Here is a 56,250-nt window from a genome sequence, read left to right on the forward strand (position 1 = left end):
TGTGCTCGGTGCCGATGTAGTTGTGACCCAGCTGCAAAGCCTCACGAAGCGACAGCTCAAGGACCTTCTTGGCCCGCGGGGTGAACGGAATGTGCCCCGACGGCGCCGACTGCCCCTGGCCGATGATCTCCTCGACCTGCTGCCGCACACCTTCCAGACTGATCCCAAGACTCTCCAGAGCCTTGGCGGCCACACCCTCCCCCTCGTGGATCAACCCAAGAAGAATGTGCTCAGTACCGATGTAGTTGTGGTTGAGCATCCGGGCCTCCTCCTGGGCCAGGACGACAACCCGCCGTGCGCGGTCAGTGAACCTCTCGAACATGTCGTCGCTCCTCACAGAGCGGCCAGGCTGCTCGGGATATCCGGGCCCGCCGCATCCGCATGCTAGCCCCGACCGGTGACCGCTCTATGCACATGAGCGTTCCCCGAGAGCAGGGCGTTCACGCTCCATCCAACTACTGTTGGGGGCCCACGTGTTCCCTCTACGCCGCAAGCGAACGACGTTTAACCCGCAGTTTTCCTACGGGCGGTCGACCACGCCCCGGACGATCTCGCCCGGATAAACGGGATCATGCGGCTATGGCGGCGTCCGAAGGGCGCGCCGCCATAGCCGGTGATCATATGTCGATCGTCAGTGTGCCGCCTCGTACTTCTCCACCACGGATGAGGCAATGCGCCCGCGCTCGCTGACCGAGATGCCGTGCGCCTTCGCCCAGGCCCGGATCTCCGAGCTCTTTTCCCGGGACGGACGCTGGCCTCCACCACGCCTGCGCCCGCGTGCGGGCGCGCTCTCGGCTCTGCGGGCACTGGACACGAATGAGGACAGCGCGTCACGGAGCTTCTTGGCGTTTTCGCCGCTCAGGTCAATCTCGTAAGCGGCTCCATCAATCGCGAAGGTGACAGTCTCACTGGCCTCGCCACCATCGAGGTCGTCGATGAGTATCTTCTGGATCTGCGTGGCCATCTGGCAATCCTTTCGCAGAGCATAGTTCTTTTCGTCAGCCAAACATATACCCGGCAACCCTGGCTGACAATTCAGGATGCTGTTGTGATTGAAGTGGAACCGAGTGGACCTCGCCGGCTCAGCCGGAAGAAGCCTCCGAAGACTTCTCGGCGGGTTCGTCCGCCCGCCTCCGGGCCGCCGCTTCGGAACGCACGAGCTTCACCACCGCGACGATGACCACCACGGCGACTACCGCTGGCGGTATCAACGCGGACAATACATCGTTCATTGATCCTCGCTCCACGCGGGGGGGTCGCATTCCCCGGCCCCCCACGTTAATTGTCACACGGGACTCCCTCAGTCTGTACCACGGTTGCCTGATCCGGGAGTCAGGATCCGACTCTAGCCCTACAGGAGGTCAGGACGGGTTGGGGGGGCGGGTCTCAAACCAGGCCGAAGGACCGTTCCACGGTAATCCCGTCTCTCCAGCCGTCTTACCGGATGGCCTCGGAATGGTGATCCCCCGAAAACACCGACGGGGCGGCCGCAGCGCGGCCGCCCCGTCGAAAAAGTCGGTCTCAGCGGGGCGCCTTGACGACAACCGTCCCCGCGATCTTGTCGTGCGGACCCTGTTGCAGCGGCTTGTCCACGAGGATTAGGACCGCCAGCACGAGCACGAAGATGGAGGCCAGCCATCCCACGATGGGAATGCCGTAGAGAGCCATCACGCCGGGGAAGATAGCGGAACGCTTCATGACGGCGGCCGAATCAAGCGGGCCGCCCGTCGCCGACACCAGACGGATCTTCATGAGCTTCTTACCGAGCGTCTGCCCGTCCTTGGAATGAAGCACATAGTCGTAGGCGGCATACGCACCGAAGGCGATGATCCCGGCGAGGAGCCCCGGCAGGACCAGCGAACCGGAGACCACGGCCGGATTCGCAAGGATTTCCGCGGTCGAGGGACCGAACATCCCGGTGAAGATGGAACTCAAGATCCCGTAGACGACGCTGAAGATCAGTCCGTCGATGAAACGGGCGACCCAGCGCTCCCACCACAGGGCCAGAGGGGCCTGACCGCCGGGCTGGCCGGAGTACCCCTGAGGCGCCCCGTAGGGCGGCGGCGTGCCGTAGGGCGCGCCTTGGCCGCCGTCCTGCGGCGGTGTTCCGTACTGCGGGCCGGGCTGCTGGCCGTACTGGGGGTACTGCTGTCCCTGCGGCTGGCCGTACTGCTGGCCGTACTGCGGACCGGGCTGCTGGGGGTGCCCGTAGGGTGCACCCCCGGGGGGTGGTTCCGCCGTCATCTGATCACCTTTCGCGACAGGCGAACGGGCACACGCCGTTCATGCAAGGTCCTATCGCAAGTAGGGGTATGCCCGTTACCACTTTGCCCACTTCGCAGCCGTAATGTTCCACGGCAAGAACAAGAAAACAGGGCCGGGGCGAACCCCGGCCCTGTTCGCGTCACAATCACCTGATCTTGACGACCACGGTGTTCGCCGCCTTGTCGTGCAGGCACTGCTGGTAGGGCTTGTCCCAGAACTGCCAAAGGATGTTGACCAGGGCGAAGATGCCGATCACGTAGTTCACGAACGGGATCCAGCGCAGCAACTGCGGCCCGAACAACACGGCGGCGCGCCTGCCCACCACGGCGGTGGGAAGCCCACCTTCGAGCGGGCCGTTGATCGTCACCACCTTGATGCCCATGGCCATCTTGCCGACCGTCTGCCCGCGCTGCTTGAGCATCAGGAACTCGTACGCGAGGTACACGAGGCCGATGAGCAGCGCGGTGACCAGCTCGTAGAGGAACAGCCCGCTTCCCACGTCGACCGCGCCCGTGGTCGGGTCGAAGCTCGGCTGGGTCACCAGCACCGCCAAGAGGACGGCGGTGAGGATGACCGTCGGGATCACGAGGATCACGCCGTCGATGATTCGGGCGACCAGGCGCTGCCACCACTCGGCGAGAGGTGCCGCGACGCCGGGGGGCGCCGTGCCGGTCGCGCCGTAGCCCTGCGGGTAGCCCTGCTGACCGTACGCCGGCTGGCTGTAGCCCTGCTGACCGTACCCTTGGGCGCCGTACTGCTGCCCGTAGGCGGCCTGCGGGTCCTGCTGGCCGTAGCCCTGCTGGCCCTGCTGGCCCTGCTGGCCCTGCTGGCCGTAACCCTGCTGACCGTACTGCTGCTGGTCGTAACCCTGCTGACCGTAGCCCTGCGCGCCGTAGCCCTGCTGCGCGCCCTGCTGGCCCTGCTGGCCGTACTGCTGCTGGCCGTAGCCCTGCTGGGCCTGGCCGTACTCCTGCTGGCCGTAACCCTGCTGAGCCTGCTGGCCGTAGCCGGAGGCGGCCTGCTGGCCGTACTGCTGCTGCTGGCCGTAGGTGCTCGGGTCGTACCCCTGCTGCTGGCCATAGCCCTGCTGGCCCTGCTGGCTCTGGCCGTAACCCTGCTGGCCGTAGCCCTGCTGAGCCTGGCCGTACTCCTGCTGGCCGTAACCCTGCTGCTGGCCGTAGCCCTGCTGGCCCTGCTGGCCCTGCTGGCCCTGGCCATAGCCTTGCTGGGCCTGGCCGTAGCCCTGCTGAGCCTGGCCGTAGCCCTGCTGGCCGTACTGCTGACCCTGCGACTGCTGCGGATATCCCTGACCGTAGGCTCCGGTCCCGCCCTGCTGCTGACCGTATTGGTCCTGCTGGCCGTAGGACTGCTGTCCGTACGACTGCTGCTGCGGGTAGCCGTGTTCCGACGTCGGCTGGGGGCGGTGGACGACTGTGACCTCCGGGTCGAGCCCCGAGCCGGGTCGCTCGGCCTGTTGCCCGTACTGCGGAGGTCCGGATGACGAGTTGTCGTCCGGTTCGTCACGTGGGTACGGCGGCTGTCCGGTGCTCACCGTTTCACCTCACTTCGGCTTCGCATGCGGCAAATGTCAGGCACACATGCTGTGGTGCTGCCCAACGTAGCGACAGCGGGATCAACAGTCACCTTTCCATTCCGTCACCCGGGCCGTCAGGTACGCGGGAGGAGATGGAGGATCATGCGGGTGTTGCCCAGAGTGTTCGGTTTGACGTGTTCCAGATCGAGGAACTCCGCGACGCCCTCATCGTAGGAGTCGAGCAACTCCGCGTACACCTCAGGTGACACGGGTGTGCCCTGGATCTCGGCGAATCCGTGCCTCGTGAAGAACTCGACCTCGAAGGTGAGGCAGAACACCCGGCGCAGCCCCAGCTCCCTGGCGGTGTCGATCAGCGCCGCCACGATGCGGTGCCCGATGCCCCGGCCCCGGCAGCGCACGTCGACCGCCACCGTGCGGATCTCCGCCAGATCCTCCCAGAGCACGTGCAGCGCCCCGCAGCCGACCACTTCGCCGCCCTGTTCGGCGACCCAGAACTCCTGGACGTCCTCGTACAGCGTGACGGTGGTCTTGCGCAGCAGCCGCGGCCCGTCGCCGGAATAGGACGCCACCAGCCGCCCGATGGCGCGGACGTCCGTGGCGCGCGCACGCCGGACCACCAGCTCGCTCCCGGGAGGGACGGACTCCACGACCTGCTCCATGAGGGGTCAGCGTATCCGCAGGCGCCGGGCCACGCCGCCCCGCTCCGGCCCGCACCGGCAATAACGGCCCGCCCCAAAATCCCCCAAGGCCGATACCGGTCGCGTTGGGTAGCCGGTTGACAGCGTGCCGTCGAAACGTGGCAGGGTTCCCGTTATTTCCCAGATCAAGGCTCCACCACCTGCGACTTCATCGCCATGGGAGCGTAAAGCAGGAGTCTTCGCAGCGTAATGCGGGTGCCGCGCCCCGCCCGGCGTGATCGCGCCGTGATGCGCCGGTTGTGATTCCTCTACAGAATTCGTAGTTCTGGTTGAGCAGGAACCTGAGCTGCACTAGTGTCCAGGCTCGATGCCGGTCATCGCCCACGATGACCGGACCGCCTAATCCCGGCCACCTCCGACCATGCCGGGAACCGGGGAACCACACGGCCACCCGCCCGGGACCAAATCCCGGCCGGCCGCCACCCGGGGTGAATCCGAGAGGGAGGAATCGCGATCTCCGCGACCCGCGCACTCGGTAGGGCCACTCCCGCCCGAACCCGTCAGCTAACCCGGTAGGCGACCGAGGAGAGGAGCTCGTTGGTGCACGCTGGGCGCACGCCTGGGAAGAGCACGGGCAGGCACGCCCGCCGAGGCCACAGGTCCCGGCTCGGCGCGGCCGTGACGGCCATGGCGGCTCGCGTCGCCGGATCGGGCCGCACGGAATCACGGCGCCTGCCACGCCGCATCGCCATGGTGACCGTCACCCTGACGGCCCTCACCTTCGGCTCGCCGCTGATGTCCGCGACCGCCGACCCCAAGCCGAGCCTGAACGAGCTCAAGAACCAGGTGGAACGCCTCTACAACGACATCGAGGCGCTGACCGAGCAGTACAACGGCCAGAAGGAGCGCCTGAAGCAGGCGCAGCGCTCGGCCAAGCTCGCCAAGCAGACCCTGGACAAGAGCCAGACCGACCTCGAGGAGAAGCGCCGCAGGGCGGGCCTGTACGCGCAGGACGCCTACATGACCGGCGGCATCGGCTCCTCGCTCGCGCTCGCCATGTCCGGCGACCCTGAGGGCTACCTCGACCGCGCGGCCACCACCTACGCCCTGCAGTTGCAGCAGGGCGAGGAGGTCTCGCAGATCACCAAGGCGATGGACAGCGCCGAGCGCGCCAAGGAGAGCGCCAAGGCCCGTGAGGCCGAGGTCAAGAAGCTCGTCGGCGAACTCGACGCCAAGCGGGACAAGATCCGCGAGCTGGTCACCAAGACCGAGGGCAGCCTGTTCCGCCGGGCCCTGTCACAGGTGGGCGGGTACGGCCGGGCCACCAAGGTGGCCATCCCGATTCCCGGTGAGGGCAAGGCGGCCGAGGCCGCCAAGTGGGCGCTCACCCAGCAGCTCAGGCCGTACGTCTGGGGCGCGGCGGGGCCGAGCTCCTTCGACTGCTCCGGGCTGGTGTTGTGGGCCTACCAGCGGGTCGGCATCAGCCTTCCGCACTACACCGGCGACCAGTGGACGGCGGGTACCCATGTGTCCCGTGAGGACATGCGCCCGGGCGACCTCGTCTTCTTCTACAGCGATCTGCATCACGTGGGCATCTACATCGGTGGCGGCATGATGGTGCACGCCCCCCGCACCGGCGACGTGGTGCGGGTGGCGCCACTGGGCAACAGGCCGTTCGCCGGGGCCGTGCGCATCGCCGACTGATCTCAGATCAGCCGGCGGCGAGCGGCCCAGGCCACCGCCTCGATGGCGGTGGCCACGCCGATCCTGTCGCAGATGCCGCGCAGGCGGCGGCGGACGGTGCGGCCGCTCACATCGAGCCGGCGGCCGACCCGATCCACGGTTACGCCTTTGGCCAGTTCGGCGAGCAGCAGCAGATCATCATCGGTCAGTCCCACGCTGTCTGATCCCGTGGGAATGTCATTTCCCCGGGAAACCAGATCCGGATACGCCATCGGGTGTCCTCTCCCCCACGACGAACTCGGCAACATACTGAATGCTTCGGCCCGCCCGTCAGGAACGGTAAACGCCACGTTGAAAGGTCGTCAAGCACTGACCGCGATACCTGTTACGTTCGTCATTGACATACCACTCCATATGTGAACTACTCATGACATGTTTACGAGCCCGTAGCGGGGCGGCCAGCGGCGATCAAGGGGAGGGACGTCAGCCGGGTGTCGCGCTAGGGTGTGACGGCATGCCTGGTGGGTGGGTGGTTGCGCTGTCACATGCCCTCTGCCGTGCGCGCGTCCGCGTCGGCCTGCCCATGCCGTTGACATATGATCGGGAGCCGATGCGCTCTTATTCGCCACTAAATGTGGAACACTTTCATGCGCTTTTCCGCATGCCCGACACGGCGGCGATCCGCCGGGGCCGGGATATGCCCCGGCCCCGCCCGGCGGCGGCGCGCTATTAGCCCGCCGCGGCGGGTCAGCCCGTGTTGCGGTTGTAGATGAGCCGCAACCCGATCAGGGTCAGCCACGGTTCGTGCACGTCGATGGATCTGGCCTCGTCCACCACCAGTGACGCCAGTGTGCCGGTGGCCACCACCGTCACGTCGTCGGGGTCGGCGGCGAGCTCGGGAGCCATGCGCTCGACGATGCCGTCCACCTGGCCCGCGAAGCCGTAGATGATGCCCGCCTGGAGCGCCTCCACGGTGTTCTTGGCGATCACCGAGCGCGGCCGGACCAGCTCGACCTTGTGCAGCTGCGCGCCCGCCGCCGCCAGCGCGTCCACCGAGATCTCGATGCCGGGCGCGGTGACGGCGCCCACGTACTCCCCCTTGGCCGAGACCGCGTCGAACGACGTCGCGGTGCCGAAGTCGACGATCACGCACGGCCCGCCGTACAGCGTGACCGCGGCCAGGGCGTTGACGATGCGGTCGCTGCCGACCTCTTTGGGGTTGTCCATCCGGACCGGCACGCCGGTGCGCACGCCGGGCTCCACGATGACGGCGGTCACGTCGCCGTAGTACCTGCGGCACATCTCGCGCATCTCGTTGAGCACCGAGGGCACCGTGGAGCACAGGGCGATGCCGCTGACGTCGGCGCCCTTCAGCAGCGGGCTCTGGCTGAGCAGCCCCTGCAGGACGACCGCGATCTCGTCGGCCGTGCGCCGCGCGTCGGTCGCGAGGCGCCAGTGCTCGATGACCTCTTCGCCTTCGAACAGGCCGAGCATCGTGTGGGTGTTGCCGACGTCGATCGTGAGCAGCATCAAGCCCCCCGGAGGTCCAGAGCCAAGTCGAGTGCGGGCGCGGAGTGGGTGAGGGCCCCGACGGCGAGGTAGTCGACACCGGTGGCGGCCACCTCACGCGCCACGGCCAGGGTGAGCCCGCCGCTGGACTCCAGGCGGGCGCGCCCGCCGACCAGGCGTACGGCCCGCTTCAGGTCGTCCACGGTGAAGTTGTCCAGCAGGATCTCGTCCGCCCCCTCCGCCAGCACCGGCTCGATCTGGTCGAGCCGGTCGACTTCCACCTCGATGGGCAGGCCGGGGTAGGCCTGCCGTACCGCGCGGAACGCCTCGGCGACCCCGCCGGCCGCCACCACGTGATTGTCCTTGATCAAGGCCGCGTCCGAAAGCGACATCCGGTGATTCACCCCTCCCCCGCACCGGACGGCGTATTTGGCGAGGATCCGCAGCCCGGCGAGGGTCTTGCGGGTGTCCCTGATCCGGGCCCCGGTGCCCGCCACGGCGCGGACCCAGCGACCGGTCTCGGTGGCGATGCCGGACAGATGGGTGAGCAGGTTGAGCACGGTGCGCTCGGCGGTGAGCAGGTCGCGCACCGGGCCGGTCACCGTCATCAGGACGTCCCCCGCGGCGACGCGTTCGCCGTCCTTGACACCGCGCTCCACGGTGAGCCGCCCGCCGGACAGCCGGACGAACGCCGCCTCGGCGACCGGCAGCCCCGCCACCACACCGTCGGCGCGGGCGACCACGTCCGCGGTCGCGCGCTGGGCGGCCGGGATGGTGGCCAGGGTCGTCACGTCGCCCTCGGGGCCGGCGTCCTCGGCGAACGCGGCGTCGATCAGCGCGACGACGGCCGCCGGGTCGAGGCCCGTGTCCGTCAGCTCGGCCTCGATCTGGTGCGGCAGCGTCGTCGCGCGCTCCTCGTCGTGGCGGCGGTAGGTCATGGTCAGCCCCTCCTCGGCCAGGGTCACGTCCAGGTGCCCGAGCCACCAGTTGTCGTCCCGCTCGGGGAAGTCCTCGCGCCAGTGCGATCCCCGCGTCTCCTCGCGGGCCGCCGCGGTGGCGACGAGCGCGGTGGCCACGGTGAGCAGGTTGGTGACCTCCCAGGCCTCGGTGCACGGCTGCACGGCCACCGGCGTCCATCTGGCGTCCAGCAGGGCCTGGCGCACCTCCCGCAGGCTCCGGCCGCCGCGCAGCACCCCGGCGCCCGCGCTCATCCGGGCCTGGACCCGGGACCGGATCCTCGGGTCGGCCAGCCCGGCCTCGCGGCCGTCGTCCACCGGCGTGCCGGGCCGCCGGTGGCGGGTGCCGGCGAGGTCGGCGGCGATGCGCTCGGCGAAGACCAGGCCCTCGAGCAGCGAGTTGGACGCCAGCCGGTTGGCGCCGTGCACGCCCGTGCAGGCCACCTCGCCGCAGGCGTACAGCCCGGGGACGCCGGTGCGCCCGCGCAGGTCGGTGCGCACGCCGCCGCTGGCGTAGTGGGCGGCGGGGGCGACGGGGATGGGCTCGCGTACGGGGTCGATGCCGTGTTCCAGGCAGATGGCGTGGATGGTGGGGAAGCGGGTGCGCCACTTCTCCTCGCCGAAGTGGCGGGCGTCCAGCAGGACGTGGTCGGCGCCGGTCTCCAGCATGCGGCGCATGATCGCCTTGGCCACCACGTCGCGGGGGGCGAGGTCGGCGAGCTCGTGCACGCCGGTCATGAAGCGTTCACCCGCGGCGTCGACGAGGAAGGCGCCCTCGCCGCGCACCGCCTCGGAGATCAGCGGCTGCTGCCCGGTGGAGTCCTCGCCGAGCCACAGCACCGTGGGGTGGAACTGCACGAACTCCAGGTCGCTGACGACGGCCCCGGCCCGCAGCGCCAGGGCCACGCCGTCGCCGGTGGACACGACGGGGTTGGTGGTGGCCGAGTACACCTGGCCCATGCCCCCGGTGGCGAGCACCACGGCGCCCGCGCGCACGGCGCCCACGCCGTCGTGCGCGCCCTCGCCCATCACGTGCAGGGTGACGCCGCAGGCGGCGCCGGTGGCGTCCTTGAGCAGGTCCAGCACGAGGGCGTGCTCGATCACCTCGATGCCGGGGCCGGACGCCTCGGCGGGCGCGCCCGCGCGGATCGCCTCGGCCAGGGCGCGCTGGACCTCGGCGCCGGTGGCGTCGCCGCCCGCGTGCACGATGCGGTCGCGGCGGTGGCCGCCCTCGCGGGTGAGCTGGAGGCCGCCGTCCGGCTCCCTGTCGAACCTCGCGCCGTGGTCGATCAGCCGCCGCAGCGCGCCCGGCCCCTCGGTCACCAGCATCTGGACGGCGCGCGGGTCGCACACGCCCGCGCCCGCGGTCAGCGTGTCCCGCATGTGGTCGGCCGGGGAGTCGGCGGGGTCCAGCACGGCCGCGATGCCGCCCTGCGCCCAGCGCGTGGAGCCGGCCGACAGCACGTCCTTGGTGACGACCAGCACGCGGGCACCCGGCACGAGCCGGGCGTAGCGCAGTGCGACGGTGAGGCCGGCGATGCCGGAGCCCACGACGACGAGGTCGGCGTGGACGGTCCAGCCGGGATCGGGGGCGGTGAGCCGCCGGGGGAGGGGCGGGTACGTCATGGGTGGCTCCTAATTTCGTCACTATGACGATAACCGATGGCGCGCACATTCCCACGGCAAGGGGTGGGGGTTCTGGATCCGCGCTGGTCGGCGTCCCCAGACTATGCGCCGCGCACGGGTCACCGGTCCGTCACGGCGCCAGGGTCAGCACCACGTTGTCGATCAGGCGGGTGGCGCCCACGCGGGCGGCGACGGCCAGGACGGCCTCGCCCCGGTGGTCGTCGGCGACGGGGGCGAAGGTGGCGGGATCGGCCAGGGTCAGGTAGTCCGGCAGGAGCGGCGGGTCGGCCCGCGTCGCGGCGTCCAGCACGGCCTGCGCCGCCCGCCGCACGTCCGGCGCGCGCTCGTGCCGGGCGCCCGCGTTCAGCGCGGCGGACAGCGCCAGCGCGGTCGCCCGGTCGGCCGGGGTCAGGTAGCGGTTGCGGCTGGACAGCGCCAGGCCGTCGGGCTCGCGGACCGTCGCGCCGCCCACGATCTCCACGGGCACGTCGAGGTCGGCGACCATGCGGCGGATCATCGCCAGCTGCTGGGCGTCCTTGCGCCCGAACACGGCGGTGTCCGGCCGCACCAGGTTGAGCAGCTTCAGCACGACGGTCAGCACGCCGTCGAAGTGGCCCGGCCGGAAGGCGCCCTCCACGATCGTGCCCATGGTCCCCGCGGACACGCCGACCTGGCGGTCCGGGAGGTACATCTCGGCGGCGGGGGGCGCGAACACCAGCGCGACGCCCTCGGCCGCGCACACCTCCAGATCGGTCTCCAGCGTGCGCGGGTAGCGCGAGAAGTCCTCCGTGGGGCCGAACTGCAGCGGGTTGACGAAGATGCTCACCGCGACGTGCTCGGCGTGCTCGCGGGCCAGGCGGATCAGCGAGCGGTGCCCCTCGTGCAGCGCCCCCATCGTCGGCACCAGCGCCAGCGTGCCCGGCGCCACGCCCGGCCGCGGCTCGGCCTCCGCGGCGTGCCCGCCCCCGCCGACGCCCAGCGCGGCGCGGGCCGCGGTCAGCTCGGCGCGGTTCGCGGCGACGATCACGTCCACGGGTTGCCTCCCAGCGCGTCGAGGAGGCGCTCGGCGGCCTCCGGTTTGAGCAGCCCCGCGGCCAGCGCCCGGTCGGCGGTGAGCCGGGCCAGGGCCACGTAGGCGTCGGCGGCCTCCGGGGCGGTGGCCATGAGCGCGTCCACGTGCCTGCGCACGGTGCCCGCGTCGCCGCGCACCACCGGCCCGGTGAGGCCGGCGATGCCGAGGCGCAGGGCGTTGTCCAGGGCGGCGCCGAGCAGCGGGCCGAGCATGCGGCCCGGGTGCTCCACGCCGATCTTGCGCAGGATCTCCTGCGACTCGGCGATCAGGGTCACCATGTGGTTGGCGGCGCCGGCCAGCGCGGCGTGGTAGATCGCGCGGTCCTGCTCGGCGACCCAGACCGGCTCGCCGCCCATCTCGATCACCAGGGCCTCGGCCACCGGCCGCAGCGGCTCGGGCGCGGTCACCCCGAAGGAGCACCCGGCGATCTTGCGCAGGTCGTCGTCCCTGCCGGTGAAGGTCATCACCGGGTGCAGCGCGAACGGCAGGGCGCCCGCGCCGGTGGCGGGGTCGAGCACGCCGAGGCCGTACGCGCCGCTGGTGTGCACGAGCATCTTGCCCCGCAGGTCGACCCCGGCGGCGGCGAGCCCGGCGACCAGGCCGGGCAGCACGTCGTCGGGCACGGTGAGCAGCACGAGCTCGGAGCGGGCGATGAGGTCGTCCGGCCGGTACAGGCCGACGCCGAGCCGATCCCCGGCGCGGCGGCGGGACTCGTCGGAGACCCCGGCGGCGGCCACGACCCGGTGCCCCGCCTGCGCGAGGGCCGCGCCGAGCGCGGATCCCACCCGCCCGGCGCCGAGCACCCCGATGGCCAGGCGCCCGGGGCGGTCGCTTGTCTCCATCACGTCCAGGTTCTCCAGTTCGACGACGGGCCCAGTTGACCAGGGTACGGCGGCGCCTGCCGCGACCGGCGATCGGGCGTTGGTAACGTCCCGTGCCGTGTGGGTGACCTGGCGGGAGGCCATGGAGGGCGCGCTCTACGGCGCGCGGGGGTTCTACCTGCGGGAGCGCCCGCGCGGCCACTTCCGCACGTCGGTGAGCGCGTCGGAGGTGTTCGCCGGCGCGGTGCTGCGGCTGCTCGGCGGGGTCGACGCCGCGCTCGGCCGTCCCGCCGTCCTCGATCTGGTCGACATGGGCTCCGGGGACGGGACCCTGGTGACCCAGGTGCTGCGCGGGGCGGAGCCCGGCCTGGCCGGACGGCTGCGGGTCACCGCGGTCGACCTGGCCGCGCCGCCGCCGGGGCTGGACGCGGCGGTCCGCTGGTCCGCCGAGGCGCCGGAGGGGATCACCGGCCTGGTGATCGCCAACGAGTGGCTGGACAACGTCCCCTTGGACGTCGCCGAGCAGACGGCGGACGGTCTCCGCCTGGTGCTGGTGGACCCCGAGACCGGCGCGGAACGGCTCGGTGATCGGCCCGGCGGGCCGGACCTGGCGTGGCTGGAGCGGTGGTGGCCGCTCCCGGCGACCGGCCTGCGCGCCGAGATCGGCCGGCCGCGGGACGAGGCGTGGGCGTCGGTCGTCGGCCGCCTCGCCGAAGGGCTCGCGGTGGCCGCCGATTATGCACACCCTGTGGATAACCGCCCGCCCTACGGCACCCTGACCGCATACCGTGACGGGTCCTGCGTGCCCGCCATACCCGACGGGTCCTGCGATATCACGGCACACGTCGCGCTGGACGCCTGCGCGGCGGCAGGCGAACGGGCCGGCGCGATATCCACAACCCTGACCACTCAGCGCGACGCCCTGCGGGCCCTCGGCGTCACCGGAGACCGTCCCTCACTCACCGTCGCGAGCGCCGATCCCGGAGGGTATCTGCGCGCCCTCGCCCGCGCGTCCAGGGAGGCCGAGCTGATCGCCCCGGGCGGCCTCGGCGGCTTCGGGTGGCTCGCCCAGGCGACCTCCCCGGCGCTCAGCGGGTGGCCACCTTGAGGGACTCGAGGCCCCGGATGACGTAGTTCGGCTTCCAGGACGGCTCCTCGACCAGGCGCAGCGCGGGCGCCGCCTCCAGCAGGGCCGAGAACGACTCGATCAGCTCGACCCGGGCCAGGGGGGCGCCCAGGCAGAAGTGGATGCCCGCGCCGAACGAGACGTGCGGGTTGTCCGGGCGGCCGACGTCCAGGCGGTCGGGGTCGTCGAAGACGTCCGGGTCGCGGTTGGCCGAGCCGAACAGCAACGCCACCTCCACGCCTTTGGGGATGTCCACGCCGCCGATGGTGACGTCCTCCAGGACCCAGCGCTCGAACATCTGCAGCGGCGTGTCGTAACGCATCAGTTCCTCGACGGCCGCCGGCAGCAGGGACGGGTCGGCGCGCAACCGGTCCAGCTCGGCGGGGTTGCGGAACAGGGACCACCAGCCGTTGCCGGTGACGTTCACCGTCGCCTCGTGGCCGGCGTTGAGCAGCAGCACGCAGGTGCCGACGAGCTCGTCCTCGGTGAGCGTGTCGCCCTCGTCCGCGACCCTCGCCAGCGCGCTGATCAGGTCGTTCCCGGGGTGCCTGCGGCGGTACCCGGCCAGCTCGCGCAGGTACTCGGAGAACTCCGACGCGGCGCGCACGGCCGTGTGCTGCGCCTCCAGCGAGGGGTTCAGCTCGTACATGCCGCAGATGTCCGCCGACCAGGGCCGCAGCAGGTGCCGGTCGGCCTCGGGGACCCCGAGCATCTCGGCGATCACGGTCACCGGCAGCGGCTCGGCGACCTCGGCGATCAGGTCGCCGCCGCCGCGCTCGACGAAGCCGTCCACCAGCTCGCGGGCGATCCGCCGCACGCTGGGGCGCAGCTCCTCCACCATGCGCGGCGTGAACGCCTTGGAGACCAGGCGGCGCAGCCGGGTGTGCACGGGCGGCTCGACGTCCAGCATCCCGGCCCTGGTCACCCGCCAGAACGGCTCCTGGAAGTCCGGCTCGGGCTCCCTGCCGAACTCCTCGTGCGTGGCGCGGTGCAGGTACGAACGGCCGAGCCGCCGGTCGCGAAGCGCCGCGTTGACGTCCCGGTGCCGGGCCACGAGCCACTGGCCGGTGGGCTCGAAGAAGCGCACCGGCTCGGTCTCGCGGAGCTCCCGGTACACGTCGTAGGGATGGGCCACGAACTCCGGATTCCATGGATCAAAGCGCACTAAGTCATGGTAGTTGGGATTTTCCACCCAGCGCCGGGTGGGGCTTTCGGACCCGCGGGTCTCAGGCCGGTGGCGCCGTACCCGGCTCGGCCTCCCCGGACGGTGCCGCCTCCGCGGCGGCGCGGGACCTGCGGCGCATCCGGATGTTCAGCAGCTCCACCCCCAGCGAGAAGGCCATCGCGAAGTAGATGTAGCCCTTCGGGATGTGCTGGTCGAAGCCCTCCGCGATGAGCATCACGCCGATCAGCACCAGGAAGGACAGGGCCAGCATCTTGATGCTCGGATGGCTCTCCACGAAGCGGCTGATCGGGCCGGAGGCGACCAGCATGACCGCGACCGCGACGATCACCGCGGCGATCATGACGCCGATCTCGTCCACCATGCCGACCGCGGTGATCACCGAGTCCAGCGAGAACACGATGTCCAGCAGCATGATCTGCACGATCACCGACACGAAGGACGCGGCGGCGCGCCCGCCGGACTCGCCGTGGCCGCCCTCCAGGCTGTCGCTGATCTCGTAGGCGCTCTTGCCCAGCAGGAAGAGCCCGCCGAAGAGCAATATCAGGTCCCGCCCGGATATCCCGTGCCCGAACACGTCGAACAGCGGATCGGTCAGCCGCACCACCCAGGACAGCGCGAGCAGCAGCGCCAGCCGCGTGATCAACGCCAGCGCGAGCCCGAGCTTGCGCGCCCGGTCCCGCTGCTCAGGGGGCAGCTTGCCGGAGAGGATCGAGATGAACACGATGTTGTCGATCCCGAGCACGATCTCCAGCGCGACCAAGGTCAGAAACCCGATCCAGATCCCCGGGTCGGCCACCCAATCCATCACGCCTCCTAGTACGACCGGCCACCATCACCCGGCTTGACGCGGACATTGATTGCTAAACGCACGACCAGCCCCAAGAGTTCGCCTCGGCCCCCGGCGGACGGCGACCAACGCCGAACCGTGATGATTCGCCGGAACTCCGGGCGGCGGGGCGGGGTGGCGCGCGGCACGCCGTAGGGGGGAACCGGGGTTGCGGGGACGGCGGGGGGCTCGGTTATAGTCGCCGTAGGTCATGAGTGCCAGCACCAAGCCCCGGCTTGCTGGCCGGCAACCCTCGCGCTCGCGGCGGGGTGCCCCGGGTGAGGACCAGGTCCGGCGCGATGGGCGCCGGGCAAGCGCGGGCTCCGGGAGTTCAACGCCTGACCGGGGTCCCATGACCTCCAGGAGGCCGGCGTTGTCGATCACCGTCTTGAATTCCGCTCCCGTCGCCCGTCCGGCGAGCCACACCGCCACCGTGCGAAACGCCGCGGTTCCCGAGCAGACCCCCCACAGAGCGGTGCCGCCGGTGCTGGGGGCCGACCTGGAAGTGCCGGTCAAGGGCGGGCGGCTGGTGCGGTACGCCAACCTCGACAACGCGGCCAGCGCGCCGTGTCTGGTGGCGGTGAACGACGCGGTCGCCGCGGCGCTCCCCGCCTACTCCAGCGTCCACCGGGGCGCGGGGTACGCCTCACAGCTCACCACCACGCGGTACGAGCAGGCCCGGCACACGGTGCGGGCCTTCGCGGGCGCCCGGGCCGGGGACGCGGTGGTGTTCACGCGCAACACCACCGACGCGGCCAATCTTCTGGCCCGCTCACTGCCCGAGGGCACCACGGTGGTCGTCTTCGACACCGAGCACCACGCGGCGCTGCTGCCATGGGGCGAGCCGGTGCGGCTGCCGGCCCCGGAGTTCCCCGGCACGGCGATCAGGGCGGCCGACGAGGCGCTGGCCGCCATCGACGGGCCCAAGCTCCTGGTCGTCACGGCCGCGTCCAACGTCACCGGCGAGCTGTGGCCGATCGCGGCGCTCGCGCACATCGCGCACCGGCACGGGGCGCGGATCTTCGTGGACGCCGCCCAGCTCGTCCCGCACCGGCCGCTCAACATCACCGCGCTGGACCTGGACTACGTGGCGTTCTCCGGGCACAAGCTTTACGCCCCGTTCGGCGCGGGCGCGCTGATCGGTCGCCCCGACTGGCTTTCGGCCGCCGAGCCGTACCTGCGCGGCGGCGGGGCGTCCGCCGCGGTGACCGTGGGCGCGCCGGGCGTGGTGGACACCGAGTGGAGCGCCGACCCCGAGCAGCGGCACGAGGCGGGCACCCCGAACGTCCTCGGCGCGATCGCGCTGGCCGCGGCCTGCGACGCGCTCACCGCCACCGGCTGGACGACGCTGATCGCGCACGAGGAGCGCCTGCTCGGCGTGCTTCGCGCGGGGCTGGCGCGGATCGAGGGCGTGCGCGAGCTGTCGCTGTGGGGGCCGGACCACCCGCGCGTCGGCATCGTTTCATTCATCGTCGAGGGCTGGACCGCCCGCGAGGTGGCCGAGGCGCTGTCGGCGGAGTACGGCATCGGCGTCCGGGACGGCAGATTCTGCGCGCATCCCCTGGTCGGGCACCTGCTCGGCGGCACCGGGCCCTGCGGCGAGTCCGGCGCGGTACGGGCGTCCATCGGGGCCGGCACGACCGCCGAGCACGTCGACCGGCTGCTCACGGCGCTCTCGGATCTTGTCTCCCGGCGCTGACGTGACAGCATGAGGGTATGACGGAACCTCCCGCCGGAGCCGCTCCCCGCACCGAACGCGTCGTGGGTCTCGGCACCGGGGCCAAGGAGCTCGCGACCGAGGACATGATCCTCAACATCGGGCCCCAGCACCCGTCGACGCACGGCGTGCTGCGCCTGCGGCTCATCGTGGACGGCGAACGCATCGCCGCGGCCGAGCCGATCATCGGCTACATGCACCGCGGCGCGGAGAAGCTGTTCGAGGTGCGCGACTACCGCCAGATCATCGTGCTCGCCAACCGGCACGACTGGCTGTCGGCGTTCGCCAACGAGCTCGGCGTGGTGCTCGCCGTGGAGCGCATGCTCGGCATGGAGGTTCCGATCCGCGCGGTGTGGGCCCGCACCCTGCTCGCCGAGCTGAACCGCGTCCTCAACCACCTGATGTTCCTCGGGTCCTATCCCCTGGAGCTCGGCGCGATCACGCCGGTGTTCTACGCGTTCCGCGAGCGGGAGACGTTGCAGGCCGTCATGGAGGAGATCTCCGGCGGGCGCATGCACTACATGTTCAACCGGGTCGGCGGCCTGAAGGAGGACCTGCCGGAAGGCTGGCTGGACCGGACCACCCACGCGGTGGCCGAGGTGCGGCGACGGCTGCCGGACATCGAGCGGCTGATCCACGGCAACGAGATCTTCGTGGCCCGCACCCGCGGCGTCGGCGTGCTGGACCAGGCCACGATCCTGCAGTACGGCGTCAGCGGCCCCATCGCCCGCGCCTCCGGCGTGGACCTCGACCTGCGCCGCGACGAGCCGTACCTCGCCTACGACGAGCTTCCCGTCAAGGTGATCACCCGGTCGGCGGGCGACTGCCACTCACGCTTCGAGGTGCTGCTCGAACAGGCCAAGGTGTCGCTGGACCTCGCCGACGCGTGCGTCGCGCGGCTGCGCGAGCTGCCGCAGGGGCCGATCAACCAGCGGCTGCCCAAGGTGCTGAAGGTGCCCGAGGGCCACACCTACGCCTGGACCGAGTCGCCGCTCGGGCTGAACGGCTACTACCTGGTGTCCCGGGGCGAGAAGACACCGTGGCGGCTCAAGCTGCGCAGCGCGTCGTACAACAACGTGCAGGTGCTGCGGGAGATGCTGCCCGGCAACCTGATCGCCGACATGGTGGCGATCCTCGGCTCGATGTTCTTCGTGGTCGGGGACATCGACAAATGACCCGCCGAAGGACTGTCCGAAAGAATTTCCGGCGGGGCGTTTAATCGCCGCGCTCCGGTGCAGAACACCCCGTGCGTGAAGGGACAGGGTGAAGATCAGGGTGGCTCCATGCGCGGGGGCCCGGCCGGCGCCGGGCCCCCGCGTCTCGTCCGGGGTCAGGGACGCGGCTCGTCGTCGGGCGTCTTCGGCACCCGGCAGCAGTGCTCCAGGAACAGGGCGGCGCAGACGAGCACCACGCAGGCGACCAGCGAGCCGCCGGCCAGGAAGAAGTCGCGGCGCGGGGTGTCCTGGTCCAGCAGCGGCAGGACGTGCAGGACGAAGCCCGCGAAGATGCCGGCGCACACCGCGCCGACGTGCGCGGACGCCTTGGCCAGGGCCGCGAGCCTCGCCACGGCGAGCGGCTCCACGGGTTTGGTGCCGGGGTCGCGCCTGATGCGCGCCCGGGTCATGTACCCGCTGAACGCCTCGCCGAGCGCCAGCAGCAGCACGGTGGGGATGGCCGTCCACGGGACGGTGGGCAGGTCGGAGTAGACCTGCTGCAGGACCACCCAGGTCAGGGCGGCGACGATGGCCAGCAGCAGGACGAGCACGCCGGGACGGCTCGGTGTCACCCGCCCCTCCTCTCTCTTGTCACCCCGGTCTCTGTCGTCACACCGCCGGGCGCCGTGACGGCGCCCGGCGGGGACGGCCGGGTCAGTCCGGGGGTTGCAGCGCCAGGTCGGGGCGCAACCACACGCCCTTCTGGTCCAGGCCGCTCAGCATGCCGGCCACCGAACCGCGGCCGGGGAGCACCGCCTCGCGATCGATCTGGGCCCACGGCACCAGGACGAACGCGCGCTCGTGCGCCAGGGGATGCGGCAGGGTGAGCTCGGGATCGTCCGACATCAGATCGCCAACCATGATCACGTCGACGTCGAGGGTGCGGGGGCCCCACGGCTCCTCGCGCACCCGGCCGAAGGCGCTCTCCACGCTGAGCGACCGCTCCAGGATCGCCCGCGGGCCGAGCGTCATCGTGCGGCCGACGACCACGGCGTTGAAGTAGTTGCGCTGATCGGGCGGACCGCCCACCGGCTCGGTCTCGTACACCGGGGACACCGCCACGAAATCGAGGCCGGGCGCGTCGAACAACGCGTCGACGGCGCCCTGCAGGGTCTCGAAACGGTGACCGACGTTGCTGCCGAGCGCCAGCACGACCTTCATTCCCGCCTCCTCCTCACAGTCACGATGACGTCGCCGAACGGGACAGGGACCGGCGCGGCGGGCTTGTGCACGGCGACCTCGACCTCGTCGACGAGCTCGTCGGCGAGGCAGGCCGCCGCCAGGCGGTGCGCCAGGGTCTCGATGAGGTTCACCGGCTCGCCCTCGACGATGCGGGCCAGCCGCACGGCCAGCTCGCCGTAGTCGACGGTCTTGGCGAGGTCGTCGCTCACCGCCGCGGGCGCGGTGTCCAGGAACAGCGTGACGTCCACCACGAACTCCTGCCCGAGTTCGCGCTCGGCAGGCAGGCAACCGTGCCTTCCCCGGGCCCTGAGCCCCGCCAGCCGCACGGTGTCGGCGCTCGTCCCCCGGGTCATTCCTCTGACTCCTCCTCGTCGTCGTCACCCTGCAGGACCGGGGATCCGTGGTGGAACCAGAGCTTCCAGCCGGCGGGGGTGCGGACGAAGGTGTTGGTGGCCACCACGCGGCCCGCCGCGAAGGTGGCGTCCTCGGTGTCGGCGGCGGTCAGGATGTTCTCGGCGCAGGTGACCACGGCGACGTCGCCCAGGACGGTCGTGCGCACGTCGGTCAGCACGAACTGGATGTACGGCGTGTTGGCCATGATCAGCGCCCAGGAGCGCAGCACCTCGGCCCGGCCGGTGAGCATGGGCCAGCCGGGGTGCACGCACATCGCCACCCGGCCCGTTTGGTCCTCGGCCCAGATGTCGGTCATCTTGTCGAGGTCGCCGCTCTCGATCGAGGTGTAGAACGCCTCGTTGAGCTTCTCGATCTCGGCAGCGGTGGCGCTCATCGGGCTCCCTCCCCGGTGTGCCAGGCGGCGGCGACCCGCACCGCGTCGGCGTTCGGCCGCACGTGATGGACGCGCACGCACCAGGCCCCGGCGTGGGCGGCCAGCGCGGTCACCGCGAGTGTGGCGTCGTCGCAGCCGCTGAACGGCCTCGGGGCGCCGTCCGGGCCGGCCAGCAGCCTGCCGAGGAAGCGCTTGCGGGAGGCGCCGACGATGACGGGGTGGCCGAGTTCGTTCAGCCTGCCTAGCGCGGCGAGCAGTGTCCAGTTGTGCTCGGGGCGCTTGGCGAAGCCCAGCCCGGGGTCCAGGATGATCTGCTGCTCGGCGACGCCCTCGGCGAGTACCGAGTCGACCCGTTTGCGTAGCTCTTCGGAGACCTCGGTGACGACGTCGGCGTAGACGGCGCGGGCCTCCATGTCCTGGCTGTGGCCGCGCCAGTGCATCACGACGTACGGAACGCCGGCGGCGGCGACCACGCGGGGCATCGCCGGGTCGGCCAGGCCCCCGCTGACGTCGTTGACGAGCGCGGCGCCCGCGCCCACGGCGGCCTCGGCGACCTCGGCGCGCATGGTGTCGACGCTGACGGTCACACCCTCCTGGACGAGGGCGCGGATCACCGGCTCGACCCGGCGCAGCTCCTCGGGCAGGGACACCCGGGCGGCGCCCGGGCGGGTGGACTCGCCGCCCACGTCGACGATGTCGGCGCCCTGTTCGACCAGGTCGAGGCCGTGGCGCACCGCGACCTCGGGGTCGAACCACTCGCCGCCGTCGGAGAAGGAGTCGGGGGTGACGTTGACCACGCCCATGACGAGGCAGCGCCCTCGCTCGGGCAGCCCAGGCACCGTCCATGTGGTCATGGCGTCCAGCCTAGGTGGTTCCCGAGGGCGAACCACGCCGTGGGTCCGCCTTGTGGATAACGAATCGGCGCGCACCACGCCCCGTCCGGGGCGCCGGTCGTGCGGCGCCGGGGCGGGGGGTGGTGGGGCCGTCGTACGGTGACCGCCGGGTCAGCGGCGGCCGAGGATCAGAGCCATGGCCTCGGCGCGGGTCTTCTCGCTGTCGCGGAAGTCGCCGCGGACCGCAGAGGTGATGGTCTTGGCGCCGGGCTTGCGCACCCCGCGCATGGTCATGCACAGGTGCTCGGCCTCGATCACGACGATCACCCCGCGCGGCGCCAGCACGCCCATCAGCGCGTCGGCGATCTGCGACGTCATGCGCTCCTGGACCTGCGGGCGCCTGGCGTAGACGTCCACCAGCCTGGCCAGCTTGGACAGGCCGGTTATCTGCCCTTTTTCGTTCGGCACGTAGCCGACGTGGGCCACGCCGTGGAACGGCACCAGGTGGTGCTCGCAGGTGGAGAACACCTCGATGTCCTTCACGAGCACCATCTCGTCGTGGTCGGCGTCGAAGATCGTCGTCAGGACGTCCTCGGGTGTCTGGCCGAGACCGGCGAACTGCTCGGCGTAGGCGCGGGCCACCCGGGCGGGGGTGTCGAGAAGGCCGTCCCGGTCGGGATTCTCACCGATGGCGATGAGAATCTCGCGGACGGCCTTCTCGATCCGCTCGGAGTCGACCTTGAGCGGCTCGCTCACGCGTCAGACCTCGTCCTGCGGGCCCGAACGGTCGTTACCGCTCAGCAGCCCGCCCGGATGGAGGGGGGTCGCCGCCTGGATGGCGCTCTTGCCGTTGCCCGCCAGCTCCCTCGGAGTGAGGATGGGCGGCCGGTCGGACGGGAGCCGCTTGCCGTACCCGGAGTACGACGGGCGCTTCTCGCGGACGACCACCGGGGCGAAGATCTCCAGCACCTGGTCGCGGGACAGCGTCTCGATGTCCATGAGCTGGAGCACGAGGTTGTCGAGCACGTCGCGGTACTGGACGAGGATCTCCCACGCCTGGTCGTGCGCGGCCTCGATCAGGCGGCGGACCTCTTCGTCGATCGTGGAGGCGATCTTCTCGGAGTAGTCGCGCTCGTGGCCCATGTCACGACCGAGGAAGACCTCGCTGTTGCCGGTGCCGAACTTGCGGGCGCCGAGGTGCTCGCTCATGCCGTACTCGGTGACCATGCGGCGGGCGATCGTGGTGGCCTTCTCGATGTCGTTCGCCGCGCCGGTGGTCGGCTCGTGGAACACCAGCTCCTCGGCGGTGCGCCCGCCGAGCAGCATCGCGAGCTGGTCCATCATCTCCGACCGGGTGGCGAGGAACTTGTCCTCCATGGGGAGGGTCATCGTGTAGCCGAGCGCCCGGCCACGGGACAAGATGGTGATCTTGTGGACCGGGTCGGAGTTCGGGAGGGCGTGCGCGACCAGCGCGTGGCCGCCCTCGTGGTACGCGATGATCTTCTTTTCCTGGTCGGACATGACCCGGCTCTTGCGCTCGGGCCCGGCCATCACGCGGTCGATGGACTCTTCGAGGGTGCTCATCGTGATGAGCTTCTCGTCCTGCCGGGCCGTGAGCAGCGCGGCCTCGTTGATGACGTTGGCGAGGTCGGCGCCGGTGAACCCGGGGGTGCGGCGCGCGATGACGTCGAGGTCGACGTCCTGCGCGAACGGCTTGCCGCGGGCGTGCACCCGCAGGATGCCCTTGCGGCCCTCGAGGTCCGGGCGGTCGATGACCACCTGGCGGTCGAAACGACCCGGCCGCAGCAGCGCGGGGTCCAGGATGTCGGGCCGGTTGGTGGCCGCGATGAGGATCACGCCGCCCTTGACGTCGAAGCCGTCCATCTCGACCAGCAGCTGGTTGAGGGTCTGCTCGCGCTCGTCGTGGCCGCCGCCGAGCCCGGCGCCGCGGTGCCGGCCGACGGCGTCGATCTCGTCGATGAAGATGATCGCCGGGGCGTTCGCCTTGGCCTGCTCGAACAGGTCGCGGACCCGGGAGGCGCCGACGCCGACGAACATCTCGACGAAGTCGGAACCGGAGATGGAGTAGAACGGCACGCCCGCCTCACCCGCGACGGCGCGGGCCAGCAGGGTCTTGCCGGTGCCGGGCGGGCCGTACAGCAGCACGCCCTTGGGGATCTTGGCGCCGATCGCCTGGAACTTGGCCGGCGCCTGGAGGAACTCCTTGATCTCCTGGAGCTCCTCGATGGCCTCGTCGGCCCCCGCGACGTCGGCGAAGGTGGTCTTCGGCGTGTCCTTGGTGATCAGCTTGGCCCGGGACTTCCCGAAGTTCATGACCCGGGAGCCGCCGCCCTGCATCTGGTTCATGATGAACAGGAAGATCAGGACGATGACCACGATCGGCAGGAAGCTGACCAGCAGCCCGACCAGGAAGTTCTCGGTCGGCACGGTGACCTTGTAGCCGCCGGGGAGCTTGCCGGCGTCGGCCTGGGACTGGAGCTGCTTCTGCAGCTCGACACCCTGGCCCTGCACCCAATAGGCGTAGAAGCGGTCCTCGCCGTCGATCTTCGTCTTCGTCTTGATCTCGATCCGCTGGTCCTTGTCGACGATGACCGCGTTGTCGACGGTGCCCTTCTGGATCTGGCTGATGACGAACGAAGTGTCCCTCTGGGCGTAGTTGCTGTTGCCGCTCCAGAATGTGGAGGCCAGGAGGAGCAGCACGACGATGCCCAGGATCCACAGCAGTGGCCCACGTGTAAATCGCTTGAGATCCATCCGATGCGGAACCCCTGCGGGCCCGTCCCTTCCCTCAGCAAGGCCTGGCCCCGGGCGAACCCGGGGGTCGCGGCATCCCTAACCGCTCCCTTTCGAAATCCCAGAGAGCGGCAGCTCCCTGCGAGATCAGAAGGTACACCGGGCCGCGGCGCAGGGTCACTGCACCGGCGACACCGGCTTTGTCCTACCAACGTACGCCAGGCGGTCCGGTGTTCCCCACGAGGAGCCGGAAAAACGGAGCATCGCCCCAGTTGGCGAATGCTCGCTTCGCTCAGGGCTTACTCCGGGCTGTAGACATGACGGGCCAGGGTGCCGATGAAGGGAAGATTGCGGAACCGCTCGGCGTAGTCGAGGCCGTACCCGATCACGAATTCGTTGGGGATGTCGAAACCCACATATTTCACATCGATTGGCACCTTTACCGCTTCCGGCTTGCGGAGCAGGGTGCAGATCTCCACGGAGGCGGGGCGGCGCGACTCCAGGTTGTGGATCAACCACGACAGGGTCAGGCCCGAGTCGATGATGTCCTCCACGACCAGGACGTGGCGGTCGGCGATGTCGGTGTCGAGGTCCTTGAGCGTGCGCACCACGCCCGAGGACTTGGTGCCCGCGCCGTACGACGACACGGCCATCCAGTCCATCTGCACCTCGATGTGCAGTGAACGGGCCAGATCCGCCATGATCATGACCGCGCCCTTGAGGACACCGACGATCAGGAGGTTCTTGCCCGCGTAGTCCGCGTCGATCTTCCCGGCGAGCTCCTTGATCTTCGTCTGGAGTTCTTCCTCGGAGATGAGGACCTTTTCGAGGTCCATGCCCATGTCGGCTGCGTCCACCAGGGGTTTTCCTTCACGAGACGGTGCTGGCGAATATCAGGGTGCCATACCGCCTGACCACCCCGACCCCCCCGGGTAGCTCCACCAGCCGCTGCCCCCTCCACTCGGTGACCAGCCGCTCGACCTGCTCGACGTGCACGGCCCCCAGCGCGGACGCCGCCGCCCCCGCCGCCAGCGCCGCCCGGAGGATCACCCTCCTGCGGATCGCCGCGGGCAGGTCCCGCAGCGTCTCCACCCGCAGCCCCTCCCCCAGCTCGCGCACCTGCGCGTAGACCTCGTCCGCCCAGACGTCCAGCGCGTCCGCGTCGTCCCGGCACAACCCCGCCGTCCGCGCCAGCGCCTCGGTGACCCCTGGTCCCAGGGCCTGCTCCATGGCCGGAAGCACGTCATGCCTGACCCGCACGCGGGTGTACGCGGGGTCCTCGTTGTGGGGATCGTCCCAAGGCTTGAGCCCCAGCGCGTCACACGCGGCCCTGGTGGCCTCTCGCGTGATCTTCAGCAGGGGCCGCCGGTAGACCCCGAACCCAGCGGGCATCCCCGCCAGGGACCTCGTCCCACTCCCCCTGGCCAGCCGCATCAGCACGGTCTCCGCCTGATCGTTCAAGGTGTGCCCCAGCAACACCACATGGGCCCCGAGCCTCTCCGCCGCCTCGTCGAGGGCCCCATACCTGGCACTCCTCGCCGCCGCCTCCGGCCCCCCCTCCCCCCCGACCACCACGGTGAGCACCTCGGCCGGCGCCAACCCCAGCCTGTCGCCCAGCTCCGCGACCTGCCGTGCCCGTTCCGCCGACCCTTCCTGCAACCCATGGTCCACACTCAGCAGCCCGCCTCGCACCCCCATCCGCGGCGCCACGAACCCAAGACACGCCGCCAGCGCGAGCGAGTCACCCCCGCCACTGCACGCGACGAGCACAAGGGCATCTCGCGGCACCCCGTCAAGCGCCAGCCGTACAGCCCGTCGAATCTCCGCGACTGCGGGATGCGGTCCCATCCCCCCAGTGTCCTGCCACCCACCCCCCAAGCCACCGCCCACCCGCCATACGACGACCCCGACTTCACCCGGTTCCCGCCACCCCATGAGGGTTTCGTACATCGGCGCCGCGACGGCGGGACGTTGTACGGCGAACCCATCGCCGCCGTACGGCGCCCGGCCCGGCGTGTCTTCTGGCCGGCCGTTCCATGTAGGTGTCTGGTCGGGGACCGCCGTTGGCTGGTCGTGAATGGACTGGGAAACCTACTCGGGTTGGGGTGATCTTGGCCCACCCCTTGTCGTTCACAAGCTTGGCCACCACCGCCCACCCAACCCCGCCCCCCTCCGCCCGCGCACACGCCGCATCCCGTGACGAGCGCTATCCAGCGCCGACGCGGCGGTACGAGCGCCGCCCACCCAACCCCGCGCTCCCTCTGTCGGCGCACACGCGCCATCCCATGACGAGCGCTTTCCGGCGCCGACGCGGCGGGGCACACGCCGCCTGCCCAACCCCGCGCTCCCCCTGCCAGCGCGTACGCGGCATCCCATGACGAGCGCTCTGCGGCGCCGAGGCGGCGGGTGACGTCCCCCGAAGTGGTGTAACTCCTGGGGATCTTCGTGAAGGGTGTCGATGGCCCGCCACCTGGCGCCTAGGGCGGCGCGTTCATGATCACGGCCTCGGAAATCACACCACCTGGCGGGACGTCACCAGGCGGCGGGGCACACGCCGCCTGCCCAACCCCGCGCTCCCCCTGCCGGCGCGTACGCGGCATCCCGTGACGAGCGCTCTGCGGCGCCGAGGCGGCGGGGCACAGTACGGCGAAGCCGATGATCGGGCTGTGCCGTACTCCGTCGGCGTCCAACTGTCCACCGCTGCCGGCTGTGTCTTCGATCGGCGCCGCGACGGCGGGAAGCGGTACGGCGAAGTCGGCGCCGTCTTGCGGCGGACAACCCGGCGTGTACGACGCCGGGGGTGAATGGTCCTCGCGAAGGACGCGGTCCACGCGAAAACCGCAAGAGCAGGCATGGCCCGGGCATGGACCGGAACGTGCCGCGGTGGAGCAACTATGAGCCCGGCAGGCCCGGGGGTGCGGGGGTGTCCCCCGCATGAGCACAGCCCTTGCGGCTTCCGCGCGAAGCGCGCCCCTGGCAAGGACCATTTCAGTGGCGCCGTACACAACGCGGGTTGTCCGCCGTACGGCGGCGCCGATTTCGCCGTACAACGTCCCGCCGTCGCGGCGCCGGGAACACAACCGCACAGGGCGACGGGGACCCGGACGTACACGGCGGGTGTCCTGCCGTACGGCGGGTGTCCTGCCGTACGGCGGGTGTCCTGCCGTACGGCGGATGTCCTGCCATACGGCGGATGTCCTGCCATACGGCGGGTGCCCCGCCGCGCGGCGGGATGGTCAGGCTTGGCCGTTTACGGTGGGGAGTTGTTTGGGGTGGAGGACTCGGGAGATCCAGGTGGAGGGGGTGGCTATTTCGAGCTGGGTGGGGAGGGTTTGGGGGGAGGTCCAGACCTGGTTGAAGCCGTCTATGCCTGCTTCGGCCACTACCTCGCGGACGAAGGCGGAGCCCTCGGCGTATTGCTTCATTTTGAGGTCTACGCCTAGTAGGCGGCGGAGGGTGCGGTCGAAGCGGGAGCCGCCTTCGCGGCGGTGCTGGAACTTGGAGCGGATCTCGGCGACCGAGGGGACGACCGTGGGGCCCACGGCGTCCATCACGTAGTCGCCGTGGCCTTCCACCAGGGTCATCACGGCGGTCAGGCGGGCGAGGATCTCTTTTTGCTCCGGGGTCTGGATGGCGTCGATCAGGTTGCCCTCGCCGCCCTTGATGGCGTCGGCCACGGCGTCGGAGGCGGCGCGGAGGCGGTCGAGCATGGTGCCCAGATCGAGGTCGGAGGCCAGGAGGAATTCGGTCATCTGGGCGCGGACGTACTCGCGGAGCCAGGGGACGCCGGTGAACTGGACGCGGTGGGTCTCTTCGTGAAGGCAGACCCACAGGCGGAAGTCACGGGGGTTCACGCCGAGCTCGCGCTCGGTGTGGACGATGTTGGGGGCGACCAGCGTGAGCCGGCCCGTGGGGGCCTGGCCGTTGGGGTCGGGTGGCAGGAACAGCTCGTACTGGCCGAGCACGCGGGCGGCGAGGAACGCCAGGACGGCACCCACCTCGACGCCGGTCACCCGGGAGCCGACCGCGCCCACGATGGCGGGGATCTGCGACCGGCGGGAGTTCATCCGCTCGGTCAGCGGCTCCAGCACGACGCGGAAGCCGTCGACGTTGGCCCGGATCCAGCCGGGACGGTCGACGACGGTGGCCTCGACGGGAGCCGCGGCGCCGTTGATGCGCGCGAACTCCTGGACATGCCCCTCAGCCTCGCGGGACAGCCGCCTGAGCTCGTTGACGGCTTGCCTGGCCTCCTCTCGGCTCACTTGAGGCCCGGGGCGCACTAGACGGACACCGGTCGCGACGGCCAGATCCCAGTCGATCACCTGCATGTTCACCACCGTACGTCGCGCGGCGCCTTCACGAGCAGCCGCATCGGGACACGAGCGTGGCCAATCGGTCCAGCGCGGCCATCGCGCCCGCCGGATCGGCCACCTCGTCGGCCATGAAGGCGAAGGCGACCAGCCGTCCTTCGGCGGTCCTGGCAAGGCCGGTGAGTGTGTTCACTCCGTTCAAAGTGCCCGTTTTGGCGCGCACCATGCCCGCACCCTGCCGCGTGTCCGATCGCCCGTACCGGTTGTCCAGGGTGCCGGTGAAGCCGGCCACCGGCAGCCCGCTGAGCAGTGACCGCAGGCGCGGGTGGCCCGGGGAGGCGGCCAGGGACACCAGCCGGGCGAGCGCCGCGGGGGTGATGCGGTTGCGGGTGGACAGCCCGCTCCCGTCGTACACGACCACGCCCTGGGCGGCGCCGAGCTTCTTCAGCACACCCTGGACGGCCTGCGCGCCCCCGGCGAAGCTGCCCGGCCGGCCCTCCTTGATCGCGACCTGGTGGGCGAGCGCCTCGGCGAGATCGTTGTCGCTCACGGTGAGCATGTGCTCGACCAGCTCGTACACCGGGGCGGACTCCACCCGGGCGACCTCCGCCGCGCCGGACGGCGCCCGCGCGCGGTCCACCGACCTGGCCGCCTTGATCCCGTACTTGCCGAGCAGGACGCGGAACGCCTCGGCCGTCGAACGGGCCGGGTCGGCGTACCGCGCGTCCCGGTCCGGGTCGGTCCGGCCCTCGTCCATGGTGAGCGCGGACACCGGGGCGACGCTGCCCTCGGGGATGTACCCGGGCTTCCAGCCGGTGGCGGTGCGCGGCCCGGAGAAGAGCGAGTCGTCGTAGCCGAGGGTGACCGATGTCACCTTCTGCTCCTTGAGGGCCTTCGCCGTGCGGGCCGCCAGGGTGGCCAGCGTGGCGGGCCTGGGGTAGGTGCCGGGTTTGCCGGACCCCGGCCCGGCCAGCATCACGTCGCCGCCGCCGACCAGGACGATCGAGCGGCCCTTGCCCAGCACGACCCGGGTGGCCATCCGGGTGTCGGGGCCGAGCGACGTGAGCGCGGCGGCGGCCGTCACCACCTTGGTCGTGGACGCGGGCGTGAGGCCGCTGTCGGCCCGGCTGCCGAACAGCCGGTCGCCGCCGGCGACGTCCACCACGACGGCGCCCACGCTGGGGCCGAGCGCCCTGTCCCCGAGCGCCTCGGTGAGCCGGGCCGCGAGGCTGCCCTTGGCCGGGACGGATCCCTGGGGGCCGGTCACGAGCACCGGCCCGGCCGTCACAATGGGCACGGGAGTGGGTGTCGGGGAGGCGGCCGCGACCGGGGGACGCGCCGTCGCGGCGTCGAGCCCGCCGCCCGCCAGCAGGTGGGCGCCGGCGGCACCGACGAACACTTGCAGCGCGGCGAGCGTCGCCACGGCAACCAAGCGTTCACGGCGCACCACGTCACCGACCTCTTTCCCGCATGCGTCATCCTGGATATACGCCTACGAGACATTAATGCCCATCCGGGAGTGCCGGGTGGGCGTGAGCGGAGGAACCGCGGTGGAGTTCGACGTTGTCGTTGAGATCCCGAAAGGGCAACGCAACAAGTACGAGGTGGATCACAAGACGGGACGGATCCGGCTGGACCGCCTGCTCTTCACCTCCACGCAGTACCCCGCCGACTACGGCTTCATCGAGGAGACCCTGGGTGAGGACGGCGACCCGCTGGACGCGCTGGTGCTCCTGCAGGAGCCCACTTTCCCCGGATGCCTGATCAGCTGCCGCGCGGTCGGGATGTTCCGTATGACCGACGAGAAGGGCGGCGACGACAAGGTCCTCTGCGTGCCCGCCACCGACCCGCGCATGGAACACATCCGGGACATTCATCACGTTCCGGAGTTCGACCGTCTGGAGATCCAGCATTTCTTCGAGGTCTACAAAGATCTAGAACCCGGCAAGTCCGTCGAAGGCGCCAACTGGGTGGGCCGGGTGGAGGCCGAGCTGGAGATCCAGCGCTCCATCAAGCGCCATCTGGAGCACATCGCCACCGCGGATCCCGCGGACCACTGAGCGCACCGGCGGCCCGGGCCATCGCCCGGGCCGTTCCGGTTTCCGGTGACGCACGGTCTCAGGACAGGCGCAACAGACGGGTGATCCACGGCCGCAGGTCGCCCTGGGGCGGCAGGGCGGCGCGGGGGTAGGTGAAGACCGGGGCCTCGTGGCCGTAGGCGGCGTGGAGCTCGGCGGCCTTGCACCAGTCGGCGACGGTCCGTGCGGTGGCCCAGGCGGCCCCCAGGGCGGGCCGGGCGACCCGGTGACGTTCCCACACCCGCATGAGCGTCACGGTGGCCTGGGCGGCCGTGAAGCCGTCGTCGGGGTAGGCGGTGCCCGCGAGGTACGGCGCGGTCACCTGGCCCGCGAGGCGGGTGCCGAGCACCCAGGTCCAGTTGGAGATCACCAGGCCGAGCACCGGCCCGGGGACGGCGGCGGCGGCGCCGTACATCAGCTGCTGCCGCGGCCCGGTGAGGCGGCAGCCCGGCCAGAGCCAGCCGATGTCCCCGGGGATGTCGGCGCCCGCCAGCCAGCCGAGCACCGCCAGGCCGCGGGCGGTCTGCAGGCGGCACAGTTCGAGCACGTCCCGGGACGTGCGCGGCGCCGGGCCGAGCCACACCGGCCAGTCGGCCCTGTGCACGCGGGGGGCGAGCCGGGCCAGCTCGGGCGGGACCGGCTGGGGGTACACCCGGGGCCCGAGGAGGGGGTCGTCCCGGACGGTGTACACGGGCGGCGCCCCCGCACTCAGAAGCGCCCCCACGCCCCGGACGCGCCTCGCCCCGCCCCGAGACCGGCCCACCGCGACCCGGAACCGGCCTGGGACATCTGAGCCCCGGAACCGATCTGGGACATCCGCGCGGCGGAACCGATCTGGGACATCCGCCCGGCGGAACCGGCCTGGGACATCCGCGCGGCGGCCAGCCTGGCCCAGGGCGCCCACGCGGCGCGCGACCGGGGGAGGAACGCCGCCTCGGAGGCCGGGGCCGTGGGCGCGGGGGACCGGAAGGCCGTCGCGCCGACGGTGCCGCTGGGGCAGGGGGTCGCGCGGCGGCGGTGCGGCTTCACCGTGGGGTCCAGGCGGGGCGAGGCGGTCGGCTGGGACGGGGTCAGGGTCGGCGGGGCCGTGGGAAGGCTCGCCGTGGGCGGCGCGGCGGGCGGCGACGGGGTGGGGCGGGCCGTCGGCGGGCGAGGCGTGGCATGGGGCGGGGCGGACGGCGGCTGGGGCCTCGGGGGCGGGATCGGGACCGGCGGCGGGGTCGACGGGGTGGGGGTCGCGCGGCGGCGGGCGGCGTACGGGACGGTGCCGTGGCGGGAGGCCGACGGGCTGCCGGCGATCGGGGTGAGGGTCGGCCGGACCGCGCTCGGGGTGCCCCGCCGGGGGGGTTCCGTGGCCGTGCCCGCGCCGCCGGCCCCGGAGCCGGCGGACGGCGGCAGGGACACGCCGCCGGGGAGGGCGGCGGACACGGGGGCGGTGGCGCCGAGGATCTCGTTGACGAGGACTAGGGCCGCGCTGACGATCGCGACCGCCGCCACAACGCCCGCCAGAAGGCGAGGACGCCGCCTGGTCCCTTTGGGGTCCGGAACGGGAAACCCGTCACCGTCGAGCAGGCCGGTGCGGCGGGCGACGAACCGGCGGTAGGGGACGAGCTCGGGGTCGATGAAGCAGCTCATCACCCGGACCCGCAGCGTCTCGGGCAGCACGGGGGCCGGGAGCAGCTCGAAGACCTTGGCGGCGGACACCTGGCGCTCGCCGTGCGGGGAGCAGTCGTCGCACTCGGCGACGTGCAGGAGGAGCAGGGCGCGCGCCTCGTCGTCCAGCACGCCGTCCCGCCCCGCCAGCAGGGCGTCGCGGTCGGGGCAGACCCCGGAGGGGGCCCGCGCGACGATCTCGGTGGTGACGAGGTCCTGGAGCCGCAGCGAGGCGGTGTCCCGCAGTTCCTCGGCCTGCTCGGGACCGATGCCGAGCACGGCGGGGAGCTCGGTCTCGGGGATGCCGTGCCGGGTGAGGAGGTCGAGGACCTCCCGCTCGTCGTCGGGCAGGCCCTCGACGGCCGCGATGGCCACCAGCCGTAGTTCGGCGTCCTCCCCCGTGGCGGGCACGGGCACGCCGGGCACGGTGGCGTCGCGGTCGGTGAGGGGCAGCGCCTGCCTGCGGCGCATGCACTCTCCCCGGGCCAGGGCGTACAGCCAGGCGCGGAGCCGGTCGTGGCCGGCGAGCGCGTGGACGTGCGCCTCGGCCGCGATCAGCGTGTCGCGCAGCGCGACCCCGGCGCCGTCGGTGTTCGCGAGCAGAGCCCACGCGTACCTGTAGATGCCCTCGGCGTAGGTGTCGTACAGGGTGGCGAGAGCACCGGGTTCGCGGGCGCGCAGGGCCTCGACCAGGACACTGTCATTCATGTCACCGACAGTAAATGCTCGGTAACTGTTGTCTCCAGCGTTTCCCGCATGATGACCTGCGTTGTGTTAATACCGTAATGAAAGAGCGCAAGGCAGTTCGCCGGGATTTCTCCCCGCTATCGGTATCAGCGCGGCGAAACCGGAGATTCTTCCTATCGAGCCACCGGTACCCACCAGACCCAGCGGATGGTGACATCGTGCCGTTTCAGGTGCTTTACCCGGGGGCGTGGGCGATGCACATAATCCGCGAGCCGTCCACCCGTCACGGCAACGCGTGCAGCCCGGCGTCCGCGCATCCCCGGACCAGCCGCTCCAGCCCGAACGCCTCCACCGGCCCCACCGCGCCCGGCCCGGCCACCCCGTCGGCCGCGGCGGTGACGGCGCCCCACGCCAGGATCCTGGCCGTCACGTCGTAGGGATCGCCCCCGCTCAGCTCCACCGCGGACAGCCTGGTCCCGTCCCGGTCGTACGCCTCGGCCACCACCAGGGTGGCGAGGCCGGACACCGCGGGCGTCCCGTCCCGGTCGGCCGAGCGGATCACCCGGTCGGCCACCGCCTCGGTGACCCGCTTGGCGCCGGGGATCGCCGCGACGTACGGCGTGGCGCGGGCCACGACCCCGGCGACGCGGGTGAGGCCGCCGAGCCATCCCATATAGACGTTCACCTCGCGCAAACCGGAATGCGTGCGCGGCAGCGCGAAATGTTCCAATGCGCCGATCGACAACCCGTGCCGCCTGCGGCCGTTCACGAGAAAAACTCGTGTACGCCCGTGTTGGTGCAGAATTCGGCCGTCCCGGAAGCTGTACATCGGTTCGAGTATCGCCCCGAGCGCGGACGCGCGGGTGCCCGTACTGGCCCTGCGGGCGATATTCCCCTGGACGAAATAGCCGATGTCCACGCGCACCGCGTCGTCCCCGGCCTTCTTCAGGGCCAGTGCGGCGGCGACGTTCCCCGGCACGTAGTCGTACCCGAACGCGGTGATCAGCGTGGCCCCGGCGGCCGCGGCGGCCGGGCCGTACCGCTGGAAGATCCGCCGGATGAACGTCGGCTCCCCCGTCGAGTCCAGGTACACCCCGCCGGCCTGGATGGTGGCCTCGACCGCGGGCTCGCCCCAGCGGGTGAACGGCCCCACGGTGGAGATCAGCACGCCGCCGGGCCTGACGAGCCGCCGTACCGTGGCGGGGCGGTCGACGTCGGCCACCACGGTGGGCAGTTCGACCGGCAGCGAGGAGGCCAGCGCCTCAAGCCTGGCCTGGTCGCGGCCCGCGAGCACCGGGTGGACGCCGTGCGCCAGCAGGGCCCGCGCGGTGAGCCGCCCGGTGTACCCGGTGGCGCCGAAAAGGACAATCCGGGGGGATGTCATGTAATTACCGTAACTCCCCGGTGATTTCAAGATCCATAGCGGGGCGGCGGGGTCGCCCCGCGCTTCCGCGACCGCCGGTCCGGCGCTCACGGCCGGTGATCCTCCGGCATGGCCTGATTCCCCCGGTCGTTGACGAACGGCGGCGTCTTCGGCTTGCCCGTCGTCGGCACGGCCGCCCCGCTCAGCGCCAGTTCCTCGTACGGCCGGGCGCTGGACCCCCAGGTGCGCGCGGCGACCTCCGTGCGCGCCACCGGCCCGGCGGCGTTCAGGCCGTCCACGGTGAGCACGAAGCGGCGAGGCGTGCCCGCCCGCACGTCGTCCACGTAGGTGCTGGCCCCGCCGAGCAGCCTGCCGTCCTTGTCGCGCAGCAGCGCGGTCACCACCAGGCTGGTCGCGGCCTTCTGGTACGGATTGGCCACCGCCCCGGTCACGAGGTACGACCCGTTGCCGAGCTTCTCGGTGTTGGCCGCCGAGACCGGGAACGGCACGAACGCCGACGGGATGCGCGCCGCGCGCCGCCACTTGGCCGGGGTGAACGTCAGCTTGACCTGGGCCGGCTTGGCCGACGCCATGGCCTGCCCGCTGAACCTCAGCGCCCCGGAGGGCGGCACGGCGTCCAGCGGCTGCTCGGTGCGGACGACCTCTTTGCCCGCCGCGTCCTTCCCGACCACGGTCGCCGCGACGTTCTCCCCGAAATGCCATCGGTTGGGGTTGCTGATGACGCCCGCCCAGGTGACCACGAAGCCACCCGTCCCCTGGGTGACCGAGGAGGTCTGCTCCTTGATCACGAGCGGCTTCAGGCCCTTCTTGGGCGCGGGCTCGTCCGCGCCGCACCCGGCGAACAACGCCGCCACCGCGACGAGCCCTAGCCCGAGTCCGCGTGCTGTCGTGTTTCGACTACGCTGGGTCACAAGGCCGTCATAGCCCGGTTAGTCGGGCGTGACTCCTCCGACACGCGCGAGCCAGGCGAAGTTTTACGGTTCCAACCCTCCGAAACCACCCACCCGGCCCTTTTCGATCACCGGCGACTCACCGGCGGCGCACCACCCGGGCCTCGTCCCAGACCGGCTCGGGCGACTCGTACACCCGGCCGTCGGAGCCGAACACCAGGAAGCGATCGAAGTCCGCGGCGAACCAACGGTCGTGCGTCACGGCCAGCACCGTGCCCGCGAACTGGTTCAAACCGTCCTGCAGGGCCTCGGCGCTGGCCAGGTCGAGGTTGTCGGTCGGCTCGTCCAGCAGCAGGAGCGTCGCGCCGGACAGCTCCAGCAGCAGGATCTGCAGCCGGGCCTGCTGCCCGCCGGACAGCGTCTCGAACCGCTGCTCGGCGATGCCGCCCGCCAGCTCGTAACGGGCCAGTGCCTTCATCGCCTCGTTCTTCAGCCGGGCGTGCTCGGTCATCACGATCTCGCACGGCGTGCGCCCGCGCAGGTCGGGCCGGGCGTGCGTCTGGGCGAAGTGGCCGGGCACCACCCGCGCGCCGAGGCGCATCGTCCCGGTGTGCGCCACCGGTTCGTCCGCGACCAGGCGCAGGAAGTGGGACTTGCCCGAGCCGTTCGACCCGAGCACCGCGACCCGCTCGCCGTACCAGACTTCCAGGTCGAACGGCCGCATCAGGCCGGTGAGCTCCAGGCTCTCGCAGATCACGGCGCGCTTGCCGGTACGGCCACCGCGCAGCCGCATGCTGATCATCTGGTCCTTGGGCGCCTCCTCGGGCGGCCCGGCCTCCTCGAACCGCCGCAGCCGCGTCTGCGCCGCGTGGTAGGCCGGGGCCATGCCGTCGTTGTACGTCGCCTTCTGCTTGAGCATGGCGACCAGACGCTTGATCTTCGCGTGCTCCTCGTCCCACCTACGGCGCAGCTCGTCCAGGCGCGCGTTGCGCTCGCGGCGCGCCTCGGCGTACGTCGCGAAGCCGCCGCCGTGGATCCACACCCCCCCGGACTCGACCGTGACGATGCGGTCGGCGGAGTTGGCGAGCAACTGACGGTCGTGCGACACCATCAGCACCGTCTTGTCGGTCTCGCGCAGCGCCTGCTCCAGCCACAGCTTGCCGGGCACGTCGAGGTAGTTGTCCGGCTCGTCGAGCAGCAGCACCTGGTCGGGGCCGCGCAGCAGCGCCTCCAGCACCAGCCGTTTCTGCTCGCCGCCCGACAGGGTGTTCACCTCGCGGTACTTCACGTTGTCGTACGGCGCCCCGATGGCCGCCATCGTGCAGGTGTCCCAGAGCACCTCGATGTCGTAGCCGCCCGCGTCGGTGTAGTCGGTGATGGCCTGGGCATAGCGCATCTGCGTCTTGACGTCGTCGCGCTCCATCATGGCGAGCTCGGCGTCGTCGAGGCGGCGCGCGGCCTCGCGCACGCGGTCGGGGGCGACCGACAGCAGGAGCTGGTGCACGGTGCTGCCGTCGCGCAGGCCGCCGATGAACTGGCGCATCACACCGAGCCCGCCGGAACTCACGACGCTGCCCTCGACGGCGCGGATGTCGCCCGCGATGAGGCGCATCAGGGTGGTCTTGCCCGCGCCGTTCGGCCCGACCAGCGCGGCCTTCACGCCCTCGCCGATCCGGAAGGACACCTCGTTCAGCAACGGGCGGCCGTCCGGCAGTACGTAGGTCAGCCGGCCTACCTCGACATGTGCCACGACGATCCCCTCCACTGCTCCTCGCGGAGAGTACCTAGCGCGACCGGCTCGACGCACCTAGATATCGGCCGCGCGCGGGCGCAGCCCGTCGAGGACGATCGCCGCCGCGCGGGCCTGGACCTCGCGCCCGGCGTGCTCGCCCGCGCGGGAGACGCCGACCATCAGCGCCAGCAGCTCGGCGACCCCGACGTCGGGCCGCACCGCGCCGTCGCGCTGGGCCCGGGCCAGCAGCCGTTCCAGCGCGGACCGCATGCGGGCGCCGAACTCCGCGGTGGTGCCGCCGACGTCCACGCCGGCCTCGGCCAGCGCGCCGGTGTAGGCGTTCTTGCCGCCGGCCTGCTCCACCACGTGGGTGAAGAAGCCGAACAGCGCGGCCCCGGCGTCCCGCGCGTCCGCCAGGGCGTCGGCCTGCTCGGCCAGGCGGCGCAGGTGGTCGACCAGGACGGCCGCGAGAAGCGCCTCCTTGGTCGGGAAGTGCCGGAACACGGTGCCGATGCCCACCCCGGCCGCGCGCGCGACCTCGTCGGTGGAGGCGCCGGTGCCCTTGGCCGCGAAGACCTCCTCGGCCGCCGCGAGGACCCGGGCCCGGTTGCGGCGGGCGTCCGCGCGCAGCGGTCTGCTCGCCCCGGCCGAAGTCATGCCCCGATCCTAAGCCGCGCCGCGGGCCGTCCCCGTGCCGGAAAATACGCTTTCCCCGCGCCGTCCGTGGCCGTAGTGTCACGCGTATGAGACGACGACATTGATCCACACCTGAGGCGGGCCTCGCCCGCAGGCTGTACACGTACGCGTTCCTCGACGACCTCGTGCTGCTGTACCCGGTGTACCCGCTGCTGTTCGCCGAGAGCGGGCTGTCCACCGCCGAGATCTCCTCGCTGTTCGTCATCTGGTCGGTGACGTCGTTCACGGTGGAGATCCCCTCCGGCGTGTGGGCCGACATGTTCTCCCGGCGCAAGCTCGTGGTGATCGGGCCGCTGCTGACCGCGGTGGGCTACGGGCTGTGGACCTTCCTGCCCTCCTACCCCGCCTTCGCGGCAGGCTTCATGCTGTGGGGCGCGGGCGGCGCGCTGAGCTCGGGGGCGCTGGAGGCGCTGGTCTACGAGGGGCTGGACCGCGTCGGCGCGGCCGGTTCCTACGCGCGGCTGATCGGCCGTTCGCACGCCATCGGCACCACCGCGGCGCTGGTCGCGACCGCGTTCGCGGCGCCCGTCACGGCGGTGGGCGGGTACCACGCGCTCGGCGTCGCCAGCGTGGCGACCCAGGTGCTGTGCGCGCTCGCCGGGCTCTCGCTGCCCGAGTCCCGCGCGCCTGCCGAGCGCGAAGAGGGCTACTTCACCGTGCTGCGCGCCGGGCTGCGCGAGACGCGGCGCAGTCCCGCCGCGGGCCGCGCGATCCTGCTGATCATCGTGCTCATGGGCGTGGGGTCGCTGGACGAGTACGTCCCGCTGCTCGCCGCCGCCACCGGCATAGGCGCGGCGGCCGTGCCGCTGCTGGTCTTCCTGGCGAGCGCGGGGGTCCCGCTCGGCGGGTGGTTCGCCGGCCGCGGCACCCGCTGGACGGCACCGGCGCTCGTCCTCGGCGCCGCGTGCCTCGCCGCCGGGGCGGTGAGCGGTCACCCCGCCGGGCTGGCGGTGGTCGGCATCGCCTACGGCGTCTTCCAGTGGGCGACCGCCAACGCCGAGGCCCGGTTGCAGGACGCCATCACCGACGGGGTCAGGGCCACCGTCACCTCGATCGCGGGCTTCGGGAGCGAGGTGCTCGCGGTGCTCGCCTTCGCCGCGTTCGCCCTGGGCTCCGCGTGGAGCGGCCCGGGACCGCTCTACGCACTGGCCGCCGTGCCCTATCTGCTCATCGCGGCGACCCTGCGGCGCGCACGGGGTGGGCGGACATGACAGGATTCCCCCCATCGAAACAGCGGTGACGCGTGTCCCGGGGGAGGCCAAAGTGGATGACGACGACTTCGTCCCCGTAGGCGAGGCCCTGTCCGGGCTGACCGTCGCTCCCCTGCCGGACGGCTGGACTGCCCTCGGCGCCATCATCCTGGTCAAGTGCTTCGACGAGGAGGGGCGCTCGTCGTGGGCGTTCCGCCGCACCGACGGGCTCAACGACGAGGAGCTGCTCGGCGCGCTCACCGTCCGGACCGACCTGCTGCGCCGCGAGCTGCTCGACGCGTACACGGGCGACGACGAAGAGGACGACTGACCGGCTCTCAGCGGGTCTCGGCGACCATGCGCAGCCCGAGGCCGATCAGCACGACGCCGGAGACGCGCTCCAGGCGGCGGCGCACCGAGGGCCGGTCGGCCACCAGGCGAGCCCGGCCCACCAGCCAGATCACCGCGCCGTACCACAGGGTGTCGATGACGGCCCAGACCACGGCGAGCAGCAGCAGCGTCGCGAGGACGTTCGCGCCGGACGGCACGAACTGCGGCAGGAACGACATGGCGAACACCGCCGCCTTGGGGTTGGCCAGCACGGTGCCGAGCCCCAGCAGGTACGACCGCCACCACCCGTCCGGGCCGCCGGACACGGGCGGCACGGCCCCCGCCGGCTCCGCGTGCTCCGCGCCGGGCCCCTGTTCCGGCGCGGACCTGCGGGCGCCGCGCAGGGACTGCGCGCCCATCACGAGCAGGGCGGCGGCCCCGGCGATCCTGATCACGTCGTAGGCCACCTCGGAGGCGGCCACCAGGGCGGACAACCCGGACGCGGCGGCCACCGCCCACAGCAGCACGCCCGTCTCGTTGCCCAGGGTGGCGGCGAAGCCCCTGGACCGGCCCGAGCGCAGCGTCTGGCGCAGGATGACGGCGGTGCTGACGCCGGGGATCATCGCGACCAGCACGCACGAGCCGATGAACGCGAGCAGGAACATGCCACCATCGTGCTGATCCGCTCCCCGCGCCGGCAACGGGTTTGTTGACGGGGCGTGCCGGTGTCCCTATCTTTAGGAAAGTTTCCTAAGAATAAGCGTGCACGACGGCGACCTCGCCGGCTCCGCCCGACGCGGGCACGGTGCCCACCGGCCCGCCAACGCCCCAGGAGTCACGCATGACCAAGAGAAACACCAAGTGGGCGGTATCCGCCTCCGTCACCGCCCTGCTCACCGCCGGCCTGGTCGCCGCGACCGGCCCCGGCGCCGCCGCCGTGCCCACCGGGTGCGGCGTCCAGTACAGCGCCGTGGAACGCTGGGCCACCAGCTACTGCGCGTCCGGCACCGGCGAGCACCGCGTCCGCGTGCTGCAACGGCACTTCCTGCCCGAGGTCGGCCTGATCCCGATCATCGGCCCCTGGCAGCCCGCGGGCACCGTCTCCTACACCGGCATCAGCCCGCACACCATCGTCAACGTCTGGGTCGAGACCCGCTGACGTCACCGGAGGGTGTGCCCGCGCGGCGCTAGCCCGCGCGCGGGCACACCCTCGGAAAAAACTTTTCCGCGGGTCGTCGATTTCCTCGCTCCCCGTTCGAGGCGTAGGCAAAGGGACCGGAACCTCCGGGCCCGCCTCGAAGGAGAGACCCACGATGACCTCGCACACGGCCTCGTCCGGGCGACCGATCGACTGTGACCGGCCCACCTCCGTCACCCGGGCGCTGCTCGCCTACGGCGCCCTCGCGGGGCCGTTCTACGTGGTGACCGCGCTGGCCCAGGCGCTGACCCGCGACGGGTTCGACCTCACCCGCCACCAGTGGAGCCTGCTGAGCAACGGCGGGCCCGGCTGGATCCAGATCGCCAACTTCACGCTGACCGGCCTGATGACCATCGCCTTCGCCGCCGGCCTGCGCCGCGCCACCCTCCGCGCGGCGGCCTGGCTGATCGGGGTGTACGGCGTGAGCCTGCTCGGGGCGGGGGCGTTCCGCGCCGACCCGGCGCTCGGCTTCCCGGCGGGCGCGCCGGACACCGTGGCGCAGGTGAGCTGGCACGGCATGCTGCACTTCGTCTGCGGCGGCGTCGGGTTCGCGTGCCTGATCGCGGCCTGCCTCGTGGTCGGCCACCGGTTCGCCCGCGAGGGGCGCGCGGGATGGGCCGCGTTCTCCCGGGCCACCGGTGTGCTGTTCCTGGCGGGCTTCGCCGCGGTGGCCTCGGGGGCCGGCGCGACCTGGACCAACCTGGCGTTCACCGCTAGCGTCGTGCTGGCCTGGGCCTGGATGTCCGCGCTGGCGATCCACCTCTACCGCCGTCCCGCCCCCCGCCCGGTCGCCTGAACAGATCCCGGAGACGTCACCATGCGATACATCATGCTGCTGCACGCCGCCCCCGCCACCACGCCGCCCCCGCCGGGGCTCATGGAAGCCATCGCCGCCCTCGGCGAGGAGGCCGCCAAGTCCGGGGCGCTGCTCGACAACGGCGGGCTCGCGCCGAGCGCGGACGGGGCCCGGGTCGAGCTGGCGAAGGGACGGCTGACCGTGACCGACGGGCCGTTCACCGAGGCCAAGGAAGTGATCAGCTACGCGCTGTACGAGCTGCGCTCCAAGGAGGAGGCCGTCGAGTGGGCCTCCCGGTTCCTCGGCCTGCACCGGGACCTGTGGCCCGAATGGGAGGGCACGACGGAGATCCGCCGCGTGTTCGGCCCGGAGGACTTCGGCCCGCCCGCCTGAGCCCGGCCGCGAAGATGATTGGATCGGTGGCCATGACGGCCACCGATCCGCAGCGCACCACCCACCGCGCGATCGAGGCGGTCTGGCGGATGGAGTCCGCCAGGCTCGTCGCCGGGCTGGCCCGGATCACCGGCGACCTCGGCCTGGCCGAGGAGCTCGCCCAGGACGCCCTGGTCATCGCGCTGGAGCAGTGGCCGGCGGCGGGGGTGCCCGTCAACCCGGGGGCGTGGCTCATGGCCACCGCCAAGCACCGCGCGATCGACCATCTGCGCCGCCGCGGCCGGTACGAGCGCAAGCTCCAGGAGATCGGCCGCGAGCTGGAGACCGGCGGCGAGGGGCCCGACCTGGACGCCGCGCTGGACGACCACATCGGCGACGACCTGCTCCGGCTGATCTTCACGGCCTGCCACCCGGTGCTCGCCACCGAGGCGCGGGTGGCGCTCACCCTGCGCCTGCTCGGCGGGCTCACCACCGAGGAGATCTCACGGGCGTTCCTGGTCGCCGAGCCGACCGTGGCGCAGCGCGTGGTCCGGGCCAAGCGCACGCTGGCCGCCCGGCGGGTGCCGTTCGCGATCCCGGAGCCGGACGAGCTCGGCGGACGGCTGTCCTCGGTGCTGGAGGTCATCTACCTGATCTTCAACGAGGGGTACTCCGCGACGGCGGGCGACGACTGGATGCGGCCCTCGCTGTGCGCCGAGGCGCTGCGGCTCGGCCGGATCCTCGCGGGCCTCGTGCCCGGCCAGTCCGAGGTGCACGCGCTGGTCGCGCTGATGGAGATCCAGGCCTCCCGCGCCCGGGCCCGCACCGGGCCGTCCGGCGAGCCGGTCCTGCTCCTCGACCAGGACCGCCGCCTGTGGGACCGGCTGCTCATCCGGCGCGGCCTGGCGGCCCTGGAGCGCGCCGAGTCGTTCGACGTCGCGCCGGGCCCCTACGCCGTGCAGGCCGCCATCGCCGCCTGCCACGCCCGCGCCGTCACCCCCGGCGACACCGACTGGGCGCGGATCGCGGCGCTGTACCAGGTGCTGGCCTACATCTCGCCCTCGCCGGTGGTGGAGCTGAACCGCGCGGTCGCGGTCGGGATGGCCGACGGCCCGGCAGAGGGCCTGCGGGTGGCCGACGCGCTGGCACCGGACGGCGCACTGCGGAACTACCCGCAACTGCCGGCCGTACGGGGCGACCTGCTGGCCAGGCTGGGCCGTCACGCCGAGGCGGCCGGGGAGTTCCTGCGCGCCGCCGCGCTCACCCGCAACGAGCGCGAACGTGCCCTGTTCGCCGCCAGGGCCGCCGGCTGCGAGCGCGCGGCGCGGGACCGTCCCGGCCCCGCCGGGGAGGCGGGAGCCGGGACGGCGACGGGCTCGGCGGGGGCCGAGCGGGGCGACAGCGGTCAGCAGTAGCCGAGCATGGTGGTCAGCGCCGACTTCTCCGCGCTCTGCAAGCTCAGGCCGTAGTAGTACTTCACCTGGATCCACGCGCGGGCGTAGGTGCACCAGAACGCGGTCCGCGACGGCTTCCACGTGCTCGGGTCCTGGTCGCCCTTGGCCTGGTTGACGTTGTCGGTCACGGCCCACAGCTCGGGCCCGCCGAGGTCGTTGGCGTACGTCTGCCGCCGGGAGGTGGTCCAGGCCCACGCGCCCGACCGCCACGCCTCGGCCAGCGGCACCATGTGGTCGATGTCGACGTCGGAGGCGGCGCTCCAGGTCGCGCCGTCGTACGGGCTGTACCAGCTGCCGGACGTGGCGGCGCAGGAGGAGTCGGTGACCACGCCGGTGCCGTCCCGCTTGAGCACGCTCTCCCGCGTGTTGCAGGCGCCGGAGACGGTGATCCAGTGCGGGAACAGGTCGCGGTCGTAGGTGGACTGGTGGGACTCGGTGGCGACGGTGAGCGTGGCCAGGCGCGCGGCGGCCGTGCTCGCGGAGGGGATGTTGGGCGGGGTGGCCGAGGCCGGTGCGGAGGTCAGGGTGAGGGTGAGGATCAGGGTGGTGAGGGCGGCGATGACGCCGGCGAAGGCTCGCCTCACGAGCTTCTCCTTGCCGTCCGCCGCTCCGGCCAGCTGGGGGGACTGGGCACGAACGGAACGGTCAGACTGCTCGGAGAGTCGCTAAATCGGCATTGTCATGAAATATCAGACATTGCTTGGCAAGCCCTGTCAGGTTTGGAGACAATCGCCGTTAACCCGGCGGCGCACCCGGATGGCCTGCCACGATGCCCCGCGCCGCCCGGCCACCGCCGGGCAACCGCCCGCGTACGGCACGTGAAAATCTCGTAAACGCAGGTGAGCCCCTGTTCTTCCCGTCCCTCTGGTCACCGCCGTGCCGATCGTTCATCGTGGGAGCCGGGACACAGCACGGGCACACCACGAGGAGGACGGCATGGACGACTACGGGGTCACCGGTGCGCGCGTCGAGCTGGAGATGACCGTCCCCCTACCGCCCAAGCGCTTGTGGGACCTGATCACCGAGGTTCCCCGCATCAGCGACTGGAGCCCCGAGTGCCGCCACATCGCCTGGCTCGACCCCACGGCCCCCGAACTCCATCTCGGCTCCCGCTTCCAGTGCCGCAACCTCCGCCAGGGCGCCGTCTGGACCACCACCTGCACCGTCACAGAACTGGCCCCCCCACGCGCCTTCGCCTGGACCGTCCTCGACGACCGCGACCACTCCCAGCTCTCCTCCACCTGGCGCTACGACCTCAAACCGGCGGCCCCCGACCAGACCCTGGTCCACCACACCTTCGTCCACGGCCCCGGCCGCAGCCTCCTACGCGACTACATCGAAGCCACCCCCGAGATCGCCGCCATAATCCTCGACGTCCGCCTGACCGAACTCCACACCCACATGACGGAAACCCTCGACGCCATGACCCGCTCCGCCTGAGCCGCCTCAGCTCACCGAGGTGGACCGCCCGTCCCAGCCGGCGGACGCGTCCCCCAGCTCCGACAGAAGCCGGCACGTCGCCAGGCGCAGGTCGGTGAGATCGTCGTAGGAGCGCTCGAAGTCCGCGAGGTCGGCCGTCATGTTCGGCCGCTCGGACACGTGCCACAGCGCCAGTATGGGCTTGCCCAGCGCCTTCGCGTAGCCTGCCTCGATGTTCAGCCCCACCCGCTTGGAACCCGCGCTGGTGGTCAGGTCGAGCAGGACGGCGTCGGCCAGGGTGATGCGCTTGAAAGCGGCGGCCAGGACCCGTTTGACGGACGCACCCTCGGTGTTCCAGTTCTGCTCGTCACGAATGTGGGCGTATGTCGTCGCGCCAGCGTCCAAGGCCCCGAGGGTGATGAGTTCCAGCCGCGTCCGTAACTGGGCGAGATGCTCGCCCTCCAATGCATAGCAGACGAACACAGACCTGGTCATCGAACCCTCTCAAACGCGTAGTGAGCGAGCGCCAACCCTACTCTTTTCTCCACCTCGGGGAGATCGAACTTCAGGCGGCCGAGCAGAATGATTCCGAGCAACGAGTAAAAGAGTTCCGAGGAACCCAGAAGCTTGATCTCGGCGGGAAGTGAATCATATTCGAACAGAGATATCTCCAGTATCGACCTGCGATCCCTGCCGAACCTGCCGCGACCGTGCACAATGGCCTCCTCCAGTCGCACCAGCGCGGGCAGGCCGAACCTGTTGGCGACGAAACGAGATTTAAGGTCCGCGAAGAGATAGGCGACGTCGTACAGCGCGGGGAACCGCTCGCGCATCTTGCAGTAGTCGATGATGCCGAACCCCTCGCCACCGAACAACACGTTGCCCGCGTGCAGGTCCCCGTGAATCGGGGAGACGGTGAACGAATGGTGCTCACGCTCGAGGAACTCCTCGATCCGCCGCACCGGATCAGCCAGCACCTGCCGGTCGATCGCCATCCTGCTGCCCTCCCTGGCCACGTTGAGCCTGGCCAGCAGCGCGTCGTAGAAGTCGTCGCGCACCGCGAGCAGGCGGCCGTCCAGGTGCAGGGTGCGGCCGGGCATCACCTCGTTCAGGAGCACCTCGTCGTCGCCGGCGAGTTCGACGTCGACTTTGTGGTGCTCGGGGATGGTGTAGGCCCGCAGGATCCGCCGGCGCAGGTCGACCTCCGCGATGCGCACCTCGGCGCGCAGGTGCCGGTCGGACGCCCCGCCCGACCGGTAATGGATGGTGGAATCGCCGTCGCTGTAATGGGTGACCTGGACGCGGTATTCGGCAGGCAGGAATTCGTTGGCGTAGCGGCGGATGCTGCCGGCGTCCACCGGGCGGCCGTGTTTGTACAGCACCTCGTGCAGGTGGGACGAAAGCAGGCGGGAGAGCCGTGCGTGCACCTCGTCGTAATCGTAATGCACCGGCTGAAAAAGGCTGGAGATGTTGCCGATCGTGTCCTGCAGGCGCATACCGAGATGGTGTTGCGCGTCCTGATAAAGGATGCCTGCCAGTCCGTCCGCGGCCACCCCGCCGCGTTTTATGGTCATGAAGGCTGCGGTGCCGCGTGGTTTCACGAACCTGTCGAAATTGTCCTTTTCGGCCTTGAGCTCGTGTTCCGGGCCGATCTTCAGCACGGACACGTTGGACACCCGGAACTCGCCCGGGCTCTCGTGCTCGCGCACCTCCAGCACCGTGGCCCCGGACTTTCCCGCCCGGAATACCCTGTGCAGCGACACGTAAGTGGAGTCGTTGCCCTGGAACAACTTGCGGGCGATCCGTTCCATCTGCTGCCGCACCGGTTCGGTGAACGTGGCCGCGAGGTTCCCACCCCACACGATCTGCACGTCGCTCTCGCCGTCGTCCAGGGCGTACGGGATGAGCGCCCTGACGTTGGCGAGCAGCTTCGTGAGCGCGATCTCCTTCTCGGCCTCCGAGCGGTGAACCCGGCTGATGCCGTTCTTGACCCGCTCCGGCGCGCCGTCGAGGATCTCGCTCTGGAACGCCTGCAGCCATGCGCTCTTCTGCCCCGGCATGTCGCGCAGCAGGGAGAGCTTGTGCAGCACGAAGTCGTCGTTGTCGTTGACGTCGATGTAGCTGTGCACGCTGTCCATGCGGTCCATGCCCGACTCCATGAACAGGTCGGGGAAGTCGTCGAACGAGGTGAACGGAATGACGTGCCCCATGTCCCGCAGCACCTCGTCGAAGCACTGCGCGATCAGCTGGTGCTTTTTGCCGCAGATCAGGTGGTCGGGCGCCACCTGCTCGATGGCGGCCAGGCATTTGGGCACGAAGAGGATGTTCGGCGACGCCCACGCGCGGTTCTGCTGCTCGATCAGCTTTTTGACGCCGGGCGAGCCTTGGTCGTAGAGCCGGGAGTATCGCGACTGGATCTCGCGCAGCCTGGACTGAGGCAGGTCGAGCTCGGGGGTGCTGACGATCTTCAAGCGTGGCTTGGCGAAGCCAAGGTAGTTCCGGTAGAAGCCCTTGGTGAGCTCGATCTCCTCTTCCAGCCTGGTGCGGATGGTGCGGTTGCGCCGCTCGTGTTCGTCGTAGGGGATCAGCAGGAGCACGACGCTGTGACCGTCGAGCAGTATGCGGTACAGGACGTTGAGCATCTTCACGTGCCCGAGGTGGAACATCAGGCGGGGCCGGGCATGCATCAGGTAGGTGACCGGTTTGGTCCTGGAAGGCTCGCGGGTCGGGCTCATGTCAAGCCGATGGGTCGCCGATGGTGGCGTAGAAGGCGTTGATCATTGATTGGATCTCCGCTGGATCTACTTGGGAATATTTCGCGGCGGTGCCCCAGGCGTGTTTTTTGAAATAATCGGCGTCCACGTGGAAGTCGGCGTAGGAGAGCATGTCCTCCTCGGAGTGGCCTTCGGTGAGGAGGGTGGTCCAGAGGGCGGAGCCGGGCATCGGCTTGTACATGAAGAGTCTTGGGCGGAACATGTGGGCGGCGGAGTCGGCGGTGGTGGCGTGTAATCGTTCGGCCAGGTCGACGGTGAGGTGCATCTCTTCGCGGGACTCGCCGGGGAAACCGATGATGAAGTAGCCCTTTACCGATATTCCGGCGCCGGACAGCTGGGTGGTGAGGCGGAACAGGTCGTCGTCCTTGGCCAGTTTTCCCATGGTGCGGCGGCGGGTGAAGGAACCGGACTCTATGCCGAAGGACAGGCGGGTGATTCCGGAGCGGGCCATACGGGTGATCTGGTCAGGGGACAGGGAGCGGAGGAACTGCAGGGGGAAGTTGACCTCCCACTGGAGGTGCGGGTGCTCGCGGTCGACGAGGTCGAGGAACTCCTCCAGGTCGGCGTGGCCGTTGAAGGGGAGGTCGTCGACGATCTGGATGCCGCCGAGGCGGTGGCGGGGGATCAGGTCGCGCAGTTCGCGGCGGATGGAGGGGGTGGAGCGGCGGCGGTAGACGGTGCCGTTGCTCTTGCAGCTGCCGGCGCAGAACTTGCAGGTGAAGACGCAGCCACGGCTGATGGAGATGTCCATCCAGCGGCGGTCGTCGCGGAGGTAGGGCTCGGTGGCCAGGAAGCTCCGGTCGGGTACGGGTAGCTCGTCGAGATCCAGCGGGGTGGCCTCACCGGTGACGACGATGGCTCCGAGCGCGTCGCGGAAGTACACGCCGGGAACGGTCACCGGGTGCGCGCCTTTCAGGATCTCGACGATTTTCTCCTCGCCGTCGTTGCGCACCAGGACGTCCACGCGGCGCAGCCGGGAGGAGAAATGCGCGGGGCGCATGGTGGAGACGTGCGGGCCGCCCGCGACGACGGTGATCTCCCGATCGATCATCGCGGTTATCGTCTCGACGATCGAGAAGTTGATGGAGAACACGTTGAACCCCACCGTGCGGGGGCTTTCCGCGTTGATCCGCCCGGCTATCTCGGCGGGGGTGAGCTGCTTTTCCTCGGCGTCGAGCACCGTGACGTCGAAGCCGGCCTCCCGGGCCGCGGTGGCGACGTACAGAAGGCCGACGGGCGTGGAATAGGACGAGGTGTACCGGGGATATCTGGAATAATCATGGATCGGGCTGTTGACCAGGACGAGATCCGGCATCCGGTGGCCTCGATATCATCAGGATAAGATCGCGGCACGCTCATTTCCCACTTCCGCGGGAATGCTACACCAATACGTCCGGCGCCCTCCACGACAGGACGCCGGACGTCACCGGCCTTCGTCAAAAGATTCTCAGCGGATCATTCGGCGACCAGGTCCCGCAATCGGGCGATCGCCGCGGTCTCCGCCTCCCAGATCTCCGCCAGGCGGGTGGCGAGGGCGGCGAAGAGCGCGCCGGGGTCGTCGACCGGCGGCTTGTGGTCCACCGCGGCCCGCAGTTCCCAGAGCTCCTCGGCGTCGGCGGCGCTCGCGGCGCCATCCTCGGCCACCGACTCCCGCAGGGCGGCGGTCAGCTCGCGCATCCGGGCGAACTCCGGCACCTCGGTGGGGAACGCGGCCTCGGCGAGGTCGTGCCAGAGGGCGTGGGTGTGCCGGAAGTCCGCGGCCACGCCGCCGAGCGGGAGGCCGGTCGGCGTGCTCGCCTCGTCGAGGGCGTCGGCGAACAGGTCGCGCAGGTTGCCGCCGTCCGTGCCGACCGGCTCGACGGCCTCCCACATCGACAGCAGCGCCCCGGCGAGCCCGCGGCCGTCGGCGAAGACGTTCGGCCAGCCCTTGGCGCCCCGCCGGTCGGTCAGCATGCGCGACCACTTGCGCCACGCGGGCAGCGAGAAGGAGTCGGAGGAGGCGCTCAGGTGCTCGGCGCAGTCGCGCAGGCCGGCGAGCGCCGCCTCGGCCAGCCGCTCGGGGCCGATCTCGGCGGGCCGCAGGACGTGCATGACGTTCTTGTACGAGGACACGCGGGCGCGTGCCGCGTCCATGCGCTCGCGCGGCACGCGGATCGGGGCCCGGCCGCGGTCGTCCACGAACACGTGCGTCTCGTCCCGCCGGTAGACGATCACCGGGTGGCCGCCGTGGCCGTCCATGTGCGGGGGCAGGTGCCAGTACCCGGCGTGGTACTGGTCGGGCAGCACGACGCACGGGCGGCCGGCGTCCAGTTCCTGGGTGAGCCGGGTGGCCGCGCCCTTGGCCCCGGACGTCCTGTGCGTCTCGACGCCGACGCCGAGCCGGGCCAGGGTCTTGGCCGTCCAGCGGTCGGGGTACTGCCACTGGTTGCGGAACCCGAGCACCAGGTGGCGGGCGTCGTTGTGCTTGAACTCCCAAAGGATGTAGCCGGCCCCGATGCCGCCTCCGGCCAGGAAGACCATCGGCTCGCTGATCGCGACGCCCTGGTTGGCGAGCACGCCGGTGATCGTGGAGGAGTTCGGGTGGCGCCCGCCGTGAAAGGTCCAGGTGCCGTCGGCCCCCGCCGAGGGGCGGCCGGCGACGTGGCGCAGGGCGGCGGTGTAGCTCTCGCCCGTCTTGGCCATCCGTGCCCGGACCCGGGCCTTGAGTTGCTTCTTTCCGGTCATGGTCGACTCCGCTCGCGGCATCGGCCGACCCAGCCCACGCCTGCCGGTCGGTCTGCCGCGACGTGGTCGGCATGCCGGTGACCGCAGGTGCTCCCGAGGCGCTTATGTCCCCTTTGCCTCCGCGAAGGGCGGGCCGCGTGGGTGCCCGCTGAAGGAGGTTGGGCGCGAGAGCCCGCCCGCCGAGATTCTAGGGACCGAGGCTTCGCGTGACAAGGAAAGCTCACTTTCCGAGCGGTGTTCGGAATGTCCGGTGATCGAGAATCACACCTACTCCGTGGAATATGTGCTGAAATTTTCACCTGAGCCAGGAGGTCTATTCTCTTCCCGCCTGCGGAGATAAGGTTCTGGCACGAGTCGTGTTACGACCGGCCTTCTGAGACCGGGTGATGGCTACCTACCATCCGGAGTAGTGGGAGCGCTCCCACCTACCCCCCGGACGGAGTATTCATGTCTCGCAGTAGGACCTTGGTGGCCGCCATCACCACCGCGGCCGCCACGGCTGTGGCGGGGGCGGCCATCTTCACCTCCTCCGCCGCCCTGGCCGCCGACTCCGCTTTCTACGTCGACCCGAACACGAGCGCGGCCCGCTGGGTGGCCGCCAACCCCGGCGACAGCCGCACCGCCGTGATCAGGGACAGGGTCGCCGCCGTCCCGCAGGGCCGCTGGTTCGCCAGCTACAACCCCACTGCCGTGCGCGCTCAGGTGGACTCCTACGTCGGCGCGGCGGCTGCGGCCGGCAAGATCCCGATCATGGTCGTCTACGAGATGCCGAACCGCGACTGCGGCGGCGCCAGCGCGGGCGGCGCCCCCGACCACTCGGCGTACCGCGCCTGGATCGACCAGGTGGCGCTCGGCCTCGGCGGGCGGCCGGCGACGATCATCCTGGAGCCCGACGCCCTGGCCATCATGCCGAACTGCATGAACGCCTCCCAGCAGAACGAGGTCAAGGCCTCGATGGCGTACGCGGGCAAGAAGTTCCGCGCCACGTCGTCGCAGGTCAAGGTGTACTTCGACATCGGCCATGACGCGTGGGTCGGCGCCTCCGACGCCGCGGGCCGCCTGAACGGCGCGGACATCGCCAACAGCGCCGACGGCATCGCCGTGAACACCTCCAACTACCGGTCCACCTCCGGCCTGGTGTCGTACGCCAAGAGCGTCATCTCGGCGACCGGCATCTCCCGGCTGAAGGCCGTCATCGACACCAGCCGCAACGGCAACGGACCGCTCGGCAGCGAGTGGTGCGACCCGTCGGGCCGCGCCACCGGCATCTGGAGCACCGACCAGACCGGCGACTCGGCGATCGCCGCCTACCTGTGGGTGAAGCCTCCGGGTGAGTCGGACGGCTGCATCGGCGCCGCCGGATCGTTCGTGCCGCAGCGCGCCTACGACCTGGCCATCGCCGCCCCGCAGCCCACCGTCACCCCCACCCAGACCCCGACGCGCACGCCGACCGTCACTCCCACCGTGACGCCGACGGTGACGCCGACCGTCACTCCGACCGTGACCCCGACCGGCGGCCGTGGCTGCGCCGCCGCGCTCCGGATCACCAACTCGTGGTCGGGCGGCTTCCAGGGCGAGGTCACGGTGACCAACGGCAGCGCCGCCATCCGCGGATGGCGGGTGCAGTGGACGTTCCCCAGCGGGCAGACCGTCACCCAGGTGTGGAACGGCACCAACAGCGGTAGCGGCAGCAACGTCTCGGTCGCCAACGCGAGCTACAACGGCAACCTCGCGGCCAACGGGACGACCAACTTCGGCTTCACGGCCAACGGCAACGGGCAGACCGCCACCCCGTCGTCGATAACCTGCACCGGCACCGCCTGATCCCCCATCCCCGTCTCCGGGCCTTCGCGCACCCGCGCGAGGGCCCGGACCCGTCTTGAGCCGCACCAGGCAAAGCTTCGTCCACGGACCGGCAATACCCTGGCGCGCTTTTGGCGCGGGGATGGGCTCCCGATTGCAGGTACGCCAAACCTGCGGATACGGTCGATAGTGACCTGACCTGGGCTTTTGTCAATCAGAGGAGTCGCCTTGGGGAGGAGGCGGATGTCACTTCTGCCTGATTCGCTGAGGGCTCGGACCACGCTGGCAGTGACCATGCTGTCCCTGGTCTTCCTCGCCGTGATCGGCGCGAGCCTCGACTTCCTGGCCCTGGACCGCAGCGAGGCCGCCGTCTACCAGGAGGCGCAGCGGGCGGCCACCAACTGGATCGGCAGCTTCCAGCCGGGCAGCACCCCGCCGCCCGTCGTGAAGGGCCGCATCGACCTGCTGCAGCTCGTCGACTCCCACGGCCGGGTGGTGCTGGCCAGCCCCGCGGCGGCCGGCCGCCCGGCGATCGGCACGGTGCGACCGTCGCCCGACAACCGGATCCTGGACACCGTCTCGTGTCCCCCGCACGGCCGGTGCCTCATGCTCGCCGCCATCCGCCTCGCGCCGCTGGAGACCCGTGAGATCTGGCGGGGAGATCCCCACTTCATCTACGCCGGGATGGTCCAGCCCGCCCTGCTGGCCACGCACCTGCTGGAATCCCTCACCGCCGCCGGGGTGCTGCTGACCACCGGTCTGATCGCCTGGGGGAACTGGTGGATAAGCGGCCGCAGCATGCGCGCCGTGGAGGGCATCCGCAAGACCATGGCCGAGATCACGGTGAGCGACCTGAGCATGCGGGTCCCCCAGCCGCCCGGCCGCAACGAGTACGCACTCCTCGCCTGCACCGCCAACCAGACCCTGGCCCGGCTGGAGGAGGCCGTGAAGCAGCAGCGCCGGTTCGCCTCCACCACCTCGCACGAGCTCCGGACGCCGCTGACCGGCCTGCGCACCCGGCTGGAGGAGGCCGTGCTGTACCCCACCGAGGTCGACCCGCGGCAGACCATCCGGGAGGCGCTGCTGGTCACCGAGCGGCTGGAGACGATCGTCGACGACCTGCTGGTGCTGGCCCGGCTGCGGGCCGGCGACCCCACGGCGCAGGAGTCGGTGGACCTCGGCGCCCTGGTCAGGGACGAGGTGGCCGCCCAGACGGGTGGCCCGCGGATCCACATCCGCGCCGCACGCGACCTGGTCGTCCAGGGGAACCGGATCCAGCTGATCCGCGTCGTCGACAACCTGCTGGCCAACGCCCGGCGGCACGCCGACGGCCGGATCGAGGTGACCGCCGAGCGGGCGGGCGAGTACGCCGTGGTCACCGTGACCGACGACGGCGCGGGCGTCGCCCCGGCCGACCGGGAGCGGGTCTTCGAACGCTTCGTGCGCCTGGACGACGGGCGGCGCCGCGAGCCCGGCGGCAGCGGGCTCGGCCTGGCCATCTCCCGGGACATCGCCCACGCCCACGAGGGCACCCTGCGCATCGAGGACTCGCCGCGCGGCGCCCGGTTCGTGCTGCGAGTGCCGCTGATGGACCCGGTCGCGCGCCCGCCGACCCGCCAGATCTCGCTGGGCATACCCGCGTGGCGGGCCTGACCGGCGGCACGAGGCCGTAGCGGTGACGATTCGAGGGACCACAGGGTGTTCGACGAGCAGAAAATGACGGACGAGCTGATCACCGCGTTCAACGCGGCGGACTTCGAGAGGGCGGCGACGTACTTCGCCCCGCAGGCCACGTACGTGTGCCCGGGCGGGATCGCCGAGGGGCGCGCGGAGATCGCGTCCTTCTTCGCGCTGTACCACGAGGGGTTCCCGGACCTCGTGGTGACGCCGCACGGCGGGGCCGTCTGCGGCGACCTGGTGGTGCTGGAGTGGATCGTCACCAGCACCCACACCGGGCCGTTCCTGCTGCCCAGCGGCGAGATCGTCCCGCCGACCGGGCGCCGGGTGGCCGTCCGCGGCTGCGACGTCCGCACCATGGAGGACGGCCTGATCTCCAGCCAGCGCGTCTACTACGACCAGCTGGAGATGCTCAGCCAGCTCGGCGTGCCCTGCCCCTCGCCGTGACCGCGCGGCGGGCCGCCCCGCCGGTCACTCGAACCTGATGTCGGAGAGGTCGATGGACACGAGCACCGTGTCCAGCATCGGACGGCCGCCGGGGCCGACCGGGTGGACGCGGCGCCGGGCCGGCACGAGGAAGCCGCCGGACTCCTGGAAGTCCGAGGCGTAGTGGGCCGCCCCGGTGGCGTCCGTGCCTGCCACCTCGGCGACGTAGTCGTGCCGCCTGATCCGCAGGCCGGCGTCGACGTAGTAGACGTTCTCCTTGGAATGGGTGTCGACGTCGCCGGGGAAGACCACCCGGAGCCGCCGCCAGGTCTCGCCGTCCTCCTGCCAGGGCTCCAGCTCGGTCACCTCGAACCCCGGCCCGGCGAGCGAGAACGGCTCGGTCAGGTACGTCCACATCGCGTACCCGTTGAAGTACGCCACGTGGAGGCGGTCCCACGGCGTGTCGAGGCGGTGACCGGCGTACGCGGCACGCGGGTGGAACCGCTCCTCGACCATCTCACCCGCGTCGGTCTCGACGGCGACGCGGTCCGGGGTGAAGGAGCCGCGCAGCCCCGGCTCCCCGAACGGCTCGGTGGTGGTGAACTGCCGGTGCGGGTCGATGCGGGTGATCACGTCGTCCAGCACGCCCATCTGCCGCTTCATGGGCCACAGCAGGCCACCGGCGCGCACCCGGGCACGCACGGAGGTGAGCTTCTCCCAGCGGTCGAGACCGCCGTACGCCGCGACGACCTGCTCCAGCAACTCGTTCATGTGTTTCCATCCTCTCAAAATGACCGGTCGTCTTAGAACGTAGCAGCGACGGCCGCGAAGGTGCTGGCCCGGCACTCCTACGAGTACCGCGCCAACGTCGCCGCCTACCGGGCCCGCGCCGCCGGCGGCGGGACATCCGCGCTCGCCGATCTTCCCGGCTGGCACCCGTTACACGGTGAGCCGCGTCGCGACGGTGACCGACCCGCCCTCCTGGTCCGCCAGCCGGCCGAAGGTGAGCCTCAGCCCGGCGCCGCCCGCGGCCTCCGCGAGCGGGGGCCGTGCGGGCGAGATCGCGGCCACCGGGCGGTCCCACGTCACGGTCAGCCCGTCCAGGTCGCGGCGGGGATCCGCGACGGTCACGGTGGCCGTGCCGTCCGGGAACTCGCGGACCAGCACGGCGCAGGGGGCGGAGGCGGTCAGGCCGCCGGCGGACCCGGCGTCCCAGAAGTTGACCGCGGTGATCCCGAGCGACGGGACGTGGATCCCCTGCGCGCGGGCGGTGTTGGCGAGCACGCGCGCCCAGCCGGGGTCGGCGGCGCGGGCCCGGGTGCGTTCCACGGTCGCGCCGGGCAGCAGCAGGTAGACGTAGCCGGCCGCTCGGGGGTCGGTGCCGTGGTCCAGCAGGAGGGTCACGTAGCTCCTGGTCACCGCGCCGCCGGTCCGCGGCTCGCGCGCCGTGCGCAGCGCGGGGCGCTCCGGCAGGACGTAGCCGCCGTGCCCCTCCAGGTGGGCCCAGGCCCCGGCGGCGTCCACGGTGAGGGCGGCGCCGGTCCTGCGGTTGTCCACGACGGTCTCCACCGGCACCCCGTCCCCGGAGGTGATGCCGGCGCCGAGGCAGATCACGGCGTCGTCCAGGAAGACCCAGGACTTGAACGCCTCCATCGTGCTCTCCAGGCCGTACACATGCTGGCCGACGGTCGCGTACGTGCCGTCGGTGGCGCCGCCCGCCCACCGGGCCGGTGGGCAGGTGTCGCCCCACGCCCCGCCGGCGCCGTCCGGCAGGCGCCGGGTGGAGACGGTGGTGCCCGGCAGGCGGTAGGGGTCGACGGTGGCCCAGAAGGAGTCGGAGTACTGGTCGCCGTGCCCGGCGGCCCACCAGTAGAGCATCCCGGCGCCGGTGTGCCAGCCGCGGAGGTTCTCCCCGTTGCCGTGCTCGTAGTACCCGACCCGGTCGGAGGCCATGCTCAGCGCCGCGCACCACCCCGCCCGGCGGTGCACGGCGCGCGCGCTCATCGGGAACAGCCGGTGCCCTGGGGGCTCGGCCGCCGCGGGGACGGCGTCGTCGGCCAGGACGGCGGCGAGGCGGGCGTGGAACGCCAGGTCCTCGCTTTCGGCGGCCTGGAGCATGGGGCGGACGGTGTCCCGCAGCGCCCACCCCTTGACCATCCCGTGCCAGCGGGCCCGCTCGGCGGCGGAGGCCGTCTCGCCGAGCAGCAGGATCGAGGAGGCGATCTCCCGGCCTCGGCGATGGTCGCCGTACGGCTCCCTGGCGATCCCCCGGCCCCGGACCAGGTCCATGCAGAAGCCGTCGCGCACGAACGGGGCGAACGAGCGTTCCACCGTGGCGAGGACCCGCCGGTCGGTGATCTCCCACGGCGAGCCGCGCAGCACCGCGAACAGCGTCGCCACTCCGGCCAGCAGCGACGCCCCGTAGCCGCCCTGGTAGGGGATGGTGGTGTGCTGGATGAAGGACCCGTCCCGGTAGAACCCGTCGCCGTCGCCGGTGAGAGGGAAGACCGGGGCGAGCGCCGCGACGGCCAGCGCGGCCCTGGCGTGGTCACCCGTGAGCATGGCGCGCAGCAGCGTCACCAGGCACAGGTCCACCCGGTTGGCCCCGGTGCTGGTGCCGTCGTAGCGGCCGAGGCGCCGTGGCGGGACGAAGTGGTCCACCGCGTCCCGCAGCCCGGCCGTCTGCGCGGCGGTCAGGTGCGGCCCGATCAGCACCGCCGCGTCCAGGAGCTTCTTCGGCACGCCGATCTGCCAGTGCCACCAGTTGCCCTCCTGCGCCGCGCCCGCCGGGTACACCTGCCGACGGTAGTGGTCGACGCCCGCGGCCACCGCCGCCGCGAGGCCCGGGTCCCCGGTCAGGCCCGTCCCGGGGAGCACGTAGGCGCGGGCCATGGTCAGCAGCCGTGC

53 protein-coding genes, 1 pseudogene and 2 riboswitches (1 of these 56 only partly in view) are annotated in these 56,250 nt (G+C 71.3%); of the genes and pseudogenes, 16 read left to right on the forward strand and 38 right to left on the reverse strand.

Annotated features, from left to right (window positions below; all coding sequences use genetic code 11):
* From ACFP1K_RS19620 to ACFP1K_RS19640, 5 genes and pseudogenes are all read right to left on the reverse strand, one after another.
* On the reverse strand, positions 1–322 hold a 322-nt coding region (locus tag ACFP1K_RS19620; RefSeq protein WP_380755290.1), incomplete at its 3' end, for a Clp protease N-terminal domain-containing protein.
* A 309-nt stretch (positions 323–631) separates the two neighbouring features.
* Entirely contained in the window at positions 632–964 is a 333-nt protein-coding gene (locus ACFP1K_RS19625; RefSeq protein ID WP_380755292.1) for a histone-like nucleoid-structuring protein Lsr2, read from the reverse strand.
* Between the two features lie 118 nt (positions 965–1,082).
* Complete coding sequence (locus tag ACFP1K_RS19630) at positions 1,083–1,232, reverse strand: hypothetical protein (protein WP_380755294.1); 150 nt, start codon at positions 1,230–1,232, stop codon at positions 1,083–1,085.
* 289 nt (positions 1,233–1,521) lie between these two features.
* Positions 1,522–2,244, reverse strand: coding sequence for an RDD family protein (locus ACFP1K_RS19635; RefSeq protein WP_380755296.1), 723 nt, complete (start codon positions 2,242–2,244; stop codon positions 1,522–1,524).
* Between the two features lie 166 nt (positions 2,245–2,410).
* Positions 2,411–2,890 (reverse strand): annotated as a pseudogene (locus ACFP1K_RS19640) (RDD family protein); the annotation flags it as partial.
* A 117-nt stretch (positions 2,891–3,007) separates the two neighbouring features.
* Here ACFP1K_RS19640 and ACFP1K_RS19645 point away from each other — a divergent pair.
* Positions 3,008–3,766, forward strand: a complete 759-nt coding sequence (locus ACFP1K_RS19645) for a hypothetical protein (protein WP_380755469.1) — start codon at positions 3,008–3,010, stop codon at positions 3,764–3,766.
* A gap of 167 nt (positions 3,767–3,933) precedes the next feature.
* On the opposite strand, the gene ACFP1K_RS19650 is transcribed toward ACFP1K_RS19645, so the two are convergent.
* Positions 3,934–4,479: an amino-acid N-acetyltransferase gene (locus ACFP1K_RS19650; RefSeq protein WP_380755298.1), complete on the reverse strand. Its 546-nt coding sequence runs from the start codon at positions 4,477–4,479 to the stop codon at positions 3,934–3,936.
* A gap of 365 nt (positions 4,480–4,844) precedes the next feature.
* Positions 4,845–5,053: riboswitch (cyclic di-AMP (ydaO/yuaA leader) on the forward strand.
* Between the two features lie 5 nt (positions 5,054–5,058).
* On the opposite strand from ACFP1K_RS19650, the gene ACFP1K_RS19655 reads away from it, so the two are divergent.
* Positions 5,059–6,162: a C40 family peptidase gene (locus tag ACFP1K_RS19655; protein ID WP_380755300.1), complete on the forward strand. Its 1,104-nt coding sequence runs from the start codon at positions 5,059–5,061 to the stop codon at positions 6,160–6,162.
* A gap of 2 nt (positions 6,163–6,164) precedes the next feature.
* Here ACFP1K_RS19655 and ACFP1K_RS19660 read toward each other — a convergent pair whose 3' ends face one another.
* The 5 genes from ACFP1K_RS19660 to ACFP1K_RS19680 form a co-directional block, all read right to left on the reverse strand.
* On the reverse strand, positions 6,165–6,413 hold the full coding sequence (locus tag ACFP1K_RS19660) for a LuxR family transcriptional regulator (RefSeq protein ID WP_380755302.1): 249 nt from the start codon (positions 6,411–6,413) through the stop codon (positions 6,165–6,167).
* A 475-nt stretch (positions 6,414–6,888) separates the two neighbouring features.
* Positions 6,889–7,671: a type III pantothenate kinase gene (locus tag ACFP1K_RS19665; RefSeq protein WP_380755304.1), complete on the reverse strand. Its 783-nt coding sequence runs from the start codon at positions 7,669–7,671 to the stop codon at positions 6,889–6,891.
* Positions 7,671–10,232: an L-aspartate oxidase gene (locus ACFP1K_RS19670; RefSeq protein WP_380755306.1), complete on the reverse strand. Its 2,562-nt coding sequence runs from the start codon at positions 10,230–10,232 to the stop codon at positions 7,671–7,673. Before ACFP1K_RS19670 ends, ACFP1K_RS19665 begins: the two co-directional genes overlap by 1 nt.
* A gap of 130 nt (positions 10,233–10,362) precedes the next feature.
* A complete protein-coding gene (panC, locus tag ACFP1K_RS19675) occupies positions 10,363–11,265 on the reverse strand; it encodes a pantoate--beta-alanine ligase (RefSeq protein ID WP_380755308.1) in 903 nt (300 codons plus the stop codon).
* The gene (locus tag ACFP1K_RS19680) at positions 11,256–12,146 is read right to left on the reverse strand and encodes a Rossmann-like and DUF2520 domain-containing protein (RefSeq protein WP_380755310.1); all 891 of its coding nucleotides are present in this window, start codon (positions 12,144–12,146) and stop codon (positions 11,256–11,258) included. Before ACFP1K_RS19680 ends, panC begins: the two co-directional genes overlap by 10 nt.
* Before the next feature lie 97 nt (positions 12,147–12,243).
* Here ACFP1K_RS19680 and ACFP1K_RS19685 point away from each other — a divergent pair, with 97 nt between their 5' ends.
* Positions 12,244–13,233 (forward strand): SAM-dependent methyltransferase, encoded by a 990-nt coding sequence (locus tag ACFP1K_RS19685; RefSeq protein WP_380755312.1) that lies wholly within the window; start codon positions 12,244–12,246, stop codon positions 13,231–13,233.
* On the opposite strand, the gene ACFP1K_RS19690 is transcribed toward ACFP1K_RS19685, so the two are convergent.
* Positions 13,214–14,416, reverse strand: coding sequence for a cytochrome P450 (locus ACFP1K_RS19690; protein WP_380755314.1), 1,203 nt, complete (start codon positions 14,414–14,416; stop codon positions 13,214–13,216). The genes ACFP1K_RS19685 and ACFP1K_RS19690 overlap by 20 nt on opposite strands.
* A gap of 61 nt (positions 14,417–14,477) precedes the next feature.
* Complete coding sequence (locus tag ACFP1K_RS19695; RefSeq protein ID WP_380755316.1) at positions 14,478–15,242, reverse strand: TerC family protein; 765 nt, start codon at positions 15,240–15,242, stop codon at positions 14,478–14,480.
* Between the two features lie 228 nt (positions 15,243–15,470).
* Positions 15,471–15,586, forward strand: a riboswitch (SAM riboswitch).
* Positions 15,587–15,615: 29 nt separating this feature from the next.
* On the opposite strand from ACFP1K_RS19695, the gene ACFP1K_RS19700 reads away from it, so the two are divergent.
* Positions 15,616–16,962 (forward strand): aminotransferase class V-fold PLP-dependent enzyme, encoded by a 1,347-nt coding sequence (locus ACFP1K_RS19700; protein WP_380755318.1) that lies wholly within the window; start codon positions 15,616–15,618, stop codon positions 16,960–16,962.
* A gap of 17 nt (positions 16,963–16,979) precedes the next feature.
* Positions 16,980–18,155, forward strand: coding sequence for an NADH-quinone oxidoreductase subunit D (locus ACFP1K_RS19705; RefSeq protein WP_380755320.1), 1,176 nt, complete (start codon positions 16,980–16,982; stop codon positions 18,153–18,155).
* A gap of 155 nt (positions 18,156–18,310) precedes the next feature.
* Here ACFP1K_RS19705 and ACFP1K_RS19710 read toward each other — a convergent pair whose 3' ends face one another.
* The 11 genes from ACFP1K_RS19710 to dacB all read right to left on the reverse strand — a co-directional run bounded on the left by ACFP1K_RS19710 (position 18,311) and on the right by dacB (position 29,483).
* The gene (locus tag ACFP1K_RS19710) at positions 18,311–18,766 is read right to left on the reverse strand and encodes a DUF3180 domain-containing protein (protein ID WP_380755322.1); all 456 of its coding nucleotides are present in this window, start codon (positions 18,764–18,766) and stop codon (positions 18,311–18,313) included.
* 82 nt (positions 18,767–18,848) lie between these two features.
* Positions 18,849–19,355 carry a 2-amino-4-hydroxy-6-hydroxymethyldihydropteridine diphosphokinase gene (gene folK / locus ACFP1K_RS19715; protein WP_380755326.1) on the reverse strand — a complete coding sequence of 169 codons (507 nt, stop codon included), beginning with the start codon at positions 19,353–19,355 and terminating at the stop codon, positions 18,849–18,851.
* On the reverse strand, positions 19,352–19,729 hold the full coding sequence (gene folB / locus ACFP1K_RS19720; protein WP_380755329.1) for a dihydroneopterin aldolase: 378 nt from the start codon (positions 19,727–19,729) through the stop codon (positions 19,352–19,354). Before folB ends, folK begins: the two co-directional genes overlap by 4 nt.
* The gene (locus ACFP1K_RS19725; RefSeq protein WP_380755330.1) at positions 19,726–20,163 is read right to left on the reverse strand and encodes a nuclear transport factor 2 family protein; all 438 of its coding nucleotides are present in this window, start codon (positions 20,161–20,163) and stop codon (positions 19,726–19,728) included. The genes folB and ACFP1K_RS19725 overlap by 4 nt, the downstream gene beginning before the upstream one ends.
* Entirely contained in the window at positions 20,160–21,017 is an 858-nt protein-coding gene (gene folP / locus ACFP1K_RS19730) for a dihydropteroate synthase (protein WP_380755332.1), read from the reverse strand. The genes ACFP1K_RS19725 and folP overlap by 4 nt, the downstream gene beginning before the upstream one ends.
* 150 nt (positions 21,018–21,167) lie before the next feature.
* Entirely contained in the window at positions 21,168–21,752 is a 585-nt protein-coding gene (gene folE, locus ACFP1K_RS19735) for a GTP cyclohydrolase I FolE (RefSeq protein ID WP_380755334.1), read from the reverse strand.
* 3 nt (positions 21,753–21,755) lie between these two features.
* On the reverse strand, positions 21,756–23,771 hold the full coding sequence (gene ftsH / locus ACFP1K_RS19740; RefSeq protein ID WP_380755336.1) for an ATP-dependent zinc metalloprotease FtsH: 2,016 nt from the start codon (positions 23,769–23,771) through the stop codon (positions 21,756–21,758).
* A gap of 278 nt (positions 23,772–24,049) precedes the next feature.
* Positions 24,050–24,607, reverse strand: coding sequence for a hypoxanthine phosphoribosyltransferase (gene hpt / locus ACFP1K_RS19745; RefSeq protein ID WP_380755338.1), 558 nt, complete (start codon positions 24,605–24,607; stop codon positions 24,050–24,052).
* Between the two features lie 13 nt (positions 24,608–24,620).
* Positions 24,621–25,598, reverse strand: a complete 978-nt coding sequence (gene tilS, locus ACFP1K_RS19750) for a tRNA lysidine(34) synthetase TilS (RefSeq protein ID WP_380755339.1) — start codon at positions 25,596–25,598, stop codon at positions 24,621–24,623.
* 1,388 nt (positions 25,599–26,986) lie between these two features.
* Complete coding sequence (locus tag ACFP1K_RS19755) at positions 26,987–28,078, reverse strand: zinc-dependent metalloprotease (RefSeq protein WP_380755341.1); 1,092 nt, start codon at positions 28,076–28,078, stop codon at positions 26,987–26,989.
* A gap of 28 nt (positions 28,079–28,106) precedes the next feature.
* Entirely contained in the window at positions 28,107–29,483 is a 1,377-nt protein-coding gene (gene dacB, locus ACFP1K_RS19760) for a D-alanyl-D-alanine carboxypeptidase/D-alanyl-D-alanine endopeptidase (protein ID WP_380755343.1), read from the reverse strand.
* A 127-nt stretch (positions 29,484–29,610) separates the two neighbouring features.
* On the opposite strand from dacB, the gene ACFP1K_RS19765 reads away from it, so the two are divergent.
* Entirely contained in the window at positions 29,611–30,120 is a 510-nt protein-coding gene (locus ACFP1K_RS19765; RefSeq protein WP_380755345.1) for an inorganic diphosphatase, read from the forward strand.
* A 58-nt stretch (positions 30,121–30,178) separates the two neighbouring features.
* On the opposite strand, the gene ACFP1K_RS19770 is transcribed toward ACFP1K_RS19765, so the two are convergent.
* The 6 genes from ACFP1K_RS19770 to ACFP1K_RS19795 form a co-directional block, all read right to left on the reverse strand.
* Complete coding sequence (locus ACFP1K_RS19770; protein ID WP_380755347.1) at positions 30,179–30,829, reverse strand: hypothetical protein; 651 nt, start codon at positions 30,827–30,829, stop codon at positions 30,179–30,181.
* A gap of 17 nt (positions 30,830–30,846) precedes the next feature.
* On the reverse strand, positions 30,847–32,499 hold the full coding sequence (locus tag ACFP1K_RS19775) for an RNA polymerase sigma factor (protein ID WP_380755349.1): 1,653 nt from the start codon (positions 32,497–32,499) through the stop codon (positions 30,847–30,849).
* Between the two features lie 262 nt (positions 32,500–32,761).
* A complete protein-coding gene (locus ACFP1K_RS19780; protein ID WP_380755351.1) occupies positions 32,762–33,862 on the reverse strand; it encodes a saccharopine dehydrogenase family protein in 1,101 nt (366 codons plus the stop codon).
* An 86-nt stretch (positions 33,863–33,948) separates the two neighbouring features.
* Positions 33,949–34,716: an FxLYD domain-containing protein gene (locus tag ACFP1K_RS19785; protein ID WP_380755353.1), complete on the reverse strand. Its 768-nt coding sequence runs from the start codon at positions 34,714–34,716 to the stop codon at positions 33,949–33,951.
* Between the two features lie 175 nt (positions 34,717–34,891).
* Positions 34,892–36,502 (reverse strand): ABC-F family ATP-binding cassette domain-containing protein, encoded by a 1,611-nt coding sequence (locus tag ACFP1K_RS19790; RefSeq protein WP_380755355.1) that lies wholly within the window; start codon positions 36,500–36,502, stop codon positions 34,892–34,894.
* Between the two features lie 57 nt (positions 36,503–36,559).
* Entirely contained in the window at positions 36,560–37,141 is a 582-nt protein-coding gene (locus ACFP1K_RS19795; RefSeq protein ID WP_380755357.1) for a TetR/AcrR family transcriptional regulator, read from the reverse strand.
* A 164-nt stretch (positions 37,142–37,305) separates the two neighbouring features.
* On the opposite strand from ACFP1K_RS19795, the gene ACFP1K_RS19800 reads away from it, so the two are divergent.
* Positions 37,306–38,391: an MFS transporter gene (locus ACFP1K_RS19800; protein ID WP_380755359.1), complete on the forward strand. Its 1,086-nt coding sequence runs from the start codon at positions 37,306–37,308 to the stop codon at positions 38,389–38,391.
* A gap of 52 nt (positions 38,392–38,443) precedes the next feature.
* Entirely contained in the window at positions 38,444–38,701 is a 258-nt protein-coding gene (locus ACFP1K_RS19805; protein WP_380755361.1) for a hypothetical protein, read from the forward strand.
* A 7-nt stretch (positions 38,702–38,708) separates the two neighbouring features.
* On the opposite strand, the gene ACFP1K_RS19810 is transcribed toward ACFP1K_RS19805, so the two are convergent.
* Positions 38,709–39,365 (reverse strand): LysE family translocator, encoded by a 657-nt coding sequence (locus ACFP1K_RS19810; protein WP_380755363.1) that lies wholly within the window; start codon positions 39,363–39,365, stop codon positions 38,709–38,711.
* Between the two features lie 176 nt (positions 39,366–39,541).
* Here ACFP1K_RS19810 and ACFP1K_RS19815 point away from each other — a divergent pair, with 176 nt between their 5' ends.
* From ACFP1K_RS19815 to ACFP1K_RS19830, 4 genes are all read left to right on the forward strand, one after another.
* Positions 39,542–39,859, forward strand: coding sequence for a hypothetical protein (locus ACFP1K_RS19815; protein ID WP_380755365.1), 318 nt, complete (start codon positions 39,542–39,544; stop codon positions 39,857–39,859).
* 154 nt (positions 39,860–40,013) lie between these two features.
* The gene (locus ACFP1K_RS19820; protein ID WP_380755367.1) at positions 40,014–40,694 is read left to right on the forward strand and encodes a DUF998 domain-containing protein; all 681 of its coding nucleotides are present in this window, start codon (positions 40,014–40,016) and stop codon (positions 40,692–40,694) included.
* Positions 40,695–40,715: 21 nt separating this feature from the next.
* Positions 40,716–41,087, forward strand: coding sequence for a YciI family protein (locus ACFP1K_RS19825; RefSeq protein ID WP_380755369.1), 372 nt, complete (start codon positions 40,716–40,718; stop codon positions 41,085–41,087).
* A 32-nt stretch (positions 41,088–41,119) separates the two neighbouring features.
* Positions 41,120–42,481 (forward strand): RNA polymerase sigma factor, encoded by a 1,362-nt coding sequence (locus ACFP1K_RS19830; RefSeq protein ID WP_380755371.1) that lies wholly within the window; start codon positions 41,120–41,122, stop codon positions 42,479–42,481.
* Here ACFP1K_RS19830 and ACFP1K_RS19835 read toward each other — a convergent pair.
* Positions 42,472–43,104, reverse strand: a complete 633-nt coding sequence (locus ACFP1K_RS19835; RefSeq protein ID WP_380755373.1) for an HNH endonuclease family protein — start codon at positions 43,102–43,104, stop codon at positions 42,472–42,474. The genes ACFP1K_RS19830 and ACFP1K_RS19835 overlap by 10 nt on opposite strands.
* A gap of 352 nt (positions 43,105–43,456) precedes the next feature.
* On the opposite strand from ACFP1K_RS19835, the gene ACFP1K_RS19840 reads away from it, so the two are divergent.
* Positions 43,457–43,960 (forward strand): SRPBCC family protein, encoded by a 504-nt coding sequence (locus tag ACFP1K_RS19840; protein WP_380755375.1) that lies wholly within the window; start codon positions 43,457–43,459, stop codon positions 43,958–43,960.
* 6 nt (positions 43,961–43,966) lie between these two features.
* Here ACFP1K_RS19840 and ACFP1K_RS19845 read toward each other — a convergent pair whose 3' ends face one another.
* From ACFP1K_RS19845 to ACFP1K_RS19860, 4 genes are all read right to left on the reverse strand, one after another.
* The gene (locus ACFP1K_RS19845) at positions 43,967–44,434 is read right to left on the reverse strand and encodes a hypothetical protein (RefSeq protein WP_380755377.1); all 468 of its coding nucleotides are present in this window, start codon (positions 44,432–44,434) and stop codon (positions 43,967–43,969) included.
* Positions 44,431–46,674 carry a phosphotransferase gene (locus ACFP1K_RS19850; RefSeq protein ID WP_380755379.1) on the reverse strand — a complete coding sequence of 748 codons (2,244 nt, stop codon included), beginning with the start codon at positions 46,672–46,674 and terminating at the stop codon, positions 44,431–44,433. The genes ACFP1K_RS19845 and ACFP1K_RS19850 overlap by 4 nt, the downstream gene beginning before the upstream one ends.
* A 1-nt stretch (position 46,675) precedes the next feature.
* On the reverse strand, positions 46,676–48,028 hold the full coding sequence (locus tag ACFP1K_RS19855) for a B12-binding domain-containing radical SAM protein (protein ID WP_380755381.1): 1,353 nt from the start codon (positions 48,026–48,028) through the stop codon (positions 46,676–46,678).
* Positions 48,029–48,168: 140 nt separating this feature from the next.
* Entirely contained in the window at positions 48,169–49,437 is a 1,269-nt protein-coding gene (locus tag ACFP1K_RS19860; RefSeq protein WP_380755383.1) for a BtrH N-terminal domain-containing protein, read from the reverse strand.
* Between the two features lie 447 nt (positions 49,438–49,884).
* Between ACFP1K_RS19860 and ACFP1K_RS19865 the strand changes: the two genes are divergently transcribed.
* The 3 genes from ACFP1K_RS19865 to ACFP1K_RS19875 all read left to right on the forward strand — a co-directional run bounded on the left by ACFP1K_RS19865 (position 49,885) and on the right by ACFP1K_RS19875 (position 53,364).
* Positions 49,885–51,261 carry a glycoside hydrolase family 6 protein gene (locus tag ACFP1K_RS19865; RefSeq protein ID WP_380755385.1) on the forward strand — a complete coding sequence of 459 codons (1,377 nt, stop codon included), beginning with the start codon at positions 49,885–49,887 and terminating at the stop codon, positions 51,259–51,261.
* Between the two features lie 222 nt (positions 51,262–51,483).
* Positions 51,484–52,893, forward strand: a complete 1,410-nt coding sequence (locus tag ACFP1K_RS19870; protein WP_380755387.1) for a sensor histidine kinase — start codon at positions 51,484–51,486, stop codon at positions 52,891–52,893.
* A 63-nt stretch (positions 52,894–52,956) separates the two neighbouring features.
* The gene (locus ACFP1K_RS19875; RefSeq protein WP_380755389.1) at positions 52,957–53,364 is read left to right on the forward strand and encodes an ester cyclase; all 408 of its coding nucleotides are present in this window, start codon (positions 52,957–52,959) and stop codon (positions 53,362–53,364) included.
* Between the two features lie 24 nt (positions 53,365–53,388).
* Here the strand turns inward: ACFP1K_RS19875 and ACFP1K_RS19880 are convergent, their stop codons facing one another.
* Together ACFP1K_RS19880 and ACFP1K_RS19885 are read right to left on the reverse strand one after the other, a co-directional pair.
* Positions 53,389–54,114, reverse strand: a complete 726-nt coding sequence (locus tag ACFP1K_RS19880; RefSeq protein ID WP_380755391.1) for a hypothetical protein — start codon at positions 54,112–54,114, stop codon at positions 53,389–53,391.
* Positions 54,115–54,282: 168 nt separating this feature from the next.
* On the reverse strand, positions 54,283–56,250 hold the 3' portion of the coding sequence (locus ACFP1K_RS19885; RefSeq protein ID WP_380755393.1) for a polysaccharide lyase 8 family protein. 297 nt of this gene lie beyond the right edge of the window; the window shows 1,968 of its 2,265 coding nt (coding positions 298–2,265); its start codon lies off the right edge, out of view; it ends in the stop codon at positions 54,283–54,285.

It is taken from the genome of Sphaerisporangium aureirubrum (genome assembly GCF_042658925.1).
GTDB lineage: Bacteria > Actinomycetota > Actinomycetes > Streptosporangiales > Streptosporangiaceae > Sphaerisporangium > Sphaerisporangium aureirubrum.

Bases quoted from the DNA above. Each gene is read 5' to 3' on its own strand.
- folP (WP_380755332.1), bottom strand. From the start codon at position 21,017: ATGACCACATGGACGGTGCCTGGGCTGCCCGAGCGAGGGCGCTGCCTC.
- ACFP1K_RS19840 (WP_380755375.1), top strand. From the start codon at position 43,457: ATGGACGACTACGGGGTCACCGGTGCGCGCGTCGAGCTGGAGATGACC.
- ACFP1K_RS19780 (WP_380755351.1), bottom strand. From the start codon at position 33,862: ATGACATCCCCCCGGATTGTCCTTTTCGGCGCCACCGGGTACACCGGG.
- ACFP1K_RS19630 (WP_380755294.1), bottom strand. From the start codon at position 1,232: ATGAACGATGTATTGTCCGCGTTGATACCGCCAGCGGTAGTCGCCGTG.
- ftsH (WP_380755336.1), bottom strand. From the start codon at position 23,771: ATGGATCTCAAGCGATTTACACGTGGGCCACTGCTGTGGATCCTGGGC.
- ACFP1K_RS19755 (WP_380755341.1), bottom strand. From the start codon at position 28,078: ATGCAGGTGATCGACTGGGATCTGGCCGTCGCGACCGGTGTCCGTCTA.
- folB (WP_380755329.1), bottom strand. From the start codon at position 19,729: ATGACCCGGGGGACGAGCGCCGACACCGTGCGGCTGGCGGGGCTCAGG.
- tilS (WP_380755339.1), bottom strand. From the start codon at position 25,598: ATGGGACCGCATCCCGCAGTCGCGGAGATTCGACGGGCTGTACGGCTG.
- ACFP1K_RS19680 (WP_380755310.1), bottom strand. From the start codon at position 12,146: ATGGAGACAAGCGACCGCCCCGGGCGCCTGGCCATCGGGGTGCTCGGC.
- ACFP1K_RS19825 (WP_380755369.1), top strand. From the start codon at position 40,716: ATGCGATACATCATGCTGCTGCACGCCGCCCCCGCCACCACGCCGCCC.
- ACFP1K_RS19650 (WP_380755298.1), bottom strand. From the start codon at position 4,479: ATGGAGCAGGTCGTGGAGTCCGTCCCTCCCGGGAGCGAGCTGGTGGTC.
- ACFP1K_RS19875 (WP_380755389.1), top strand. From the start codon at position 52,957: ATGACGGACGAGCTGATCACCGCGTTCAACGCGGCGGACTTCGAGAGG.
- ACFP1K_RS19820 (WP_380755367.1), top strand. From the start codon at position 40,014: ATGACCTCGCACACGGCCTCGTCCGGGCGACCGATCGACTGTGACCGG.
- ACFP1K_RS19665 (WP_380755304.1), bottom strand. From the start codon at position 7,671: ATGCTGCTCACGATCGACGTCGGCAACACCCACACGATGCTCGGCCTG.
- ACFP1K_RS19870 (WP_380755387.1), top strand. From the start codon at position 51,484: ATGTCACTTCTGCCTGATTCGCTGAGGGCTCGGACCACGCTGGCAGTG.
- ACFP1K_RS19695 (WP_380755316.1), bottom strand. From the start codon at position 15,242: ATGGATTGGGTGGCCGACCCGGGGATCTGGATCGGGTTTCTGACCTTG.
- ACFP1K_RS19670 (WP_380755306.1), bottom strand. From the start codon at position 10,232: ATGACGTACCCGCCCCTCCCCCGGCGGCTCACCGCCCCCGATCCCGGC.
- ACFP1K_RS19635 (WP_380755296.1), bottom strand. From the start codon at position 2,244: ATGACGGCGGAACCACCCCCCGGGGGTGCACCCTACGGGCACCCCCAG.
- folK (WP_380755326.1), bottom strand. From the start codon at position 19,355: ATGAAGGTCGTGCTGGCGCTCGGCAGCAACGTCGGTCACCGTTTCGAG.
- ACFP1K_RS19705 (WP_380755320.1), top strand. From the start codon at position 16,980: ATGACGGAACCTCCCGCCGGAGCCGCTCCCCGCACCGAACGCGTCGTG.
- ACFP1K_RS19860 (WP_380755383.1), bottom strand. From the start codon at position 49,437: ATGACCGGAAAGAAGCAACTCAAGGCCCGGGTCCGGGCACGGATGGCC.
- ACFP1K_RS19880 (WP_380755391.1), bottom strand. From the start codon at position 54,114: ATGAACGAGTTGCTGGAGCAGGTCGTCGCGGCGTACGGCGGTCTCGAC.
- ACFP1K_RS19850 (WP_380755379.1), bottom strand. From the start codon at position 46,674: ATGAGCCCGACCCGCGAGCCTTCCAGGACCAAACCGGTCACCTACCTG.
- ACFP1K_RS19865 (WP_380755385.1), top strand. From the start codon at position 49,885: ATGTCTCGCAGTAGGACCTTGGTGGCCGCCATCACCACCGCGGCCGCC.
- ACFP1K_RS19725 (WP_380755330.1), bottom strand. From the start codon at position 20,163: ATGAGCGCCACCGCTGCCGAGATCGAGAAGCTCAACGAGGCGTTCTAC.
- ACFP1K_RS19855 (WP_380755381.1), bottom strand. From the start codon at position 48,028: ATGCCGGATCTCGTCCTGGTCAACAGCCCGATCCATGATTATTCCAGA.
- ACFP1K_RS19795 (WP_380755357.1), bottom strand. From the start codon at position 37,141: ATGACTTCGGCCGGGGCGAGCAGACCGCTGCGCGCGGACGCCCGCCGC.
- ACFP1K_RS19700 (WP_380755318.1), top strand. From the start codon at position 15,616: ATGACCTCCAGGAGGCCGGCGTTGTCGATCACCGTCTTGAATTCCGCT.
- ACFP1K_RS19815 (WP_380755365.1), top strand. From the start codon at position 39,542: ATGACCAAGAGAAACACCAAGTGGGCGGTATCCGCCTCCGTCACCGCC.
- ACFP1K_RS19775 (WP_380755349.1), bottom strand. From the start codon at position 32,499: ATGAATGACAGTGTCCTGGTCGAGGCCCTGCGCGCCCGCGAACCCGGT.
- ACFP1K_RS19625 (WP_380755292.1), bottom strand. From the start codon at position 964: ATGGCCACGCAGATCCAGAAGATACTCATCGACGACCTCGATGGTGGC.
- ACFP1K_RS19660 (WP_380755302.1), bottom strand. From the start codon at position 6,413: ATGGCGTATCCGGATCTGGTTTCCCGGGGAAATGACATTCCCACGGGA.
- ACFP1K_RS19830 (WP_380755371.1), top strand. From the start codon at position 41,120: ATGACGGCCACCGATCCGCAGCGCACCACCCACCGCGCGATCGAGGCG.
- ACFP1K_RS19810 (WP_380755363.1), bottom strand. From the start codon at position 39,365: ATGTTCCTGCTCGCGTTCATCGGCTCGTGCGTGCTGGTCGCGATGATC.
- ACFP1K_RS19845 (WP_380755377.1), bottom strand. From the start codon at position 44,434: ATGACCAGGTCTGTGTTCGTCTGCTATGCATTGGAGGGCGAGCATCTC.